The sequence below is a fragment of the Actinomadura sp. KC06 genome (genome assembly GCF_004348735.1).
GTDB lineage: Bacteria > Actinomycetota > Actinomycetes > Streptosporangiales > Streptosporangiaceae > Spirillospora.
In genome coordinates this window covers 1-56,480 of sequence record NZ_SMKT01000041.1, presented here as the reverse complement: position 1 = coordinate 56,480, position 56,480 = coordinate 1, and the positions used below count along the sequence as shown (strand labels likewise).

Genomic DNA, 56,480 nt, shown 5'->3' with positions numbered 1-56,480 from the left:
GGAGCGGCGCGGCATCCGGCTCGACCCGCACCGGCGGAGGGTGGCGCGGGACGGCCGGGAGCTGCGGCTGACGAAGAAGGAGTTCGCCGTGCTGGAGGAGCTGCTGCGGGCGGAGGGCGGCGTGGTGAGCGCCGAACGGCTGCTGGAGCGCGCGTGGGACGAGAACATCGACCCGTTCAGCAACATCGTCCGGGTGACGATGGCGACGCTGCGCCGCAAGCTGGGCCAGCCGCCGGTGATCGAGACGGTGACGGGCTCCGGGTACCGGCTGGAGGCGCGATGAGCACGCCGGCGGTGCCCAGGCTGAGCGTCCGGACGCGGCTGACGCTGGTGTACGGGTCGCTGTACCTCGTCAGCTCGGCGGCCCTGGTCGCGGTGACGTACCTGCTGACCGTCCGGACCATGGACCAGCGCCTCACGATGACCGGCGACGACGTCAGCCCGGCGACCTTCACCCGGCTGCGCAATCTGGCCTCCGGCGGCGACGTGAGCGCGCTGATGGAGCTGAAGGCGGAGGCGAACCGGCGGGTCGCCGAGCAGAAGCGCGACGTGCTGGAGCAGCTCCTGCAGAGCTCGCTGATCACGATGCTGGTGCTCGGCGTCCTGGCCGTGGCGATCGGGTACGTGGTGGCGGGGCGGATGTTGCGCCCGCTGCACACGGTCACCGCGACGGCGCGGCGGCTGTCGGAGAGCAACCTGCACGAGCGGATCGCGCTCGACGGCCCCCAGGACGAGATCAAGGACCTGGCCGACACGTTCAACCGGATGCTGGACCGGCTGAACCGGGCGTTCGACGTTCAGAGCCGCTTCGTCGCGAACGCCTCGCACGAGCTGCGCACGCCACTGACCATCAACCGGACGGTCCTGGAGGTCGCGCTGGCCAGCCGGAAGAGCCCGCCGGAGACGAAGGCGCTCGCGGACGTGCTGCTCGGCAACACCGCCCGGCACGAGCGGCTCATCGACGGGCTGCTGACGCTCGCCCGGTCCGAGCGGGACCTGGCGGCCCGGACCGCGACGCCGCTGCCGGACGTGGTGCACGGCGCGCTCGGCCATCTCGACGACCTGGCCGACGAGGCGGGCGTGGACGTGGAGGCGCGGCTCACGCCCGCGGTCGTGACCGGCGACCCCGTCCTGCTGGAGCGGTGCGCGGTGAACCTGCTGGAGAACGCGGTGAAGTACAACGTGAAGGAGGGGCGGGTGTGGGTCCGCACGGGGGTGCGGGACGGCACGGCGTTCCTGCAGGTCGTCAACACCGGGCGGCCCGTCCCGTCCTACGAGGTCGGGACGATCTTCGAGCCGTTCCGGCGGCTGCGCCCCGACCGGGCGGCGACCCGGGACCGGACGGGGTCGGCGGACGGCACGGGCCTCGGGCTGTCGATCGTCCGGGCGGTGGTGGACGCGCACGGCGGCACGATCGAGACGGTCCCGCGGGACGGCGGCGGCCTGTCGATCACCGTGCGGCTGCCCGTCTCCGACCAGCCCGTCCCGGCCCTGGCCGCGGTGCCCTAGCTAGCCGGTTCGGCGGCGGGCGGCTGCGACTGCGCGCCTGGCTGCGGGCCCGGCCTCGGGCTGGGGCGCGGCCATTCGACGCGTCCCTCCTGCTCGGGACGGCCGGGACGCGCGGCCAGCCAGCGGTGCACGACCTTGCCGGTCGCGTTGCGGGGCAGCTCGGCGATGAAGTGCACGTCGCGCGGCACCGCGTACCGGGCGACGTGGGCGCGCACGTGGTCGCGGACGGCGTCGGCCTCCAGCCGGGCGCCCGGCCGCAGGACGACGTACGCCGCGAGGCGCTGCCCCCACTCGTCGTCTGGCACGCCGACCACGGCGACCTCGTGGATCTGCGGGATCCGCAGCAGCGCGTCCTCCACGTCGCGCGGGAGGACGTTCTCGCCGCCCGACACGACCATGCCGTCGCCGCGCCCGTCCACGAACAGGAGCCCGCGGTGGTCGATGTGCCCGAGGTCGCCGATGGCGAGGAGCCCGTCGCGGACCTCCATCGGCTCGCCGCCGGTGTACCCCTCGAACAGCAGCTCGTTCGCGGCGAAGATCTGCCCGATGGTGGAGCGGCCGAGCCTGCGGCCCCGCGCGTCCAGGATCGCCAGCGCGGTGTTGCGGGGCGGCCGCCCGGCGGTGCGCGGGTCGAGCCGCAGGTCGCGCGGGGTGGCGATGGACACCCAGGACGCCTCCGTCGAGCCGTACACGTTGTAGAGCCGGTCGCCGAACTCGTCCATGACCCGGGTGGCGAGGTCGCCGGGCAGCGCGGCGCCGCTGAGCGCGATGATCCTCAGCGCGGACGTGTCGTAGAGCGCGCGGACCTCGGGCGCGAGGTCCAGGATCCGCTGGAGCATCACCGGGACGGCGAACACGGCCGTCTCGCGGTGGGACGCGACGGCCCGCAGCGTCCGCTCGGGGTCGAACCGGCGGTGCAGGACGACCGGCGCCCGCAGCGCCCACGCCATCTGCAGCGCCGCGTACCCCCAGGTGTGGAACAGCGGCGCCTCGATGATCATCGTCTGGCGGGCGCGGAGCGGGATCCGCGACGTCATCGAGGCGAGCGGCCACAGCCCGGGGCGGGGCGGGCGGCGGGCGCCCTTCGGGCGTCCGGTGGTGCCCGAGCTGAGCATGATGGTGCGGCTCTGGATCTGCGGCGGCGCGGCGGCGGCGCCGTCCGCCGGGACGGACGCCACGACCCCGTCGAGGCCGGGGTCCCGGTCGGACCACAGGACCGTCCGGCGCAGCGCGAGCGGCACGTCGGCGAGCAGCGGCGCGAACTCGGCGTCCGCGACGATCAGGTCGGGCCGCAGCTCGCCGAGCACGGCGCGGATCTGGCCGGTGCCGAAGCCGGTGTTGAGCAGGACGACCTCGGCGCCGCGCCGGCTGCACGCGACGAGCGTCTCGACCATCCCGCGGTGGTTGCGGCAGAGCACGCCGACGCGCGGGCGCGGGCCGCTCAGCGGCAGCCCGGCGGCGAGCCGCGCGGCGCGCTCCTCCAGTTCGCCGAACGTGACGGCGCCGTCGTCGTCGATCAGCGCGAGCCTGGACGGGGAGCGGGCGGCGGACGAGGCGACCAGCCCGGCGAGGGTCGTGCCCCAGCGCCGCAGCGCGCGGAGCTGCCGGCCGATCCGGCGGGGGCCGCCGGAGAACATCACCCCGGTCTTGAGCATGAGGGCGGCGAGGTCGCGGATGTGCCCGATCCGCCGGCGCATCCCCGGCCGGTACGCGGGCCTCGCATGCGTCACCGCGGCCTCCTCCGGCGATTTCCAGCCACGTTATCCACGGGTTCACGCGCTGGACAAGGCAATCGGCGGGACCGCTCCGGCGTCAGTGGTTACTGACGAGTAGCATTGCGGTCAGGAGCACACCCGGACCCATCGCAGGGAGGACGATCCGTGCCTCGCACCGCACGCGACGTCGTGTTCGTCGACGGCGTACGCACACCGTTCGGCAAGGCGGGCCCGAAGGGCCTGTACGCGGAGACCCGGGCCGACGACATGGTCGTCCGCGCGATCCGCGAGCTGCTGCGCCGCAACCCGTCCCTGCCGCCCGAGCGGGTGGACGAGGTCGCCGTCGCCGCCACCACCCAGACCGGCGACCAGGGCCTCACCATCGGGCGGTCCGCCGCCGTGCTGGCCGGGCTGCCGAAGAGCGTCCCCGGCTACGCGATCGACCGGATGTGCGCGGGCGCGATGACGGCCGTCACCACGACCGGCGCGGGCATCGCGTTCGGCTCGTACGACGTCGTCATCGCGGGCGGCGTCGAGCACATGGGGCGGCATCCGATGGGCGAGGGCGTCGACCCGAACCCGCGGTTCCTCGCCGAGAAGCTCGTCGACCCGTCCGCGCTCGTCATGGGCTCGACCGCGGAGAACCTGCACGACCGGTTCCCGGGGATCACCAAGGAGCGCGCGGACGCCTACGCCGTCCGGAGCCAGCGGAAGGTCGCCGCCGCCTACGCCGCCGGGAAGATCCAGCCCGACCTCGTCCCGACCGCGATCCGCTCGGCCGAGAAGGGGTGGGGGCTCGCGACGGAGGACGAGCCGCCGCGTCCCGGCACCACGCTGGAAGACCTGACCGCCTTGAAGACGCCGTTCCGCGTGCACGGCAACGTCACGGCCGGGAACGCCGCCGGGCTGAACGACGGCGCCACCGCCTGCCTCCTGGCCGCCGAGGACGTCGCCGCCGAACTCGGCCTCACCCCGAAGATGCGCTTGATCGACTTCGCGTTCGCCGGCGTGGAGCCGGAGGTGATGGGCGTTGGGCCCGTCCCGGCCACCGAGAAGCTCCTCGCCCGCAACGCCCTGACCATGGACGACATCGGCCTCATCGAGATCAACGAGGCGTTCGCGGTGCAGGTCCTGGCGTTCCTGGAGCACTTCAAGATCGCCGACGACGACGCGCGGGTGAACCCGTGGGGCGGCGCGATCGCGCTCGGGCACCCGCTCGCCTCGTCCGGCGTCCGGCTGATGAACCAGCTGGCCCGCCTGTTCGAGGAGCGCCCGGACGTCCGGTTCGGACTGACCACGATGTGCGTGGGCATGGGCATGGGCGGAACGGTCCTCTGGGAGAACGTGAACTGGGAGGGATCCAAGTGAGCGACGCAGTCGTTCGGGGGGTCCGGGGGACCGCCCCCGGGAAGGGCACAGTGCGCAGCCTCGGAGACGTCTTCGGCGACGAGGTCGTCACGCATGCCGTCGTCCGTGACGTGACGCTGCCCAACGAGGCGGGCACGCTCGCGCTCATCACGCTCGACAACGGGCACGACCACACCAAGCCCAACACGTTCGGGCCGAACGGCCTCGCCGAACTGGACGCCGCGCTCGACACGGTCGCCGCACGCGACGACATCGCGGCCGTCGGCGTCACCGGCAAGCCGTTCATCTTCGCCGTCGGCGCCGACCTCAACGGCGTCCCGCTGATCCAGAAGCGGGAGGACGCGGCGGCCATCGCCAGGCTGGGGCACGACGTGTTCCGGCGGCTCGGGGAGCTGGACGTCCCGTCGTTCGCCTACTACAACGGCGCGGCGATGGGCGGCGGCGTCGAGATCGGGCTGCACTGCACGTACCGGACGATCTCGTCCGGCGTCCCGGCGTTCGCGCTGCCCGAGACGTTCCTCGGCCTCGTCCCCGGCTGGGGCGGGACGTACCTGCTCCCGAACCTGATCGGCGCGGAGAAGGCGCTCAAGGTCGTCGTCGAGAACCCGCTGTCCCAGAACCGGATGCTCAAGGGCCCGCAGGCGTACGAGCTCGGCATCGCGGACGCGGTCTTCGAGCCGGCCGACTTCCTGGAGGAGTCGCTCGCCTGGACGGCCCGCGTCCTGAACGGCGAGATCACCGTCCGGCGGGCGGAGGTCGACAAGGGCAAGGCGTGGGACGACGCCGTCGCGATGGCCCGCTGGAACGTGGACGGCAAGCTGCACGGCGCGGCCCCGTCCTACCTGAAGGCGCTCGACCTGGTCGCCGCCGCCAAGGACCGCACCCGCGACGAGGGCTTCGCCGCCGAAAATGAAGCACTGTGCTCCCTGATCATGAGCGACGAGCTGCGCGCCGGGCTGTACGCGTTCGACCTCACCCAGAAGCGCGCGAAGAGGCCGGCCGGGGCGCCGGACGCGTCGCTCGCCTACTCGGTCACCAAGGTCGGCGTCGTCGGCGCGGGGCTGATGGCGTCCCAGCTCGCGCTGCTGTTCGCGCGCCGCCTGGAGGTCCCGGTCGTGCTGACCGACCTCGACCAGGAGCGGCTCGACAAGGGCGTCGGCTACGCGCACGGCGAGATCGACAAGCTGCTCGGCAAGGGCCGCCTCTCCCCCGACAAGGCGAACCGCCTCAAGTCGCTGATCACCGGCTCGCTCGGCAAGGACGCCTTCGCGGACGCCGACTTCGTCATCGAGGCCGTCTTCGAGGAGATGTCGGTCAAGCGGAAGGTGTTCGCCGAGGTCGAGGAGCACGTCTCGCCCGAATGCGTCCTGGCGACCAACACCTCGTCCCTCTCGGTCAGCGAGATGGCGTCCGGGCTCAAGCACCTGGAACGCGTGGTCGGCTTCCATTTCTTCAACCCGGTCGCGGTGCTGCCGCTGCTGGAGATCGTCCGGGGCACCGCGACGGACGACGCCACGCTCGCCACCGCGTTCGCGACGGGCAAGGCGCTGAAGAAGTCGTGCGTGCTGGTCAAGGACGCCCCGGCGTTCGTCGTCAACCGGGTCCTGCTGCGGCTGCTCGCCGAGATCGTCCGGGCGGTGGACGAGGGCACGCCCATCGAGACGGCCGAGCGAGCCGCGCAGCCGCTGGGCCTGCCGATGCCGCCGTTCGTGCTGATGGGCCTCGTCGGTCCGGCGATCGCGCTGCACGTCAACGAGACCCTGCACGCCGCGTTCCCGGACCGGTTCCCGCTGTCGGACAACCTGGCGAAGCTGGTCGCGTCCGGCAAGTCCGGCGTGTACCTGCCCGACTTCTCGCTCGACCCGGAGGCCGTGGAGATCTTCGGGGGCGGGGACAGCCCGTCCACCGAGGAGGAGGTCCTCGACCGGGCGCTGGCCGCGCTCGCCGACGAGATCCGCATCATGCTGGACGAGGGCGTCGTCGCGGCCCCGCAGGACATCGACCTCTGCATGATCCTCGGCGCGGGCTGGCCGTTCCACCTCGGCGGCATCACCCCGTACCTGGACAGGACGGGCGTCTCCGAGAAGGCGACCGGCCGCCGGTTCCTGGAGCCGGGGGTGGCCTCACTCCCCGCCTGACCCTCGCCTTACCCGCCGGGAAGAGGCGTTACGGCCACGGCCGGAACGCCTTTTTTCCGATGTTTCCGCACGTCACGGACGGTCAATCGGCCGGACTGATCATAAGCCGCCCGCTATCGGGCATAGGGCTGACGCCGCGACGATCACGCGACCGGGCGGACGGTCAGGCACCCGGACGGGAAAGGGCGGGGAGGATGACTCTGCTGCGCACGAAGACGGTGGAGCAGTCGATACGCGACACGGAGGAGCCCGGGCACCGGCTCCGCCGCGCCCTGTCGGCGCTGGACCTGACCGTGTTCGGGGTCGGCGTGATCATCGGGACGGGCATCTTCGTGCTGACCGGCCAGGTCGCCCGGGACAAGGCCGGGCCCGCCGTCGCGCTGTCGTTCATCCTCGCCGCCGTCGTGTGCGGGCTCGCGGCGCTGTGCTACGCCGAGTTCGCCTCGACCGTCCCGGTGGCCGGGTCGGCGTACACGTTCTCCTACGCCACGCTCGGCGAGTTCCCGGCGTGGATCATCGGCTGGGACCTCATCCTGGAGATGGGGCTGGCCGCGGCGGTCGTCTCGGTCGGGTGGTCCGGCTACTTCGCCGCGCTGCTGGACGACGTCGGCGTGACGATACCGGCGTCCATCGCGGCCCCGCCGGGCGACGGCGGGACGGTCAACGTCCCGGCGATCGGGCTCGTGCTCGCGGTGACGGCGCTGCTCGTGCTCGGCATCAAGATCTCCTCGCGGGTCACCGCGGTGGTCGTCGCGATCAAGGTGTCGGTGGTGCTGCTGGTGATCATCGCCGGGCTGTTCTACGTCAAGGCCGACAACTACGACCCGTTCATCCCGCCGTCGAAGTCGACCGAGGAGGCGGGCGGCCTCGCCGCGCCGCTCATGCAGGTGCTGTTCGGGATCACGCCGGCCACCTACGGCTGGCTCGGCATCTTCTCCGCCGTCGCGATCGTGTTCTTCGCCTATATCGGGTTCGACATCGTCGCCACCGCCGCCGAGGAGGCGCGCCGGCCGCAGCGGGACCTGCCGATCGGGCTCATCGGCTCCCTCGTCATCACCGCGATCCTGTACGCGGCCGTGTCGATCGTCGTCGTGGGCATGCAGCACTACTCGGAGCTGAGCACCGAGGCGCCGCTCGCGGACGCGTTCAAGGCGAACGGGCACCCCGCGTACGCCACGATCATCGACGTCGGCGCCGTCGCCGGGCTCATCACCGTCGTGATGATCCTGCTGCTCGGGATGAGCCGGATCCTCTTCGCGATGGGACGGGACAAGCTCCTGCCCGCCTGGCTGTCGGCCGTCCACCCGCGGTTCGGGACCCCGTACCGGTCCACCATCATCATGGGCGTGATCGCCGCCGTGCTCGCCGGGTTCATCCCGCTCGCCGAGCTCGCGGAGCTGGTCAACATCGGCACGCTGTTCGCGTTCCTCGTCGTCTCGCTCGCCGTCGTCGTCCTGCGCCGCACCCGCCCGGAGCTGCCGCGCGCGTTCCGGACGCCGTGGGTGCCGGTCATCCCGATCCTGTCCGTGCTGGCCTGCCTCTTCGTGATGATCAACCTGCCGGTGGAGACATGGCTGCGGTTCCTGGCGTGGCTCGGCATCGGCATCGTCATCTACGCCCTGTACGGGTACCGGAAGAGCCGGCTGCAGCGGTCCATGGAACCTGCCGCGAAACGCTGACACGCTCGGTGACGGGGGTCACGGTGTCGCTTTCGGCGCCGGGTGGGCACAATGGCGCGCATGGCCCAACCTGTGCGCGTCGCGGTGATCGGCTCCGGCCCGGCGGGGATCTACGCCGCCGAGGCCCTCGTCAAGCAGACGGACGGGGACGTCCGGGTGGACGTCTTCGACCGGCTGCCGACGCCGTACGGCCTGGTGCGCTACGGCGTCGCGCCCGACCACAAGTCGATCAAGTCGATCGCCCGGTACCTGCAGAAGGTGCTGGAGACGCCGGGCGTCCGGTTCTTCGGCTGCGTCGAGCTGGGCCGGGACCTGACCCGCGCCGACCTGCTGGACTGCTATGACGCGGTGATCTACTCCACCGGCGCGATGGTCGACCGGCACATGCGCATCCCCGGCGAGGACCTGCCCGGCAGCATCGCCGCGACCGACTTCGTCAACTGGTACTGCGGGCACCCGGACGCCGCCGACCACGAGTTCGACCTGTCGGTCGAGGAGGTCGCGGTGATCGGCGTCGGGAACGTGGCCGTCGACGTCGTCCGGATCCTCGCCAAGACGGCGGACGAGCTGCGCGAGACCGACGTCCCCGAGCAGGTCATCGAGGCGCTGTCGGGCAGCCGCGTCAAGCGCGTCCACATGATCGGGCGGCGCGGCCCGGCGCAGGCGAAGTTCACCACCAAGGAGGCCCGGGAGCTGGGCGAGCTGCCGAACGCGGGCATCCACGTCAGCCCCGAGGACATGGACCTCGACCCGGCGAGCGCCGAGCTCGCCGAAAGCGACCGGCACGTCCGCGGCAACGTCAAGGTCCTGAACACGTGGACCGCCGAGCCCCCCGCCGACCGCCTCCGCCTCCGCCGCATCGACGTGCGGTTCTGGCGCGCCCCCGCCGAGATCGTCGGCACCGACCGCGTCGAGGGGCTCCGGCTGGAGAAGACCCGCCTGGACGACAACGGACGCGTCACCGGCACCGGCGAGTTCGAGACGCTGCCCGTCGGGATGGTGCTGCGGTCGGTCGGCTACCAGAGCGTCCCGCTGGACGGCGTCCCGTTCGACGAGCGCACCCACACCGTCCCGAACGAGGGCGGCCGCATCCTCGGCCCGGACGGGAGCCCGGTGCCCCGCGAGTACGTCGCCGGCTGGATCAAGCGCGGGCCGACCGGCGTCGTCGGGACCAACAAGTCCGACGCGGCCGAGACCGTCCGCAACCTCCTGGAGGACGTCTCCGGCTCGCCCACGGGGCGGAAGCTCACGATCGAGGAGCTGCTGGAGTCGCGGGGCCTGCGCGTCGTCACCTACGACGACTGGCTCAACCTCGACGCCGCCGAGATCGCCCTCGCCCGCCGGCTCGACCGCGGCGAACGCGTCAAGCTCGCCCGCTGGGAGGCGATGACGTCGGCGTGCCGCAGAAGAGAATAATTCCCCCTTCCGGGCAATATCCCGCCTCGAAAGTAGTGACGGACATGTCACGCTAGCGCTACGGTGCGGCCTGTGACCGGCGGTCCAGAACTGTACGGGTTCCCCCCACCCGAGACGGTGCCCGACCTGAGGTGGCTCGGCCCCGACTACGTTTCCGTGCTCGTGTACGACCTGACGCAAGGGCTCCTGCGCCAGGATCCGCGCACGTCCGTCATGGGCGTGCGGTGCGAGGGCGAGCCCCGGCTCGACCCCTCGGTCGACACGTCCGGCGTCATCCGCGCGCACGACGCGTGCTTCCCGCTCCAGGTCTTCGTCCGCGACGGGGCCGGGCGCCCGTGGCGGCTGCGCGGGAGATGGACGTACTCGGGCCGCGAGCTGGGCACGTCCGCGGCGTCCATCACCCACTTCTGGCAGCTGCTGTCCGCCGAGGGGGTCTAGTCCCGGTCGGACGCCTCCCGGTCGGACGCCTCCTCGTCGGACGCGGCGGGCGCGTCGGACTCGGACGAGGTGATCCGGGCGATGTGCTCGGTGATGTCGCGCGCGAGGGCCTGCGGGGTGAGGCCGATGTCGGCGAGGATCTCGCCGCGGGCCGCGTGGTCGAGGAACTCCTGCGGGATCCCGAACGTGCGGATCGGGGCGTCGACGCCCTCGTCGCGCAGCAGCCGCGCGACGGCGTCGCCGACCGCGCCGGTGCGGCCGTTGTCCTCCGCGACGGCGACGAGCGCGTGCTCGCGGGCGAGCCCGGCGAGCGCCGGGTCGAGCGGCTTCACCCACCGCGGGTCGACGACGGTGACGCCGATGCCCTGGGCGGCGATCAGCTCGGCGGCCTCGACCGCGGGCGTCGCCATCGACCCGGCCGCGACCAGCAGGACGCGGGTGCCGTTTGAGCCGTCGTGGCGGGCGAGGACGTCCATGTCGCCGGCCTTGCCGACCGCCTCGATGTCGGCGGCGGCGGAGCCCTTCGGGTAGCGGATCGCGGTCGGGCCGTCCGACACCGCGACGCATTCGCGCAGCAGCTCGCGCAGCCGCGCGCCGTCGCGCGGGACGGCGATGCGCATGCCGGGGACGAGCTGCAGGATCGACAGGTCCCACATGCCGTTGTGGCTGGGGCCGTCGTCACCCGTCACCCCGGAGCGATCCAACGCGAACGTGACGGGCTGCCCGTGCAGCGCAGTGTCCATGAGGACCTGGTCGAACGCGCGGTTCAGGAACGTCGCGTACACCGCCACGACCGGGTGCAGCCCGCCCATCGCGAGCCCGGTCGCGGACGTGACCGCGTGCTGCTCGGCGATGCCGACGTCGAAGATGCGGTCGGGGAACGCCTCGGCGAACGGCGCGAGCCCGACCGGATGGAGCATCGCGGCGGTGATGCCGACCACGTCGCGGCGCTCGCGGCCGATCGCGACCATCTCCTCGCCGAAGATCTTCGTCCAGGCGGGGCCGCCGGATTTGCGGACGAACTGCCCGGTGGCGGGGTCGAACGCGCCGCCGCCGTGCATGCAGTCTTCCTCGTCGTTCTCGGCGGGAGCGTAGCCGCGTCCCTTCGTGGTGATGCAGTGCACGATGACGGGGCGGCCGAACCCGCGGGCCCGGCGCAGCGCGCGCTCGACGGCGTCCTCGTCGTGGCCGTCGATCGGGCCGACGTACTTGATGCCGAGGTCCTCGAACATGGCCTGCGGCTGGAGGACGTCCTTGATGCCCTTCTTGATGCCGTGCAGCGCCTCGTAGGCGACGTTGCCGACGACCGGCGCGCGCGGCACGGTCTTCTTGATGAGGTCGAGCGCGTTCTCGTAGCCCTGCGTGACGCGCAGGTCGGCGAGGTGGGACGCGAGGCCGCCGATCGTCGGCGAGTACGAGCGGCCGTTGTCGTTGACGACGATGATCACGGGACGGCCGGCGCCGCCGGCGGCGATGTTGTTGAGCGCCTCCCAGCACATGCCGCCCGTCAGCGCGCCGTCGCCGACGACCGCGACCACGGCGCGGTCGTCCTCGCCGCGCAGCTGGAACGCCTTGGCGAACCCGTCGGCGTAGGACAGTGCGGGCGAGGCGTGGGAGTTCTCGATGATGTCGTGCTCGGACTCGGCGCGGCTCGGGTAGCCGGACAGGCCGCCGCGCTTGCGCAGCCGCTCGAAGTCGTGCCGCCCGGTGAGCATCTTGTGCACGTACGCCTGGTGGCCCGTGTCGAACAGCAGCTTGTCGTGCGGCGAGTCGAAGACCCGGTGCAGCGCGATCGTCAGCTCGACCGCGCCGAGGTTCGGCCCGAGATGGCCGCCCGTCTTGGAGACCGCCTGGACGAGGAACTCGCGGATCTCCTCCGCGAGCCGAGGCAGTTGAGCGGCGTCCAGTCGTTTGAGGTCGTCGGGACCCGTGATCGACTCAAGCAGGCTCACTCGTTTTCAACTCCTCCGTCGGGGATCGCGTCTCCCCTGGCTCGGGCCGTTCCGAGTTTAATCCCGGTTCGCCCCCGACGCGCCGGAGGCCACCTGCCCCGGGGGTGTGAAACGGCTGACCCCGCCGGTGCGCATGGGGTAGGACTTGAGCATGGGCGTCGAAGAGATTGTGCTGCTCAACGCGGACGACGAGGCCGTCGGGACGGCCCCGAAGGCCGCGAGCCACCATAAGGACACGCCGTACCACCTGGCCTTTTCCTGCTATGTCGTGGATACGGAGGGTCGCGTGCTGATCACTCGGCGCGCGCTGGACAAGCGGACGTTCCCAGGCGTATGGACGGGAAGCTGCTGCGGCCATCCCGGTCCGGGCGAGAAGCTCCGCGACGCCGTCCTCCGCCGGCTCCGCGACGAGCTGGGCATGCCGGACGCCGAGCTCACGCCCGTCCTGCCCCGGTTCCAGTACCGGGCCGTCGCGGCGGACGGGACCGTCGAGAACGAGCGGTGCCCCGTCGTGCGCGCGACCGTCCCGGCGGACACCGCCGTCCGGCCGAACCCCGCCGAGGTCGAGCAGGCGGAGTGGTGGACGTGGGACCGCTGCCTGGAGCTGGCCGGGCGGCCCGAGTCGTCGCCGTGGTACCGCCTCCAGCTCGCCGAGCTCGCGCCCCTCGGCGCGCCCCTGGACTGGCCGGACGCGGGCCCCGGCGGCCTGCCGCCCGCCATCGGCTGGTAGCTCCCGCTCTGGCACGTTCCGGCGCACGCTCCATGGCGGAGCGTGGCGCCCGCATCACCGCTAGATCACTTTTCCGTCCCCGGTGTTGACCCGCGCGGGCGTCCGAACGGACGCTTGCTTTTCCGGGAACGGAGGAATCGGACGATGCGACTACGTGCTCCCAGGAACCGCCGGACGGTCTTCGCGGCCCTCGCGCTGACGGGCGCGATGACCGGCGCGCTGGCCCTGACGGCCTGCGGCGCCAACGAGGACGAGGGCTCGAACGACAAGTCCCAGGTCGAGGTCTTCTCCTGGTGGACCGGTCCGGGCGAGGCCGACGGGCTGAAGGCCATGCAGGCCGACTTCGAGAAGAAGAACCCGGGCACCAAGTTCGTCAACGCGGCCATCGCGGGCGGGTCGGGCACGCAGGCGAAGGCCGTCCTGGCGAGCCGGCTGCAGAACCGCAAGCCGCCGGACTCGTTCCAGGGCCACGCGGGCGCCGAGCTGCTCGACTACATCAAGGCGGGGCAGATCGAGCCGCTGGACGACTTCTACCAGCAGAACAACCTCAAGTCGGTGTACCCGCAGCAGCTCATCGACCAGATCACCTACCAGGGCAAGATCTACTCCGTCCCGGTGAACATCCACCGGTCCAACGTCCTCTGGTACAACCCGGGCATCCTCCAGGACGCCGGGATCTCCGCGCCGCCGAGGTCGGTCGCGGAGTTCATCACGGCGCTGAAGGCGGTCAAGGACAAGACGAAGAAGGTCCCGCTGTCGCTCGGCGCGCAGTGGACGGCCGACCACCTGCTGGAGAACGTCCTGCTCGGCGATCTCGGCACCGACGCCTACAACGCGCTGTGGAAGCCGGGCGCCGACTGGAGCACGCCGGCCGTGACCAAGGCGCTGAACGACTTCGCCGAGATCATGAAGTACACGACGCTGGAGGCCGCGTCCACGGACTGGCAGGGCGCCGCGAAGGCTGTCGTGGACGGCAAGGCCGCGTTCAACATCATGGGCGACTGGGCGTACGGCTACTTCGTCGGGAGCGCGCCGAACGGTCTCGGCAAGAAGCTCGACACCGATTTCAAGTACGCGCCCGCGCCGGGCACCGAGGGCACCTACATGTGGCTGTCGGACAGCTTCACCCTGCCCAAGAACGCGCCGCACCGCGCCGGGGCCCTCGCGTGGCTGAAGGAGGTGTCCAGCAAGGAGGGGCAGGACCTGTTCAATCCGAAGAAGGGCTCCATCCCCGCCCGCAAGGACGCCGACAAGAGCCTCTACACGGGCTACCTCAAGGACGCCTTCGAGCAGTGGAACAGCCCGGACACCAAGCTGGCGGGCTCGTTCTGGCACGGTGTGAACGCCAACAACAAGTGGCACGCCGACATCGACACCGCAGTGGGCCTGTTCCTCCAGAACAAGGACGCGGCCAAACTGCAGGAGGCATTGGTGAACGCGGCCAAGAACAGCGGCCTGTGAACCGGTGAAGTTCCGCCGTAGCAGGAAGTGGCTGCCCGGTCTGCTGCTGCTCTCGCCGTCCATCGTCGCGATCGGCCTGTTCGTCTACGGGCTCATCTTCTGGAACACGCGGGTCGCGCTGAGCGGAAAGCACGACGAGGTCAGCGAGTACGGGTTCGACAGGGGCGAGAACTTCGTCGACCTTTGGGACCAGCCGAGCTGGCCGGGCGCCGTCCAGAACGCCCTGGTGTTCACGGCCGTGTTCGTCGTCGGCGCCCTGGTGCTCGGCGCGTTCCTGGCGTTCCTGATGGACAAGGGGATCCGCGGCGAGGCGTCGTTCCGCGTCATCTACCTGTTCCCGATGGCGGTGTCGTTCATCGCCAGCGGCGTGGTGTGGCGCTGGCTGATGAACCCGGCGCCGCCGGAGCGCGCGGTCGGCTTCAACCAGCTTTTCGACAAGATGCATCTGGGGGCGCTGGCGAACAGCTGGTGGCAGGACCCGGAGTGGGGCATGGCGGCGATGGCACTCCCCGCCATCTGGCAGATGTCCGGATATGTGATGGCTTTGTATCTGGCGGGGTTCCGGAGCGTCCCGGAGGAGCTGCGGGAGGCGGCGCGGGTGGACGGCGCGTCCGAGTGGAAGGTGTACCGCTACGTCGTGTTCCCGCAGCTCCGCCCCGTGACGCTGTCCGCGCTGATCATCCTCGGGCACATCTCGCTCAAGGTGTTCGACCTGATCATGGCGATCGCGGGCAAGCAGATCGTCACCTATGTCCCGGCCGTCGCCACCTTCGTCGAGATCTTCGACCGGCACGACCCCGCCAACGGCGCCACGATCGCCACCTACCTGCTGGTGGCCGTCGCCGTCCTGGTGATCCCCTACCTGGTGTGGTCGGTGCGGGCGGAGCGGTCCCGATGACGGCCCCGGCGCCCACCGCGGGCCGTCCGATGCAGGTGGTGAAGCTGGCCGTCCTGCTGGCCTTCGTCCTGCTGTTCCTGATCCCCGTCTACGTCCTGGTCGTCACGAGCTTCAAGCCGCTGGACGAGGCGGACCCGAGCAGCGCGTGGAGCCTGCCGAACGACTGGAGCACGTCCGGCTGGAGCGCCGCGTGGAGCGAGCTGCGCCCCGGCCTGGAGAACAGCGTCAAGATAGCCGTCTCGGGTTCGCTGATCTCCGCCGTGCTCGGCTCGCTGAACGGCTACGTCCTGTCGAAATGGCGGTTCCCCGGCTCCGACGTGGTCTTCACGCTGTTCCTGTTCGGCATGTTCATCCCGTACCAGGCCGTGATGATCCCGCTGGCCGGGCTGCTGACGGACATGGAGCTCGCCGGGACGATCCGCGGCCTCATCCTGGCCCACGTGGTGTACGGAATCCCGATCTGCACGCTCATCTTCCGGAACTACTACGTCACCGTCCCCGACGAGCTGATCGAGGCGGCCCGCGTGGACGGCGCCGGGATGCTCCGCACCTACGGGTCGATCATCCTGCCCGTCTCGGGCCCGGCCTTCGCGGTCACGCTGATCTGGCAGTTCACGTCCCTGTGGAACGACTTCCTGTTCGCCGTCTTCCTGGGCACGCCCGACAGCTGGCCGGTCACGGTGATGCTGAACAACCTCGCCGGTTCGGGCGCGGTGGCCGTCCAGTACAACCAGCAGATGGCGTCGGCGCTCCTGGCGTCGTTGCCGACCGTCCTCGTCTACCTGCTTCTCGGACGCTTCTTCATGCGCGGCCTAATGGCGGGAGCGCTGAAGGGGTGAGCGGTCAACCGGACACCGGCCTCACGCGTCACATGGACGACCAGGGGAAATCGGTCGGGAATCGGAGCGCTTTCCGATCGGCCCATACCAAGACGGCGACGCGCTCGCCTCGTCCATTGGCAATTCCGCCGGAATGCGCCTAGCCTCTCGGGCATCACTGCGCGGTGTGCCGGCATCTCGCCGGGCCTCGGGGGATCCCGTGGCGGTGGAGGACGTGCGAGCACTGGAGGTGACCGCGTGCAGGCGATCAGTGTTCAGCAGCCTTGGGCTTTCACGATCGCGCGCGGCGGCAAGACCGTCTCGAACCAGCCCCTGCCGACCGCCTACCGCGGCCCGCTGCTGATCCACGCGTCCATGCGCGTCGACCTGAAGGCCTGCGACTCCCCGCTCATCCAGGCCGCCGGCTGGGATCCCCGCGACCCGCTCGCCACCATCGGCGCCGTCATCGCGATGGCCGACCTCGACGGCGTCTGCTCGGCGACCGTCGCGGGCGGCGCCTGCGACTGCGGCCCCTGGTCGACCCCGGGCATGCACCACTGGCGCCTCGCCGGCGTCCGGGCCCTGCCCCGCCCGATCGTGGCGCTGGGCCGTCCGGGCCTCTGGGAGCCGAAGCCCACCCTGATCCAGGTGGTCACCACCATGGTCACCACGGCGGCCGCCCTCGACGGCACCCCCTGAGCCCTCACGTCCCCCTGAGCGCGCCGGCGGCCTCGCGGAGACGGGCGAACTCGGCGACGATCCGGTCGAGCGGCCACGAGGCATTCAGGCCGCTCGGGTTGGGCAGGACCCACACCTTCGCGTCCCCGAAAGCCTCGTCCTGCGGCCCGATCTGAGCCCGCGGACGCCCGAACGCGGTGCGATAAGCCGTGACCCCGGCGACAGCAAGATAGGACGGCCGATAACGCTCAACAAGTTCGGCAAGCCGCCGTCCACCCTCCCGAAGCTCGGCATCAGTCAACTCATCAGCACGCGCGGTAGTGCGATGCGCCAAATTGGTGATGCCGAGCCCATACGAAGGCAGAAGCTCCTGCTCGGACGGATCCAGAAGCCGATCGGTGAACCCCGACCGATGCAGCGCGGGCCAGAACCGATTCCCAGGCCGCGCAAAATGAAAACCGGTCGCCCCGGAGTAGAGCCCAGGATTGATACCACTGAAAAGCACCCGCAACGTCCCCCCGCCCGCGGGCAGAACGTCGGCAATGACGCGATCGCGAGCAGCCTCCAGCTCACCCTTAGTAGGACGCACCACCCCAGCCTACGGACGCCCCACCCCATCACGATGCTCACCGCCGCACACCCACCGAACTCAGCTCCACATGGTCAGGCAATCGCTACGCTGGGTCGCGAACCTCGGGCGGGGTAACGTTGTCCCTACATCGATCTGTCGTGCCATCCGATGGGAGCAGGGCCGTGAGCGTCGCGCATGACCATGGCGGTTTTGGTCCGTACACAGCCGAAGATCTGCACGCCCGAGAGGACGAAGGCCGAGGCCTGGAACTCGAGGACGGGTGGCTGATCGAGATGTCTCCAAGCGCGCCCCACAACTGGGTGGCCATGCAGCTCGGGGAGCTGCTGAAGACGGCCGGGGCGGAGTCCGAGGTGTTCGTCGCCGTCGGTGGTGAATGGGAGATCAGCACCCCCGCCGGTATCCGGAAGCCCGATCTCTTCATCGTGCCGAAGGGTGTGGCGCACGCTTCGATCGTCAACCGCAGTCCGGTCATCATCCCCGGCGGAGAGCTGCTTCTGGTCGTCGAGGTCATTTCACCGGGCAGCGCGAGCGAACGCACTGACCGCGTACGGAAGCTCCGGGAGTACGCCGTGCTCGGCATCCCCCAGTACTGGATGGTCGAGTTCACGCCCCGTCCCAGGGTGCACGTCTTCACGCTCGGCGGCGATGATCCCGCCTGCGCGCCGGCAGGGCCTTCTGGCTACCGCCTGGACCGCACGATCGAAGGCGGCCAGACCCTCGACGCGAAGATCGAGACGGCCAGGCCGTTCACGGTCCGGTTCGACCCGCAGAAGCTCATCGAGTTCTGAACCTGGCAGGGTCCGAGCTCGGGAACATGCCTGGCAGAATGGGGCATATGCTCACGGCTTGCCTCGCTTTCGCCGCGGTGGCGGCCCTGGTGACGATCACCCCCGGCGTGGACACGATGCTCGTCCTGCGCATGACCGTGACCAGCGGGCGGCGGACGGGCTATCTCGCCGGCGCCGGGGTGGCGTCGGGTCTGCTGTGCTGGGCGGCGGCGAGCGCGGCCGGGCTGACCGCGCTGCTGGCGGCGTCCCAGATCGCGTTCGACGTGCTGCGCGTCGCGGGTGCGTGCTACCTGCTGTGGCTCGGCGGGCAGGCGCTGTGGAAGGCCCGCCGGAGGACGCGGGATTCGGAGGAGGTGCCGGACGCGAGCGTCTCCGGTCTCACCGCGCTGCGCACCGGCCTGACGAGCAACCTGCTGAATCCCAAGGTCGGCGTCTTCTACATGAGCATGCTTCCGCAGTTCATCCCGGACGGCGCGCCGATGTTCGGGACGAGCATGCTGTTCGGCGTGATCCACGTCGCCGAGGTGCTGATGTGGCTGGCGTTGGTGGTCGTCGCCGCGAGCGCGGCACGGCGGGTCCTGTCCCGTCCGGCCGTGAAGCGCCGGTTGCAGCAGGTCACGGGCTTGGCGTTCATCGGCTTCGGCGTCCGCCTGGCCGTGGAACGCTAGAACGGGCCGCCCCGATGCGGAGCGGCCCGTCCCGTTGCGTCGCGGTCTACTTGCGGATGAGGTTGCGGAGGACGTACTGCAGGATGCCGCCGTTGCGGTAGTAGTCGGCCTCGCCTGGCGTGTCGATGCGGACGGTCGCGGTGAACTCCTTGCCGTCCGCCTTGACGGTGACCTCGTCGGGGACGCCGCCCGAGTTCATCGCGGTGACGCCGGTGATGTCGAACGTCTCGGTGCCGGTCAGGCCCAGCGACGCGGCGGACTCGCCGTCCTTGAACTGGAGCGGCAGGACGCCGAGGCCGATGAGGTTGGAGCGGTGGATGCGCTCGTAGGACTCGGCGATGACGGCGCGGACGCCGAGCAGCGCGGTGCCCTTCGCGGCCCAGTCTCGGGACGACCCGGAGCCGTACTCCTTGCCCGCGATGACGACGAGCGGGGTGCCCTGCGCGGCGTAGTTCTGCGCGGCGTCGTAGATGAACGCCTGGGGTGCGCCGTCCTGGGTGAAGTCGCGGGTGTAGCCGCCTTCGACGTCGTCCAGGAGCTGGTTGCGGAGCCGGATGTTGGCGAACGTCCCGCGGATCATGACCTCGTGGTTGCCGCGGCGCGAGCCGTAGGAGTTGAAGTCCTTGACGGCGACGCCGTTGTCCTGGAGGTACTGCGCGGCGGGGGTGCCGGCCTTGATTGACCCGGCCGGGGAGATGTGGTCGGTGGTGACCGAGTCGCCGAGCTTCGCCAGGACCCGCGCCCCGTGGATGTCGGTGACGGGCTCCGGCTCGGCGTTCATGCCGTCGAAGTACGGGGCCTTGCGGACGTAGGTGGACGACGGGTCCCACTCGAACAGGTCGCCGGACGGGATGTCCAGGGCGGCCCAGCGCTGATCGCCCTTGAAGACGTCGGCGTAGCTCTGCGTGAACATCTCCTGCCCGATGGACGACTCGACGATCGCGGCGACGTCCTCCGGCGCGGGCCAGATGTCGCGCAGGTGGACGGGGCCGTCGGCGCCCTCGGCGATCGGGTCGTTGAGGATGTCGATGTCCATCGTCCCGGCCAGCGCGTAGGCGATGACCAGCGGCGGCGACGCCAGGTAGTTCATCTTCACGTCGGGGCTGATGCGGCCCTCGAAGTTGCGGTTGCCGGACAGGACCGCCGTGACCGCGAGGTCGTTGTCGTTGACGGCCTTGGAGATCTCCGGCTGCAGCGGCCCGGTGTTGCCGATGCAGGTCGTGCAGCCGTACCCGACCAGGTTGAACCCGATCTTGTCGAGGTACGGGGTCAGGCCCGCGCGCTCCAGGTAGTCGGTGACGACCTGCGACCCGGGCGCGAGCGACGTCTTGACCCACGGCTTGCGGGTCAGGCCCTTCTCCACCGCGTTCTTGGCCAGCAGCGCCGCGCCGACCATCACGTACGGGTTGGACGTGTTGGTGCAGGACGTGATGGCGGCGACGGCGACGTGCCCGTGGTCGAGCTCGAACGAGGCGCCGCCGTCCAGCGTGACCGGAACCCGGTTGTGGGGGCGGAACGAGCCGTTGGGGTCGACGTGCCGCGGCTTGTCGCCGCTCGTGTCGTGGCTGATCGCCGGGGAGTCGGAGGCGGGGAAGGACTCGTTGGACGCCTCGTCCGCCGCGCCCTGGACGCTCGCGACGTAGTTCTGCACGTCCCGGCGCCAGGTCTGCTTGGCGTCCGAGAGGGAGATCCGGTCCTGCGGGCGCTTCGGGCCGGCCAGCGACGGGACGACCGTCGCGAGGTCCAGCTCCATGTACTCGGAGAACTCGGGCTCCACCGACGGGTCGAGCCACATGCCCTGCGCCTTCGCGTACGCCTCGACGAGCGCGATCTGCTCTTCGCTCCGCCCGGTCAGCCGCAGGTAGGTCAGCGTCTCGTCGTCGATCGGGAAGATCGCGCACGTGGAGCCGAACTCGGGGCTCATGTTGCCGATCGTGGCGCGGTTCGCCAGCGGCAGCGCGTGCACGCCCTCGCCGTAGAACTCGACGAACTTGCCGACGACGCCGTGCTCCCGCAGCATCTCGGTCACGGTCAGGACCAGGTCGGTCGCCGTCGTCCCGGCGGGCAGCTCACCGCTCAGCTTGAAGCCCACCACGCGCGGGATGAGCATCGAGATCGGCTGCCCGAGCATCGCGGCCTCCGCCTCGATGCCGCCGACGCCCCACCCGAGCACGCCGATGCCGTTCTCCATCGTCGTGTGCGAGTCGGTGCCGACGCAGGTGTCGGGGTAGGCGACGCCGTCACGGTCGAACACCACGCGGGCGAGGTGCTCGATGTTCACCTGGTGGACGATGCCGGTGCCGGGCGGGACGACCTTGAACTCGTCGAACGCCGTCTGCCCCCACCGCAGGAACTGGTACCGCTCCCGGTTGCGCTCGTACTCGCGCTCCACGTTGCGCTCGAACGCGTCCGGCGAGCCGAAGTAGTCGACGATGACGGAGTGGTCGATGACCATCTCGGCGGGCGCCAGCGGATTGATCCTGCTCGCGTCCCCGCCCAGTTCCCGGACGGCCTCGCGCATCGTGGCGAGGTCCACCACGCACGGCACGCCGGTGAAGTCCTGCATGATCACGCGGGCCGGGGTGAACTGGATCTCCTTGCTCGGCCGGGCCTGCGAGTCCCACTGCGCCAGCGCGCGGATGTGGTCGGCCGTGACGTTCGCGCCGTCCTCGGTGCGCAGCAGGTTCTCCAGCAGCACCTTGAGGCTGTACGGGAGACGAGCCGAGCCCTCGACGGCGTCCAGCCGATAGATGTCGTACGCCTTGTCGCCCACCTGCAGCTTGTCAAGGCTGCCGAAGCTGTTCGCGGACACGGACTCCTCCTCCGTCACCACCGCGCGTCCGGTCCGGGACATGAGCGCGCGGACATGTATCGATCTTCAGCGGTTCAGTGCTCGCCTACCTTGATCCTGCCTTAGTCGGGCTTCCGACCGGGAATCAGGGCCGCCTAACTTCCGCCACTTTTCTCTTGACGTCAAGCTAACTTCAATTTATCTCGACATCAAGCTTCTTGCACCCTCACTGCCGATCGGGCCGGACGATGTACCAGGCTCCGGACGGCGTGACCCAGAGGAGGAGACCGGGCCAGAGGTGGTGGAGGTGCCAGCCCCGGGTCTGTTTGAGCCGGTGGTGGCGTCGGCAGAGCGGGGCGAGATTGCAGCGGCAGGTGATTCCGGGCCGCCAGGGCACGGTGTGGTCCAGGTCGCACCGATGCGAGGGCTGGTTACAGGTCGGAAACACGCAGGTGGGGTATCGCGCCTGGACTTCGCGCCGCAGTGCAGCCGGGGGCCGGTAGCCGACCGGCTCGTCATGACCGTGGCAGGCCGCGTCCCGCGCCGCCCCGAGCTCCTCGCGAACACGCCGAGCGGCGCGTGCGATGGCGGTAGGAAGATCCGCCGGACGGACGCGCCCGCGCACGTGACCGAGCCGCCGATCGATCATGTCGGCCAGCTCAGAGATACCAAGGTCCCCACCCGCCGGAGCCCCGACATCGCCGACGGACGAAGGCGAGGTGGAAAGATCGCTGGTGGGGCTGGGCGGCCAGGAGGGCGCGGATCGCGTCGGGGAGCTCATGGCCGTGCAGGAGTCGGGTCGCCAGGTCGGCGCGGATGCAGTGCAGGGCCCGCGTGTCACCATCGGCCTTGAGTCCGCGCGCCGCAGCGCTGATCTTGTTGTAGATCGCGTGGGCGTCTTCAGCGGGCAAGTCACACAAGGCAAGGTCAGCAGTGCCGACCGGGGTGTCGAACACTTCCAGCCTGCGGCTGCGAACCGCCTGGCGCTTGCGCTCTTCAACGGCGTCGGGCGCGACCCGCTGGACGATGCGCCTGATGCGGCGACGCAGCTGCCCGGTGGTCTGATCGGACGCCTTCGCCAGCGCCGCAGCCTCGACACCACCGACAACCTCACAGGGCAGGCCGTCAGTGGTGTCGACGATGACGCGGGCTTTGGCCAGGTCGATAAGTCCGGCCTCAAGCGCGTCCCCGGTAGCGGCCAGCGCCCCGGTCAATTGCTCCGCCAGGTGCACCAGGGTGGCGGCGGTGTTCCCGGTGACGGCCAGCGCGACGGCGACTTCCTCGGTCACCGACTCACGCGCAGAAAGGACCCGGTAATCGGAATCGTCCGCGTCCTCAACCTGAGCCCGGCGCTGGGCAAGTTCAGCGATCGCGGCCAGCTCCCGCGCCTGAGCCCACGACGTTTGCCGCCGAGCCGCCGCAGCGACCTGCAAGAGCTCGTCATCAGTGAGATCGGCGAACCGCTCTTTCCCACCCGAAAGACAGACGGCCAACTGCGGCCCAGGCGGAAACCATTCCCGATCACCCCACTCACGCTGATCACCAATAGCTTCAACAATCTCGACAGGCACCGCCACCCAATCTCACCCCCCTCCACAAATCCTCCCCTCATAATATGCGAACAGACCGCAAACAATCGCAGACAATCCAGACAGGCCACAGTATTATCACCGCATTCTCCAAAGCCTCGTCATCCTAGCCGACGGCCTTTCCGCGCGAAGCGCGGCAGCAACCGAACCCCGCGCCAACCAGCAGACGAACACCCCACCCCAAACCGACTACAGCAACCAACGTGACAGCAACCGGCGCAACGAGAAACGAGCGCTCCCACCTTCGGAAGGCACCTCAGCCGCCCACCGACAGCACCGCACTTACACCAGTAGAAAAGAAGGCCCAGCCACCGCCCACCCAAAGCACCGGCCGTAAAGTGAGTGCATGATCCGCAAGTGGGATGTCGTGTACTGGTTCAGCGAACGCGCACTCCACCCATCAGCACGCCGAACGACATCGCCCCCCACAGGAACGGCCCCGCACGACCTCCGCAGGCATGGCACCGTCCTGGTCGTGACGTTCCGCGCCACCGGCGAAGCGGTGCCGACTCCCCTCTCATGCGCGGTATCAAACGGACGCCTCTACGCCAGCACCGCAGCAGACTCCGGAAAGGTGAAACGCATCCACCGGAACCCGAAAGTCCTCGTGGCACCAAGCACGGTCAGAGGCAAGCCACTAGCCCCACACACCGCAGCGACCGCCCGCGTCCTGGAGTCCCACGAGGCGGAGCACGCCGAACGAGTCCTGGACGGCAGGTACGGCGCACTCCGACGGCTGTACCGCAAGGCGGTCGACGCGAAGACAACAGACACCGCCTACCTGGAGATAACACCCACAAGACCCACCGGCCCGGGCGACGACGACCGATGAGTTTCAGACCCCCAGACGGTCTCCCCTTCAGAACGCTCAACCAGCCCGGGAGGGACTCGAGATGACCGCTAAGACCAGCAGCAAGCAGACCAAGCTAGACAAGCAGTTCAAGGCATCCCTGCAGAAGAGCCCAGCCAAGGGCGGCTGGACATACGTGATCTGGCCCGAGTCAGCGGAGTTCTTCGGCACGCGCGGCCTGGTCAAAGTCAAGGGAACCATCGACGGACACCCGTTCCAGGGCTCGTTCATGGCGCTGGGCGACGGCAACCACAAGCTGGCGGTCAAAGCGGAGCTCCGCGAGACGCTGGGCAAGGACGTAGGCGACGAGGTCACCGTCCACCTGAACGAACGCCTGGGCTAACCCGCAGCCCCCCGACTGACCCGCAGACGGGCCGATAGGAATCCGCAGACGGGCGGATGGCAGGGTTGATCTCATGCCCTCCCCCATCACCCCGCCCGCGCTGGTCCGGAACGCCGTAGAAACCTGGGGCGCGGACGGCCGGCGATGGCTGGACGCCCTGCCCACGATCATCGACGCCGTGGCGGACGACTGGCGGCTGCGCATAGGACGGATGTTCGAGCTGAGCTACCACTGGGTGGCCGAAGCCACACAGTTGGACGACGGCTCACCAGCGGTCCTCAAGCTCGGACCACCACAACCGGGCCATCTCGCAATCGAGGCGGCGGCCCTCGGCCTGTACGACGGCCGAGGCGCCGTCCGCCTGCTCAAACATGACCCGGCGCGCGGCGCACTCCTGCTGGAACGGGCCAACCCCGGCACCCTCGCCCGCACCCTCCTCCCGGACAAGGACGAGGAGGCGACGGCCGCCGTGATCACCATCATGCGGCGCCTGCATCGAACGCCCCCACCCGACTGCCCGCTACCGCACCTGTCCACAGAGAGCGCCTCATTCAAAGACCACCTACGCCGCTTCCCAGGAGACGACCCACTGCCACGCCACCTGGTCGACCGCGCCGGAAGCCTCTTCGACGAGCTCTGCTCAGACACCACCGACCAAGTCGTCCTGCACGGCGACCTTCACCACGACAACGTCCTGAAGGCGACTCGCGAACCGTGGCTGGCGATCGACCCGCACGGCTATATCGGTGACCGCGGCTACGACGCCGGAGCGCTGCTCTACAACCCCGACCCGGACGACCGCGACGAAGACCTGCTCAAACTCGTCCCCGCCCGAGTCGAGCAGCTGGCGGACGGCATGTCCCTCCCCCGCGAGCGAGTAGAAGCGTGGGGCTTCGTCACTGCCGTCCTCTCCGAAGTCTGGACGGCCGAGGCCTGGACGCCGACCCAACCAACCCAGACAACCCGGGCCTTGGACGTGGCCATGCACCTCAGCCGTCGTCAGTAGCCCAAGTCCCGTGGAACCCGAGCGGCACCCGAACCGGCAGATGGACGGTGGCGACAGGCTCCCCGGTGAAGTCCTGCGAAGCGATGATGACGAGATCAGTGGCCTGCCGACCAGGATCGAAGGTCAAGGCCATCAAATACCCATCATCCTCAGCAGAATCAGAAGACGAAGGCACGAACGCCGCCTCCCCCACCCCAGACCCCGCCGGAAAGAGCCGAGCCTCCGACGACCCCTTCACATAATCATGCTTCATCAGCGCCTCACCGGCCTGATTCTGGACGATGGCCTCCGCGGTCACCGTGTACCCGTACCGATGCGGACGCGCGACGACCCGCTCGTCCACCCGAGGAAACTCCTGGGCACGATCGTCGATCGTCTCTTGGAGAATGCTCCGCGCCGCCGGATCGATCGTCCACCGGTCGAGGGTGGGCGGCGGATTGCCCTCCAACTTTCCACCATGCATGAAGCTAGGGAAGGAAACGAGGTCCACCACCACCCGATCACCCTCGTCATAAGCATTGAGCGTGTGGAAGACCCAACACGGCGGAATGTCGATCCACCGGATGTCGTCGGCGCCGCCGTCGCGCGGCATCAGACCGATCCGGGCAGGATGCTTGGGGTTCCACGCGTACGGCAGCGGCATCCCGTCCTCGACCATTTGCATGGAGAACGTGATGGGCAGGTCATAAATGACCACGTGCTTCTGCGTCAACGCGAAGTCATGCACCATCGGCGAATCCAGAACAGGAATCTCCACCGACTTAACGATCTGCCCGGACGTGCTCAGGACGGTGTATTCCAGGTGCTCCCACCCGAAGAAATAGCCGATGGCGTGCAGCTCTCCGCTGTCCGGGTCCTTCTTGGTATGCGCCGTGTACCCGCCCTTGAGAGTCCCACCGAAATCGCAAGGCCCGAGCGTACCGAGTTCATAGTCGAGCCGATAAGGCCGAGCCCCGCCCTCGACGAGCGCATAGGTCTCTCCGGCATGCGCGATGACATGCGTATTGGGCGAGAAGTCGAAGTCCTCGACGACAGGCCCGGCGGCCCACACTTCACCGAGCCTTTCCGCGACGTCCTGTGAGCGGACCCAGCGGTTGCGGTACCACTCGGCGCGGCCGTCGCGGAGCCGGATTCCGTGGACCATGCCGTCGCCGGTGAACCAGTGGTAGGACGCGTCCTCCTCCGCTCCGAACGGTCCGAGCGGGTTCGGGCCGATGCGCAGGTAGCGGCCGCGCAGGCTGGACGGGATGCGCCCGGTGACGGGCAGGTCATGGACGGTGACCTCCTCGGCGACGGGCGCGAGGAGCCCTTGCAGGTAGGGATTCTTGAAGTTCGTCATAGTGACCTCACTTCGCGTCGATGAAGAAGCCGGACGACACGCCGCGCATGAAGGCGTCGAGGACGGCCTCGGCGTCGTCCAGGTGGCCGCCGAGCTCGAGGCTGACGAAGCCGTGGATCCCGGCCCAGAACGACGCCGCCACGTGGCCCGGGTCGGCGTCGATGAGCAGGCCGGCGGCGGCGCAGGCGCCCACGGCGTTCTCCAGGACCTCGTAGGCGGAGGCCGCCTTGGCCATCGCCTCCTCGCCTGGCTCGAACCCGGGGACGGTCTCGCCGAACATCAGCCCGTAGTAGTTGCGTTCGGCGAGCGCGTTGGCCCGGTAGGCGCGGCCGAGTTCCCGCACGTAGTCGCGCGGGTCGGGATGGTGCGGGACGGCGGCGAGGCGTTGCCGGAACCGTTCGAAGCCCTCGATGAAGAGCGCCTCGGTGAGCCCGGCCTTTCCGCCGAACATCCGGTAGAGGACGGTGGTCGAGCAGCCGGCCTCCGCCGCGATCCGGCGCAGTGCGAGGGCCTGCGACCCTTCGGCGGCCAGCAGGCGGCTGGCGGCGTCGAGGAGCGTCGTCCGGATCGCCCGGTCGCCTTGCCTCTGGGCCAGCGCGTACGCGCTGGGAGCCGCGGTGCTCTCGCTCATCCACCCTCGCAGTAACGATGTTTTTGACCAGTAACACTGTTATCGCACAGCACCGGCGGAAGGTCAACCCTCGGGGGGCCGTGGACTGTGGAACGGTTGCGGCCGGACGCGCAGCGTTTCAAAAACTCCATACCTTGGCCAGAGTTTCTCTAGTGCCGGTCCGGTCGATCTCATGAAGGTGATCATTGAATCGCCCAGGAGCCCCGACGACCGGCACCCCGCTGACCGGCACCCCGCCGATGGGCAACCGGCCGACGGGAACGGCGAAGGCTGGAGCTTCGACGAGCACGATCGCACGCTGGACCGTCTCGCCGCGCGGGAGAACTTCCCGGTCGCGACGCGGCTGCTGCCCGCCCGGCACCGCGCCGGGCTGCGGGCCGTCTACGGCTTCGCGCGGCTCGTCGACGACGTCGGCGACGAGGCGCCGCGCGAGCAGCGGGCCAAGCTGCTCGGTCTCGTGGACGACGACCTCGACCGCGTGTTCGCCGGACGGACGCCGAACCTGCCGCAGTTACGGAGGTTGGCCCCGGCCGTCCACGCGCACCGGCTCCCGGAGGAGCCGTTCCGCGATCTCGTCCGGGCGAACCGGCGGGACCAGGTCGTCCACCGCTACGAGACGTTCGCCGAGCTGACGGAGTACTGCGCGCTGTCGGCCGCGCCGGTGGGACGGATCGTCCTGCACCTGTTCCGCGCGCACGACCACCGCCCGGTGGCGGCATCCGACGACCACCGTCTGGTGGCGGCGTCCCATGACAACCGCCTGGTGGCGGCGTCCGACGACGTCTGCACGGCGCTGCAGATCATCGAGCACTGCCAGGACGCCGGGGAGGACTACCGGGCCGGGCGGATCTACCTGCCGGGCGAGGACCTCCGCCGGTTCGGCTGCGCCGAGGACGATCTCGCCCGCCCGGTGACGCCGACGCGGCTGCGGGGCGTCCTGGCGCTGGAGGCCGGGCGCGCCCGCGACCTGCTGGACGGCGGCGCCGCGCCGCTGCTGGCGGGCCTGTCGGGCTGGGCGCGGGTGGCGGTTGCGGGCTATGTGGCGGGCGGGCGTGCCGCGCTCACCGCGCTGGAGCGCGGCCGTTACGACGTCCTCGCGCGCCGCCTGCGCCCGCGGCGGGCCACGTTGCTGACCGGATGGGCGCGAGCCCTCGGAACTGAAGGGGGGAAGCGATGACGGTTTCGGAGACGTGCGAGCGTTCCGGCCAGGTCGTCGAGGCGTATCGGCACTGCGAGCGGGTGGTGCGCGAGGAGGCCCGCAACTTCTCCTACGGGATCCGGCTGATGCCGGTCCCGAAGCGGCGGGCGATGAGCGCGATCTACGCGTTCGCGCGCGGCATCGACGACATCGGCGACGGCCCTGACCCGGCGTGCGTGCGCCTGGACCTGCTCGACCGGTCGCGGCGGCGGCTGGCGACGGTGCAGGACGTGCTGCGCCGCCGCGCGGACGTCCAGGCCCTGGAGGGCCATCCGGTGCTGACCGCGCTGGCGGACGCGGCGGGCCGCTACCCGATCCCGCTGGACGCGTTCGCCGAGCTGATCGACGGCTGCGAGGACGACGTCCGCGGCGCCGACTACAAGACGTTCGACGACCTGCTGCGCTACTGCCAGCGGGTCGCGGGGACGGTCGGCCGGCTGTCGCTCGGGGTGTTCGGCGGGGAGGGCCGCCAGCGCGCCGAGGGACTGGCCGACTCGCTCGGCGTCGCGCTGCAGCTCACGAACATCCTGCGCGACCTGCGCGAGGACCGCATCGCGGGCCGGATCTACATCCCCACCGAGGACCTGGAGCGCTTCGGCTGCACCCTCAACCTGGACGATTCCGGCCAGTTCGTCGACCCGCCGTGGCGCCTGAACGAGCTGGTCGGCTTCCAGGCCGAGCGGGCACGCGCTTGGTACGCCGAGGGCCTGCGGCTACTGCCGCTACTAGATCGCCGCAGCGCCGCGTGCACGGCCGCGATGGCGGGCATCTACCGCCGCCTCCTGGAGAACATCGCGGCCCGCCCGTCCCAAGCCCTGAGCACGCGCGTGTCCCTGCCGACGTGGCAGAAGGCGGTCGTGGCGGCGCGGGCGCTGTCAGGGGTGGAGCGATGAGCGTGGTGATCGTGGGCGGCGGGCTCGCGGGCATCAGCGCCGCGATCGCGCTGCAGGAGTCGGGCGTCCCGGTGACGCTCGTGGAGTCCAGGCCGTGGCTGGGCGGCGCCACGCACTCGTTCGGGCGCGGCGAGCTGTGCGTCGACAACGGCCAGCACGTCTTCATCCGGTGCTGCTCGGCGTATCAGGGCCTGCTGCGCAGGCTGCGCGCCGACCACCTGGTGGACGTGCAGGACCGCTTCGACGTCCGCGTCCTGCGGCCGGGGGCGCCACCGGCCAGGCTGAGGCGCTCGAACCTGCCGAGCCCGCTGCACCTGCTGCCCGCGCTGGCCGGATACGCGCCGCTCCCCGTCCAGGACCGGCTCCGCGCGATCCGCGCGTCGGCGGGGATCCGGCGGCTCGACCCGGCCGACCCGGCGCTCGACGCCGTGTCGGCCGGGTCGTGGCTGGCGGAGCGCGGGCAGGGGCCGTGGGCGCGGCAGGCGCTGTGGGGCCTGTTCCTGACGTCCGCGCTGAACGCCGAGGTCGACGACGCCGCGATGGGCCTGTCGGCGATGGTGTGCCGCCGGGCGCTGTTCGGCCGCGCCGACGCCGCCGACATCGGGCTGCCGCTCGTCCCGCTGGAGGAGCTGCACGGCGGCCCGGCGCTGCGCCGCATCGCGGAGATGGGCGGGACGGTCCGGCTCAAGGCCAAGGTGGAGGCGGTCACCACCGACCCGAAGGTCGTGGTGGACGGCGTCCCGATCGCCGCCGACGCGGTGATCATGGCGGTGCCGCACGAGGCGGCGGCGCGGCTGCTGCCCGCGCAGGCGCTGCCGGACCCGCTGCGCTGGCACGAGCTGGACGCCAGCCCGATCGTGAACGTCCACGTCGTCTACGACCGGAAGGTCATGGACGGGCCGTTCGCCGCCGCCGTCGGCTCGCCCGTCCAGTGGGTGTTCGACCGGACGGCGGTCAGCGGCCTCAACACGAGCACACCGGGCCGCGGTCAGTACCTGGCGATCTCGCTGTCGGCCGCGGACCGCTGGATCGACATGCCGACCGCCGAGCTGCGCGCCCGGTTCGTGCCCGAGCTGCGGCGGCTGCTCCCCGCCGCGCGGGGCGCGGTCGTCCGGGAGCTGTTCGTGACGCGGGAGCGGCGGGCGACGTTCCGGCAGCGCCCCGGCAGCGCGTCCGTCCGGCCCGCCGCGGCGACGCGGGCGCCGGGCCTGTTCCTGGCGGGCGCGTGGACCGACACGGGCTGGCCGGACACGATGGAGGGCGCGGTGCGCAGCGGTCTCACCGCCGCCCGCCTGGTCCGTCGCCATCTGGAGCGTCCGCAAGAGCGCCACCTGGAGGGGGTGAGGGTCCGGTGACGACCGTTCCGGTCTCTCTGACCGATGTCCGCGAGCTGGTCGACGGGGCGCTGCGCGCCGCGGTCGGCCGCCTCGATCCGCGCACCTATCGTGTCGCGGCCTACCACCTGGGCTGGACGGACGAAGAGGGCCGTCCGCGCAAGACCCCGGCCGGGAAAGCGCTCCGGCCCGCTTTGGCGCTGCTCTCCGCCCGCGCGGCCCTGGCCCCGCCGGAGAGCGCCCTACCGGGTGCGGTCGCGGTGGAACTGACCCATGCGTTCTCGCTTCTGCACGACGACATCATGGACGGCGACCGGACCCGCAGGCACCGTCCGGCCGCATGGACGGTGTTCGGCGAGGCGTCCGCGATCCTGGCCGGTGACGCGCTCATGGCGCTCGCCGTCGAGGTCCTGTTGGAGGCGCCCGGGCAAGGGTCGGCGCGGGCGGCGCGCGGGCTGACCGCCACCACCCGCCGGCTCATCACCGGCCAGGCTCTCGACATGGACTTCGAGACCCGCAGGCAGATCGGCGTGGACGAATGCCTGGCGATGGCGTCCGACAAGACCGCCGCGCTGCTGGCGTGCTCGTGCTCGATCGGGGCCGTCCTGGACGGGGCGCCGGAGCCGCTGTCGGACGCGCTGGACGCATTCGGCACCGACCTCGGCATCGCGTTCCAGCTCGTGGACGATCTGCTCGGCATCTGGGGCGACCCGGCGACGACCGGGAAGCCCGCGCTGTCGGACCTGCGGTCCCGCAAGATGTCGCTGCCGATCGTCGCCGCGCTGAACGCCGACAAGCCCGAGGCCGCGCGGCTCGCCGAGCTTTACGCCCGCCCAGACCTTTCCGAGGACGACCTGGAAGAGGTGGCCGGGCTGGTGGAGGCGGCGGGCGGCCGCGCGTGGGCGGAGATGGAGGCGGAGAGCCGCATCCAGCGCGCCGCCGAGCACCTGGTCTCCGCGCGGCTGCCCGAGCCCGTCCGCGCCGAGTTCCTGCACATAGCCGACTTCGTCACCCGCAGGGACCACTGATGACAGCGGTAGAAGACACAACGGGAACCCGGACGGCGGCCGACGCGGTGGAGGCCGCGCGCGAGCATCTGCTGCTGCTCCAGTCACCGGAAGGCTGGTGGAAGGGCGAGCTGCAGACGAACGTCACGATGGACGCCGAGGACCTGCTCCTCCGCGAGTTCCTCGGCATCCGCGACGAGGACGACACCCGCGAGGCGGCCCGCTGGATCAGGTCGCAGCAGGCCGCGGACGGCACGTGGGCGAACTTCCACGACGGCCCGCCCGAGCTGTCCACGACCGTCGAGGCGTACGTGGCGCTGCGGCTCGCCGGGGACGCGCCCGACGCCGATCACATGGCCCGCGCCGCCGCCTACATCCGCGGCCAGGGCGGCGTCCCGGCGACGCGCGTGTTCACGCGTTTCTGGCTGGCGATGTTCGGCCGGTGGTCGTGGGACGAGCTGCCGGTGGTGCCACCGGAGCTGATGTTCCTGCCGCGCTGGTTCCCGCTGAACGTCTACGACTTCGCGTGCTGGGCGCGGCAGACGATCGTCCCGCTGACGGTGGTGGGGGCGGTGCGTCCCGTCCGGCCGCTGCCGTTCGAGCTGGACGAGCTGTACCCGGACTACGACGTCCCGCGTCCCACCAGAACGACCGGTTGGGACGCGGCGTTCCAGGCGCTCGACAAGGCCCTGCACATCTACCAGCGCCGCCCGGCGAAAGCCGTGAGAAGGGCCGCGCTGCGACGCGCAGCCGACTGGATCATCGCGCGGCAGGAGCGGGACGGCTCATGGGGCGGGATCCAGCCGCCGTGGGTGTATTCGCTCCTGGCCCTGCACCTTCTCGGCTACGGCCTCGACCACCCGATCATCCAACGCGGCCTGGATGGTCTCGAGCGCTTCACGATCCGCGACGAGAAGGGACGGCGGCTGGAGGCGTGCCAGTCGCCCGTCTGGGACACCGTCCTCGCCATGAACGCGCTCACCGACGCCGGTCTCCCCGCCGGGCATCCCGCGCTGGAGAGGGCGGCCGGCTGGGTGATCCGCGAGGAGGTCAAGGGCCCCGGCGACTGGTCGGTGCGGCGCCCCGAGCTGCCTCCGGGCGGCTGGGCGTTCGAGTTCGACAACGACTGCTATCCCGACGTCGACGACACGGCCGAGGTGGTCATCGCGCTGAACCGCGTCCAGCATCCGCTGGCCGAGCCGGCGATCGAGCGGGGCGTCCGGTGGATGGCGGGGATGGTCTCGAAGGACGGCGGATTCGGCGCGTTCGACGCCGACAACACCCGCACGCTGTGCCGCAGGCTGCCGTTCTGCGACTTCGGCGAGGTGATCGACCCGCCGTCCGCGGACGTCACCGCGCACGTGGTCGAGGCGATGGCGCACCGCGAGATGGCCGACTCGCTGCTGGTCAAGAGGGCGGTCGGCTGGCTGCTGAAGGCGCAGGAGCCGGACGGCTCGTGGTTCGGCCGCTGGGGCGCCAACCACGTGTACGGGACGGGCAGCGTCGTCCCCGCGCTGATCGCGGCGGGCGTCCGGCCGGAGAAGCCCGTGATCAGGGACGCGGTGGCCTGGCTGGAGCGGCACCAGCGCGACGACGGCGGCTGGGGCGAGGACCTGCGGTCCTACCGCGACCGGTCGTGGGCCGGGCACGGCGCGTCCACCGCGTCGCAGACGGCGTGGGCGCTGCTCGCGCTGCTCGCCGCCGGTGAGCGCGGCGAGTCCGTGGAGCGCGGGGTGCGGTGGCTCGTCGAGCGGCAGCGCCCGGACGGCACCTGGGACGAGGACCACTTCACCGGCACCGGTTTCCCCGGCGACTTCTACATCAACTACCACCTGTACCGCCTGGTGTTCCCCCTCAGCGCGCTGGGCCGCTACCTGAAGGGTTCGTGAGTCATGGCGATGCCATTGCGCCAGAGCCTGCGCATCGGCGGATACGTCCTGCGCAACAAGCTCCGGGGCCGCACCCGCTTCCCGCTGATCGTCGAGCTGGAGCCGCTGTACGCGTGCAACCTGGCGTGCGCGGGCTGCGGGAAGATCCAGCACCCGGCGGACGTGCTCAAGCAGCGGATGCCGGTCGAGCAGGCGGTCGCGGCGATCCGCGAGTGCGGCGCGCCGATGGTGTCGATCGCGGGCGGCGAGCCGCTGATGCACCCGCAGATCGGGGAGCTGGTCGCCGAGCTGATCAGGATGAAGCGGTACGTGTTCCTGTGCACGAACGCGGCGCTGATCCCGAAGAAGATCGACCGGTTCGAGCCGTCGCGCTACTTCGCGTGGGCGGTGCACATCGACGGGCTGCGGGAGCGGCACGACGCGTCCGTCTGCAAGGAGGGCGTGTTCGACCAGGCGGTGGACGCGATCAGGATGTGCCAGGAGCGCGGGTTCCGGGTCACGACGAACACGACGGTCTTCAACACCGACACCCCGCAGACGGTGATCGACGTCCTCGACTACCTGAACGACGACCTGCGCGTCGACCAGATGATGATCTCGCCCGCGTACGCGTACGAGAAGGCGCCCGACCAGGAGCACTTCCTCGGCGTCCAGGAGACGCGGGAGCTGTTCCGCAAGGCGTTCGCGGGCGGGCGGCGGCGCCGCTGGCGGTTCAACCACTCGCCGCTGTTCCTCGACTTCCTCGAAGGGAAGGTCGACTTCCCGTGCACGGCGTGGGCGATCCCGTCATACTCGCTGAAGGGCTGGCAGCGGCCCTGCTACCTGATGGACGACGGCTACACCGCCACCTACCAGGAGCTTCTCGACACGACCGACTGGGAAGCCTACGGGCGGGGACGCGACGACCGCTGCGCGAACTGCATGGCGCACTGCGGCCACGAGCCGACCGCCGTGTTCGCGACGATGGGCTCCCTCAAGGAGTCGCTGCGCGCCGCCCGCAGTTTCTGATCACCGGGCGGCTTGTGATCACTTCGGGCCGTCGCGGAGTTCCTCGATGACGTCGCGGACGGCGTCCATCAGGACGTCGGCGTCGTCCGCCAGCCCCGGGTCGAGGGAGAGGCCGAAGCACAGCTCGCGGTCGACGCCGAGCCCGGCGATCGCGAACGCCGTGCCGGGCGCGAGCGGGACGATCGGGTACACGGCGGTGAGCGGGGCGCCGGCGAGCCGCAGCGTCTTGTCGGGGCCGGGGAGGCTGGACACGGTGCCCTGCAGGAAGCGGCCGCTGTAGGCCATCCGCGCGAACCGGGCGTGCAGCGGGACGGGCATGAGCCGTCCGGCCTGCCACATCACGGTCCACGCGGCCTGCGCCCGCGTCCCCGACCGCAGCACCCGGCTCCGCTTGGCGATCAGCGCGAGCCGGTCGGTCTCGGACATCTTCCCGATCGGCAGGTCGACCATGACGGCGGTGGTGTGGTTGCCGACCATCGCGCTGCCGGGCGGCCGCATCATCAGCGGGACGGCGACGCGGCAGGTGCCGGGGCGTCCGTCCTCCTCGCTGACGACGCGGTTCAGCGCGCCCGCGACCGCGCACAGTACGACGTCGGTGACCCGCGCGCCGTAGCGGCGTCCCACGTCCCGGACGGTCGCGAGCGGCAGGTGCATGGTGCTGAACCGGCGCTCGGACGTGCCCGCCGCGGGCAGCCGGTCGGGCGGCGCGGTGTCGAAGGCGAGCTGCCCGAGCCCGATCACGGTGGCGAGCGCCTTGCGGAACGGCCGGCGCGGGATGCGGCCGGTGAACGGCTCGGGTGGCGGCTCCATCAGGTACACCGCCTGCGCCACGATGCCGACGCCGTCGGCGACGACGTGGTGCATCAGGTACACGACGGCGGTGCGGCCGGGTTCGGCGCCTTTCAGCACGACCATGCGCCAGGGCGGCCGGTCGAGCGGCAGGGCCTGCGACTGGAGTTCGGCGACGGCGGCGCGCAGGCCGGGCATGCCGTCGACGCGCCGTTCGGTGACGTGCCACTCCCAGTCGACCGGCTGATGGTCGCGCCAGACGGGCCGGCGCCAGCGGCCCCGCCGGACGAGCCGCTGCCGGAACCGGGGCAGCCCGCCCAGCCGCTCGTTGATCACGCGGACGAGGTCGTCGCGGCCGACGTCCTTCCGGGACGTGTCCAGCATGATCACGCCCCCGGGGTGCTGCGGGGCCTCGGGCGTCTCCACCGCGAGGAAGAACGCGTCGGGGCCCGCGGCCCGGGCCCCCGCCGGGCGGGCGATGCGCTCGGCGACGAACACGGCGGCGAACACGTACGGGACGGCGATGATCGCGTCGAGGATGAAGTGGTTCGCGGTGGCCAGGATCACGTACAGGGTGACCAGGACGTGCACCGCGTTCAGCACCTGCACCCAGCGCTTGGCGTTCACGCGGGCCAGCTCGACGCCGACCCACAGCGTCCAGCCCATGTGCAGGGACGGCACGGCGGCGAACTTGTCGGCGTGCTCGACCAGCGGCGACCCCCACGACCCCCAGGTGCGGCCCTGCAGGACGGTGTCGATGAACCCGAGGTCGGGCATGAGCCGCGGCGGCATGACGGGATACAGCGCGAACGTCGCGAGGCCGCCGAGGTTCAGCAGGATGAAGGCGTTGCGGGCCGTCCGGTACCGCTCGGGATGCCGGATGAACAGCCAGATCAGCAGCGCCAGCGCGCTCGCGATGTAGGTGATCGCGTACTCGTAGTTCGCCAGCACCCGCAGGACCGACTGGTCGGCGAGCCAGCGGTTGAGGCCGAGCTCCACGTCGAGGCGCAGCGCCTTCTCCAGGTTGAAGAGCGCCTCGCCGTTCTCGCGGGCGGTCGCCGTCCTGCCCTCTGCCGGCAGGTTGGCGATCACCGCGTACAGCGCGGTCAGCAGCAGCCCGATCAGCAGTTCCCGGCGGACGCGCAGGCCGGGGCGCGGCGCGTCCGATGTGAGCACCGCGTCACGCGCGGTCACCGCTTCGTGTGTGCCCATCGTCCTCCTCATACGCCTGTTACCCACGTTTCCGGACGATCAGACGGCTCCGGGAACCATCTGGCGCATCCGGACGTCATCGATATATCGTTGTCGTATCGCGAGGGGTCATAGAGATCTCTCAGAAGGTGGTGTAGAACATGGGTCACATGCATGGCCGCGGCCCCTGGGGCGACTTCCCGTTCGGCGCGCTGTTCGGCGGCGGCCACGGACACGGCCCCTTCCCGGGCCCGTGGGGCGGGCCGCGCCCGCCGTGGGCGCGCGGGCGCGGCGGGCCGTGGGGGCGGGGCCCCAAGGCGCGCAAGGGGAACGTCCGCGCGGCGATCCTCGTGCTGCTCGCCGAGGAGCCGCGCAACGGCTACCAGATCATCCAGGAGATCAACGAGCGCAGCGACGGCGCGTGGAAGCCGTCCCCCGGCGCGGTCTACCCGGCGCTCCAGCAGCTCGCGGACGAGGGCCTGATCGCGGGCGAGGAGGCCGGCGGGCGCCGGTCGTTCCACCTGACCGACGAGGGCCGCGCCTACGTCGCCGAGCACGGCGACCGGCTGGCCGAGCCGTGGGCCGAGATGACGCCCGAGTTCGGCGAGGGCGTTCCGGAGCTGTTCAAGCAGGCCGCGCAGACGGGCGCCGCGGTGATGCAGATCGTCCACTCCGGCTCGCCGGAGCAGGTCGACCGGGCCAGGGACGTCCTGTCGGACGCGCGGCGCGACCTCTACCGCATCCTGGCCGACGAGGACACCGGCACGGATGCCGACGACGACGCCGGGCCGACGGCCGCGGGCACCAGGGAGTGATCATGGCACGCCAGGATGAGATCCGGATCGGCGACGCCGAGCGCGACGCGGTCATGCTCGCCCTGCACGACCATTTCGCGGCGGGACGCCTCGACCGCGCCGAACTGGACGAGCGCCTCGACGCCGTGCTGTCCGCCAAGACGCGCGGCGACCTGCGCGCGCATGTCCGCGACCTGCCGCCGCCGACCGGGCTGCCCGAGCCGGAGAAGGCGCCGGACGTCCCCTGGCAGCAGGGGGCGGCCGTGATGTTCGGCGGGCCGGGGCATCCCGCGTGGCGGCACCATCACATGCGGCGGCACCATCACTACCACGGGCCGCACTTCAAGGCGTTCCCGCTGATGCTCGCGGTGTTCCTGGTGCTGGCGTTCACGGTCGGGCCGGGCGCGGGGTTCCTCGCCGTCCTGCAGATCGCGCTGGCCATCTGGGTCATCCGCGCCGTGATGCTGGCGGCCGGGGTCCGCCGGTCCCGCACCCGTGCCTGACGCGGGGCTCAGCGCAGGCCCGCGTCGCGGGCGACGAGCCCCGCCTGGGTGCGGTTGGCGCAGCCCAGCTTGTCGAGCAGCCGGGACACGTGGCCCTTGACGGTGGCCTCGCTGAGGTGGAGGCGTCCCGCGATCTGCGCGTTGGACAGGCCCTCGCCGAGGCAGGCCAGCACCTGCGTCTCCCGTCCGGTGAGGCCGCCGACGAGCGCCCGGGTCCGGTCGCGGCCCGCCGCGCGGGCGTCCGCCGTGCCGAGCAGCCGCATGGTCGCGGCGGCCGACATCACGGTGTGCCCGTCGGCGGCGACCCGGACGAGCCTCACCAGGTCCTCCGGCGGCGTCGACTTCAGCAGGAAGCCCGCCGCGCCCGCCCGCAGCGCCCGCAGGACGTACTCGTCGGCGTCGAACGTCGTCAGCGCGACCACGGCGGGCGGGGAGCGCAGCGCGGCGATCCGCTCGATGGCGGCGAGGCCGTCCACGCCCGGCATCCGCAGGTCCATGAGCACCACGTGCGGCCGGTGCCGGACGACGGCCTCCACCCCGGCGGCCCCGTCGTGCGCCTCCCCGACCACCTGGACGTCGTCGGCCGCGCCGAGGATGGTGCGCAGGTGCGCGCACACCATCGGCTCGTCGTCCACCAGCAGGACCGTGATCACGGCTTCGCCACCGGGACGTAGGCGGGCAGGGACGCCTCGACGCGGAACCCGTCCAGGTGCGGGCCTGCGGTGAACGTCCCGCCGATCAGCTCGACGCGCTCGCGCAGCCCGGCCAGGCCCATGCCGGACCCGCTGGCCGCCAGCTCGGCGTCCGGTTCGCGCGCCGCGGCCGCGCTGCGGACGGTCAGCGTCACGCCGTCGGTGCGGTAGCGGACGTCCACCTGGACGGCGGCGCCCGGCGCGTGCTTGCGGGCGTTGGTCAGCGCCTCCTGGACGACCCGGTACGCGGTCCGTCCCACGGCGGGCGACGCGGGCGGCGGGTCGCCGTGCTCGGCAAGCTCGACCGGGACGCCTACCGCCGCCGACTCGGCGACCAGCGCCGACAAATCGGGCAGGTCGGGCAGCGGCCCGGAGTCGGCCGGGGGCTCCGCCGCCTGGTCGCGGCGCAGCAGGCCGATGACGTCGCGGAGCTCTTCGAGGGCCAGGCAGCCGGTGCCGCGCAACTCCTCGGCCGCCTCGCGGGTCGGGTCGTCCTTCGCCCGGACGCGCAGCGCTCCCGCCTGCAGCACCATCAGCGTCACCCGGTGCGCGACGACGTCGTGCATCTCGGCGGCGAGCCGGGCGCGCTCCTCCGCGCGGGCCCGCTCGGCCAGCAGATGCCGCTCGCGCTCGGCGCGTTCGGCCCGCTCGGTGAGGCCCTGGACCACGCGGCGGCGGGCGGCGGCGTACATGCCGATCAGCGCCGCCACCGCCACGGCGACCACGCTGCGGAACACCAGCGCCTCGACGCTGTCGGTCTCCTGCGACGAGAACCGCCGCATGGCCGAGCCGGGCAGGACGTCGTCCAGGACCCCGACGGGGAGGATCAGCGCGGCGACGGGCAGCGCGCGGATCCAGACCGGGCGGGCGCCGTCGCGCGGGAACGCCATCGCCGCGTACGCGGCGAGCGGCGCGGTCGGCGGCCACCAGACCGGCGGGCTGAGGGCGTGGTCGGCGTCGACGCGCAGCAGCGTCCCCGGCGCGGCCTGTTCGACGACCCAGATCAGGGCGGCGAGGGCGGCGGTGATCCACGCGACCGTCATGGGCGCGCGGCGCCGGAACGCCAGCGCGAGCGCGGGGACCAGGAGCAGCGCCAGCGTCGCGCCGCCGTGCGGGCGGACGATCGTGCCCGCGTCCGCGCCCAGGCTCAGTGCCACGCCGACCGCGACGACGAGGGCGTCGGCGGTCAGGTCGCGGGACCGTCCGGGCGGGAGGAGCCGCGCGAGTACAGGACGCGGCCCGGCCCGCATGAAGCGCAGGTGCACAGGAACACGGTACGCACCTGAACGAGGCGCGCGACCCCTACGAAAGTCGCGTCCCGGAGGCGGTTGGTAGGTCGTTCGTAGGCGCGGACACCACGATTCGCGCTGCCGGGCGGCGGCCCGTCCGGGCTGGAATCGGCTCCATGATGTTCAAGCTCGTGCTCCGCGGCCTCCTCGCGCACCGTGCCCGCCTGCTGCTGTCGACGGTCGCGGTGGTCGCCGGCGTCGCGTTCGTCGCCGGGACGCTGATCTTCTCCGCCACGCTGGACCGCTCGTTCGACCGGGCCTTCGACGATCTGGGCCGCGGCACGGACGTCGTCGTCCGGACGGACCGGGCGTTCGAGCCGGGGCTCGGCGAGCGGGCGTCGGAGCGTCCCGTCCCGGAGACGGTGCTGGCGGCCGTCCAGGGCGTGGACGGGGTGGCGAAGGCCCACGGCGTCGTCACCGGGTTCGCCGCCGTCGTCGACCGGCACGGCAAGATCGTCGGCGCGGAGCCGCAGACCGGGGTGGCGTGGGACGGCGATCCCGACCTGTCGCTCCCCCGCCTCACGTCCGGGACGCCGCCCGCCGCGCCGGACGAGATCGCCGTCGACGTCACGACCGCCGCCGACGCCGGATACCGCGTCGGCGACCAGGTCAAGGTGGCGCTGGCCGCGGGCACGCGCGCGTTCCGGCTGACGGGCCTGTTCGAGGTGGGCGACTCGGCGCTGAGCGACCAGCTCTCGATGACGGCGTTCGCGCCGGAGACCGCGCGGCGGCTGCTGTCCGACCATCCCGGCACGTATGCGCGGATCGTCGTGCACGGGGACGACGGCGTCCCGCAGGAACGGCTCCGGGACGCGGTCGCGGCGGCCCTCCCGCCCGGCGTCGAGGCGATCACCGGGCGGGAGGCCGTCGACGAGCAGGCGGCGTCGTTCACGGAGATCCTCAAGGCCCTGCGGACGTTCCTGCTGGTCTTCGCCGTGATCGCGGTGTTCGTCGGCTCGTTCATCATCTTCAACACGTTCGCGATGCTGGTGAGCGGGCGGGTGCGGGAGCTGGCGCTGCTGCGCGCGGTCGGGGCGTCGCGCGGGCAGGTGACGCGGTCGGTGCTCGGCGAGGCGGCCGGGGTCGGGCTGGCGGGCTCCACGCTGGGCCTGGCGGCGGGCGCGGGCGTCGCGGCCGGGCTGGCGCGGCTGATGACCGTCGTCACGGGCGGCGAGGAGCTGCCGTTCGGGACGCTCGTGATCCCGCCCTCGGCGGTGCTCGCGTCCTACGGGGTGGGGACGCTCGTCACGCTGGGCGCCGCGTTCGTCCCGGCGCGGCGCGCGTCGCGGATCCCGCCCGTCGCCGCGCTCCGCGAGGGGAAGGCGGCGCCGCGCCCGCTGCGCGGCCGGGCGGTGTGCGGCGGCGTCGCGCTCGCGGCGGGCGGCGGCCTGGTCGCTGCCGGGCTCGCGGCGGACGGGTCGGCGGCGCTGACTCTCGCCGGGGCTGGCGCGATGGCGCTGTTCGCGGGGGTGGTCGTGGTGTCGCCGGTCGTCAGCCGCCCGGTCATCCGCGTCCTGGCCTGGCCGTTCGCCCGGTTCGGCGGGAGTTCCGGCCGGATGGGCGGGCGGAACGCGCTGCGCGACCCCCGGCAGACGGCGGCGACCGCGTCCGCGCTGACGATCGGGCTCGCGCTGATCGCGACGGTGTCGGTGATCGTCCAGTCGATGGCGTCGTCGGTGGACCGGCAGCTCGACGCGGGCCTCACCGCCGACTACCAGGTCACGGGGCGCAGCCAGATCACGCCGGTCGCGGCGGAGGCGGCGGGCGCGGTGGCGGGCGTGGGCGGCGTGCGGTCGGCGATCCCGATCCGGACGGCGCGGTTCGAGCTGAACGGCTCCGTCCGGACGGCGGCGGCGGGTTCACCGGGCGAGCTGCTCGGCCATTTCCGGCTGCCGCTCCAGGAGGGGACGCCGTCCGCACGCGGGGACGCCCTGCTCGTCGGCCGCAGCGTCGCGACGTCGCAGGGCTGGACGGCGGGCACCACGATCCAGGGCCGCTACCAGGACGGGACGCGCCGGACGTTCCGCGTCGCGGGGATCTACGCCGACCGGCCGTCCGTCACCCCGTCCGCCCCATCCATGATCATCGACTGGGCGGCGTACCGGACGCGCGACCCGGACGCGCCCATCGACCGCATCGAGATCAACGTCACGGGCGCGGGCAGGGGCGCGCTGGAGGCGGCGCTCGCCCCCTGGCCCAACCTGGAGCTGAAGGACCGCGCCCAGGTGAAGGACGACGCCGCCGGGGACATCGACCTGTTCCTCAACCTCGTCCTCGGCCTGCTGGTGCTGTCGGTCCTGGTGGCGGCGCTCGGCATCGTCAACACGCTGGCGCTCGCCGTCACCGAGCGGACGCGGGAGATCGGCCTGCTCCGCGCCGTCGGGATGCAGCGCCGCCAGCTCCGCCGGATGATCCGGTACGAGGCGGTCGTGGTGTCGCTGTTCGGCGCGGCGGCGGGGGTCGGGACGGGCGTCGTCCTCGGGATCGTCCTGCAGCACGCGATGGCGGAGGGGGACGGAGGCATGGAGGTCCTCGCGATCCCGTACGGGCGGCTGGCGGTGTGCGTCGCGGCGGCCGCGCTGATCGGCGTGGTCGCGGCCGTGTGGCCCGCGCGCCGCGCCGCCCGGATGAACGTCCTCCAGGCGATCGCGACCGAGTAGGTCAGGCGGGCGAGCAGGTCAGGCGGCCACGCGGGCGCAGCGGTCGGGGACGGCGTCGTGCAGGGCCCGCAGCCCGCGGACGATCAGCGGGTGACCGCGGCTCCCCCGCCGCACGCAGGTCAGCACGCGCCGCGTCGGGACGCCGTCGCCGGCCAGCGGGACCCGGACGACGGGCTGGTCCGACGGCCCGTCCGCCAGCCGCGGGACGAGGGACACGCCGAGCCCGTTGGCGACCAGCGCCCAGATCACCGACCAGGTGGTGGCGTGGTGGGCCATCCGCGGCGTGAAACCGGCGGCGGCGCAGTGCGCCAGGACCTGCTGGTGGTGGGTGCAGCCGTCGGGCTGGACGCTGATCCACGCCTCGTCCGCCGCGTCCTCCAGGGACACGCCGCTCCGGAGCGCGAGCGGGTGGCCGCCGGGGACGATCAGGTCGAGGGCCTCCTCCAGCAGCGGTTCCCGGTCGAAGCGCGGGTCGCCGGGCGGCGGCGCGTCCGCGGTGGGCTCGATGATCGCGATGTCGGTCTCGTCGGCGGCGAGCAGGCCGAGGGCCACGTCGGTGTCGCATTCGCGGATCTCGATGTCGAGGCCCGGGTCGTCACGGCGCAGCGCGCCCGCGGCCGGGCCGATCAGCCCGCCGACCGCGGTCGGGAACCCGCACATGCGCAGCGGCCCGGTGACCCCGGCGCGGTGCGACTCCAGGTCGGCGAGGGTCTCCTCCCACTTGGCGAGCAGCCCGTCCGCGTGCCCGATCAGCACCAGCGCGGCCGGGGTCATCTTCACCTTGCGGCCCTGCGGTTCGAGCAGCGGCACCTTCAGCTCCCGCGCCAGCTCGCGCAGGTGGTGCGAGACCGCAGACGGGGTGAGGTGCATCGCCTCCGCCGCCGAGGTGACCGTCCCGAACTGGTGGACGAGCCGGAGCATGTGCAGCCGCCGCAGATCAATCATGTAACCATCTTGCACGATCCAGTGCGGAAATCTGAAATGGACGGACACGTTCGGCCGGTTCAGACTGGTGTCATGGATCAGCAGAACACGACACTCTCCCGGCATGTGACCAGCGACGGCATCGTCGTCTGGACCCGCTGCGCCTGCGGTCGGCTCCGGATGGACCTCGTCCCGACCGGCGGCGGGCGGGGCCTGGTCGCCGGTCCCTGCCCGCACTGCGCACGCGTCAGCGACCCTCCAGGGTGACCTCGTAGTGGAGCGTCTGGTAGTGCTTCATCTTGTGGAAGAGCGGCACCGCGAACCCCTGCAGGAAGGGGTGCTTGCGGGCCAGCAGCCTGCGGATCGGCCGCGCCTCCTCCACCGTCAGCAGCCGGGCGCGGCCGTGCACCGCAGGACCGGTGACCTTCCCCTTGGCGGTGCTCGGCGCGATCTCGATCTCGGGGTTGCGGGACAGCCGCTTGGCCTTGAACGCCTTGTCGTAAGTGCGGAAGTAGGCGTGGTCGCCGCGCACGACGACGCTGACGGGGGTGCCGACCGGCGTCCCGTCCTTGCGGTAGGACGTCAGCTGGACGGTCCGCTGCTTCTTCAGACTCTCTAGAGTCGGTGCTTCATTCATGCCCATGAGACGGGCGCACGCCGCCCGAATGTGACATCAGCGGGAGCGGAGTGCCGCCGCTTCGGCGGCGAGCTTGCGGACGCGGCCCCAGTCGCCGTCGCGGACGGCGTCCGCGGGCGTCAGCCAGGACCCGCCGACGCAGCCGACGTTCTCCAGCGCCAGGTAGTCGGCGGCGTTCCCCGGCCCGACCCCGCCGGTCGGGCAGAACCGGATCTGCGGCAGCGGCCCGTACAGCGACTTGAGGTACGGGATCCCGCCCGCCGCCTCGGCGGGGAAGAACTTCATCGCCGTGACGCCGTCCTCCAGCAGCGCGAGCGCCTCGGACGCGGTCGCGACGCCCGGCAGGAACGGCAGCCCGGTCGCGACCATCGCCGCCTGGAGCCGGGACGTGCAGCCGGGGCTGACCAGGAACCGGGCCCCGGCCGCGGCGGACCGCTCGGCGTCCTCCGGCCGGACGACCGTCCCCGCGCCGACGACCGCGTCCGGCACCTCCGCGGCGATCCGCGCGATCGCCGCCGGGGCGGCCGGGGTGCGCAGCGTCACCTCGATCACCGGGAGCCCGCCGTCCACCAGGGCGCGGGCCAGCGGGACGGCCACCTCGGCGTCGTCCAGCACCACGACGGGGATGACGGGCGCGAGGTCGAACAGGTCGGCGGCGATCATGCGGTCTCCAGCGGTTCCAGGTCGGGCAGGCTCTGCGCGAGCCGCGTCACGGCCCCGGCCAGGGCCGGGCCGGGGTGGACGATCAGCGCGGTCGGGATGCCGCGCAGGTAGTCCTCGACGGGAGGCTTCCCCTCGAAGCGGGCGCGGAACGCGCTGCCGCGGAGCACATCCGCGATGCGCGGCAGGATCCCGCCGCCGAGGTAGACGCCGCCGCGGGCGCCGAGCGTCAGGGCGACGTTCCCGGCGAGCGACCCGAGCAGCGCGCAGAACGTCAGCAGCGTCTCGTGGCAGAGCGGGTCGTCGCGGCGCTCGGTGATCTCCTGCGCGGTGAGCGGTTCGGCGGACGTGCCGTCGAGCGCGGCCAGGTACCGGTGGATGCGGGTCAGCCCGCCCCCGGACAGCAGGTACTCGGCGTTGGCCGCGCCGCGCTCGGCGCGCAGCAGCCGCGCGATCTCGATCTCGCGGCCGGTCGCGGCCGGGACGTCGACCTGGCCGCCCTCGCCGGGCAGCGGCACCCAACCGGACGGCGTCGGCACGAGCCCCGCCACGCCGAGCCCCGTCCCCGGCCCGACCACGGCCAGCGGCGCGCCGGTATCCGCGGAATCCACGTCGCCGACAGGGACGAGGTCGTCCTCGCCGAGGCGCGGCAGGGCGAGGGCGAGCGCCTCGAAGTCGTTGATGATGTCCAGGTGGGGCACGCCGAGGTGGGCGCGCACCGCCTCGCGGGTCCCCTTCGGCCAGCCCGCGTTCGTCAGGTGGTACGTCCCGCCCGTGACCGGCCCCGCCACCGCCAGGCACGCGGCGGACGGCCGGACGCCCGGCGCGTACCGAGCGAGGTAGGCGGCCGCGGCCTCGGCGAGACCGGCGTGGTCGCGGGTGGGGAGGGAATGCACGCGGGACGGGACGCCGTCCGGGCCGTCCACCAGCGCGAACCTGGCGTTCGTGCCGCCGATGTCCCCGACCAGCCACGGACTCGCTCCCGAGCCGTCGCCGCTCACGCGAAGACTCCCGCGCCCTGCTCGGCGGGGCCGACGGCGGCGCGGAACGTCCGGAACAGCTCGCGGCCCGCTCCCCACGCCCCGTCCGGCGGCGGTCCGGCGGCGGGCTCGCGGGCCGCGAACTCCTCGTCCGGGACGAGGACCTCCAGCACCCCGCCGTCCGCGTCGAGCCGGACGACGTCGCCGTCGCGGACGCGGGCGAGCGGCCCGCCCGCCGCCGCCTCCGGCGACACGTGGATCGCGGCGGGCACCGCCCCGGACGCGCCCGACATGCGCCCGTCCGTGACGAGCGCGACGCGGTGCCCCCGGTCTTGCAGGACGGACAGCGGCGGGGTCAGCCGGTGCAGCTCGGGCATCCCGTTGGCGCGCGGCCCCTGGTTGCGGACGACCGCCACCACGTCCCGGTCGAGCTCCCCTGCGGCGAACGCGTCCTGGAGCCGTTCCTGCGAGTCGAACACGCGGGCCGGGGCCTCGATCGTCCGGTGCTCGGGACGCACCGCGGACACCTTGACCACCGCCCGGCCCAGGTTGCCGCGCACGGTGTGCAGGCCGCCGTGCGCGTCGAACGGCTCGGCGACGGGGCGCAGCACGCCGGTGTCGCCCGACGCGCGCGCCACGTCCCGCCACTCGACCGTGCCGCCGTCGAGCTCCGGCGCCTTCCGGTACGCGGCGAGGGTGTCGCCGCCGACCGTCCTCGCGTCCGCGTGGACGAGCCCGGCGTCGATCAGCTCCCCGATCAGGAACGCGGTGCCGCCCGCCGCGTGGAAGTGGTTCACGTCGGCGGTCCCGTTCGGGTAGAGGCGGGTGAGCAGCGGCGTGACCTTGGACAGCTCGTCGAAGTCGTCCCAGGTCAGCTCGATGCCCGCCGCCGCTGCCATCGCGACCAGGTGGAGCGTGTGGTTGGTGGACCCGCCCGTGGCGAGCAGCGCGACGATGCCGTTGACGAACGCGCGCTCGTCCAGCAGCTCGCCGATCGGGAGGTAGCCGCCGGTCAGGCCGGTGAGCTGCAGGACGCGCCGTCCGGCCGCCTCGGTCAGGGCGTCCCGCAGCTTCGTGCCCGGCGGGACGAAGCTCGCCCCCGGCAGGTGCAGGCCCATGACCTCCATCAGGAGCTGGTTGGAGTTGGCCGTCCCGTAGAAGGTGCAGGTGCCGGGCGAATGGTAGGACGCGGCCTCGGCGGCGAGGAGCTGCTCGCGCCCGACCTCCCCGGCCGCGAACCGCTTGCGGACCTTCGCCTTCTCCCCGTTCGGCAGCCCGGACGCCATCGGCCCGGCCGGGACCAGGATCACCGGCAGGTGCCCGAACGACAGCGCCCCGATCACCAGCCCCGGGACGATCTTGTCGCACACGCCGAGGAGCAGCGCGCCGTCGAACATGTCGTGCGACAGCGCCACCGCCGTGGCCATCGCCACCACGTCCCGGCTGAACAGCGACAGCTCCATCCCGGCGCGGCCCTGCGTGATGCCGTCGCACATCGCGGGCACGCCGCCGGCGAACTGCGCCGTCCCGCCCGCCGCGCGGATCGCGGCCTTCAGCAGGTCGGGGTAGTCCTTCAGCGGCTGGTGCGCGGACAGCATGTCGTTGTACGCCGACACGATCGCGATGTTGGGTGTGACGCCGCCCCTGAGCCACAGCTTGTCCTGGACGCCGCAAGCCGCGAAGCCGTGGGCGAGGTTCGCGCAGCCCATCCCGCCGCGCACCGGGCCCTCCGTCCGGGCGTCCCGGACGCGGCTCAGATAGGCGCCGCGCGTTCCGGCGCTTCGCTCGACGACGCGCCGGGTCACTTCCGCCAGCACGGGATGTACGGCCATAGGACGCTCCAGTCCGGGGGGATCTTCAGATCGTCAAGTTACCGAGACATACGTAAGAGACACAACCTGACTTATGAACTCTTTCTTACTAAAGTCAGTATCTTGTACGAACTGGACGCACCAAAGCCCCGCGTGCTTGACTGGCCGGATGCCGCGCCCCGTGACCCGTCCGTCCACCAGCGGGGACGTGCTCCGCCTGATCCGGGAGGACGGCGTCGCCACCCGCGCCGAGCTGGGCCGCATCACCGGGCTGTCCCGTCCGGCCGTCGCGTCCCGCGTCGCCGACCTGATCTCGCGCGGCCTGGTCACCGAACGCGCCGACGGCCCGTCCACCGGCGGGCGCCCGCCGGCCCGCCTGGAGTTCAACGCCGCGGGCGGCGCCGTCCTCGTCGCGAACCTCGGCCAGTCCCGCGGCCAGCTCGCCGTCTGCGACCTCGCGGGCACGATCCTCGCCCGCGCCGACGGCCCCCCGGCCGAGGTCTCCCCCGGCAAGACGCTCCCCCGCCTCCTCGACGAGTGGACGTCGCTGCTCGCCCGCTCCGGCCTGGACGCGTCCGCCGTCCGCGGCGTCGGCCTCGGCGTCCCCGACACCGTCGAGCACGCCGCCGGACGCTGGGACGGCGTCGAGATCGGCCCCCCGGTCTCCGGCCGCTTCGGCGTCCCCGCCTACCTCGACAACGAGGTCAACGCCGCCGCGCTCGGCGAGCACCAGGCCCACCCCGGCGTCGACGACCTGCTGTTCGTGAAGGTCTCCACCGGCATCGGCGCGGGACTCATCAGCGGCGGCCGCATCCAGCGCGGCGCGCTCGGCGCGGCGGGCGAGATCGGCCACGTCCCCGTCCCCGCCCCGGCCGAGGCGCCGTGCCGCTGCGGCAACGTCAACTGCGTCGAGGCCATCGCGGGCGGCGCCGCCCTTCTCGCCCGCTCCCGGGCGAGCGATCTTTCCGGCCTGGTCGCCCTGGCCCGCTCCGGCGACCCCGCGACCGTCGCGCTCCTCCGCGACGCCGGACGCCGCATCGGCGAGGTCGTCGCCACCGCCGTCAACCTGCTCAACCCCGCCGTCGTCGTCCTCGGCGGCGACCTCGCCGGCGCGGACGCGCCCCTCATCGCGGGCCTGCGCGAGACCGTCTACCAGCGCTCCACCGCGCTCGCCACCCGCGACCTCCGCATCGAACCCAGCCGCCTGGGCGAGCAGGCCGGCCTCAAGGGCTGCGCGGCGATGGTCCTGGACCGCATCCTCGCCCCCGAGGCCATCGACGCGTCCTGACGGCCGTTCAGCGGCTGTCGCGCCTCGCCTGTCGGCGGGCGCCCTTGGCCCTGGTGGCGGCGTGCCGCCGGCGCAGTGCCGGGTCAGCGCTGGTCGGCCTGCGGCGGGCCGTGGTCTGGGACGTCCTCGGCGCGGCCTCCGGAAGCCCGGCCCCCGGCGCGGCGGTCCCTCCGGGCCTGGCCGCCTCGATGCGCTCCGCCTTGAGCTCGGACGCGCTGCGCCGCGCCGCCCGCGCCAGATACCAGCTCACGCGGGCGAGCGCGTCCTCGAACACCTCCGCCTTCTGCGCGTTCCGGACGTTCTTCGGACGCGCCTTCCCCCGCCCCCCGTACTCCTCGACCCGCTCGCTCGCGGTGCGCCGGTACAGCTTGCTGTACTTGTTGCGGGCGCGCCTGATCCTCGTGTGCAGATCGACGAGCCCGTCCTCCTCCATGCCGGCGAGTTCCCCGCTCCCGGTCTCCCGGACGAGCGCCTTCTCGTCCTCGTTCAGCGAGTTGAGCAGCGCCTTCATCAGCCCTCCAGGCGTCCGTGATCTCCATCGAGCGTCGCACGCGCACCCCAAAAAGGGGGCACGAGAACACCCCAAGAAACCGCAACCCGGACAGACCCCCGGTCAGGACGCGCCGTGGCGGCGGCGCGCGACCAGCGCCCAGGCGAGCGGCACGGCCCCGGCGGCCAGCGCGACGATCGCGCCGGGGAGCAGGAAGCCGAAGCGCAGGCCGATCGAGGCGTGCGCGTCCACGCCGGAACGGCCGTCCATCCGCATCACGACCACGGACCAGGTGCCGCCGGTCTTGTCCCACTTGACGGTGCGCGTCCCGGGCCCGGCGGAACTGGCGACCCAGAACCGCTGCCGCGACGGTGGCGCGGCGGTGTCCGCCCCCGACACACGGTGGAACACGGGCTTGAACGGGCTGAGCCGCGCCGACACGAACTCGTCGCGCGACACCCCGCGCAGGTAGCGCTCGACCTCCGCCTTCGGCCCGACCCCGACGAACAGGGCGACGCCGGGATCGGCCGGGCGGACGACGATCTCCACCTCGGCGAGTTCCCCGACATCGGGCATGGGGTTCCCGGCACGCGCCGTCTCGGCCCCCACCTCGATCTCGTCGGTCTTGAGCGCCACCGCGGACGTGCCGAAGCGCTGCTCCGACGTCGCGAACGCCCCGCCGGACTCGGCCTGCAGCGCCGCCCCGGCGGCGAGCCCGGCCCCGGCGAGCAGCAGCGGTCCGGCGGCGAGGGTGACGACGATCGCGCGTCTCATGACGGCTCCTTTTTAGTACGGCTGTGTTATCAAGGCGAATGTAACACAGTTGTGCTATAAAAGTCCCATGCCGAAGGTGGTGGATCCGGCCAGGCGCCGGCAGGACGTGGTCGCGGCGGTGTGGCGGGTGGTCCGGCGGGACGGCCTGGACCGGGCGTCCGTCCGCAACGTCGCCCGGGAGGCGGGCCTGTCGGCCGGCTCGCTACGGCACTACTTCGCCACCCAGCCCGAACTGCTGGCGTTCACCCTCCGGACGATCATCGAGCGGATCGAGCGGCGGATCGCCGCCGTCCCGTCCACGGACGCCGATCCCCGCGCCCGCGCCGCCCGCGTCCTGAACGAGCTCCTCCCGATGGACGCCGAACGCGCCGCCGAGAACCACGTCTGGCTCGCCTTCACCGCCCGCGCCCTAGTCGACCCCGACCTGCGCGCCCTGTGCGAAGAGGCCCACACGACCCTGCGCTCCGGCTGCCTGGCACTGGCCCGCTCCCTGGCCCCGGATTCGGACACCGAACTAGAAGCCGACCGCCTGCACGCCCTGATCGACGGCCTAGCCGTCCACGCCGCCCTACACCCCCAGACCACGACCCCGAAACGCATGCGCGCCGCAGTGCAGGCCCACCTCAACGACCTGCACACCCGAGCCACCCACCCGTCCACCTGACTCGGACCGAAGTCGCCGGTCAGTGGTCGTTGCGGCAGAAGCAGGAGGCGCGGATCTCGGTGTCGGCGCGGGATGCGGCCGAGTCCAGGCGGGCCTGGACGGATTCGGCCTCCTCGCACCTGCCGAGCCGGTGGAGGCACTCCGCGTAGCCGTGGAGGCTCCAGATGTTGTCCGGGTGACGGGCCGCCCGGTGCGCGGTGTCGGCCAGCCCCAGGTCGGCGCGGTACACCTCGGCGGCCTCTTCCACGTGGCCCTGCTCCAGCAGCAGCGCTCCCAAGGCGTGCCGGGACGGCTGCATCCAGCCCCAAGGCTCGTCGTAGGGAAGCCGGTCGTAGCGGGAGACCGCCGTCCGAAGGTGATCGAAGGCCTTTTGATGCCCGCCCCGGCGGTACTCGATCTCTCCCCTCAGCATCTCGGCGGCGATGCCGAGGATGTCGACGTACCGGTTGTTGAAGAAGCGGCGGGTCTCGGGGACGCGCGAGAACGCGTCGTCGAACAGGGCACGTTCGGCATCGGCCTCGGACAGCTCACCGAGGACGGCGTGGGCCACACCCTTCGCATAGTGGAGAGTCGCGGTCGTCACAAGGTAGAGATCGGGGTCGTCCGGGAGGGGCTCGTCGAGGATCTCCCGCCACCTGCCGAACCTCACGAGCACATGCGCCTTCATGGGGACGAACCCCTCCAGCCAGTCGGCCATCGGCGGCTCGGACCAGCGCAGCAGCTCCTCGGGAATGGCGCCGGCCATCTCGTTCGCGGCCTCCAGCGCCGGACGGTACCGGCCGAGGAACATCGCCGCGTAGATCTTGAAATGGAAATCGTGACAGCGCGAAAGGGTGTAGAAATTGAACGGGCCTGCCCGCTCCACGTATTTGCGGTCGACCTCGATGGCGCGTTCGTTGGCGTCCAGCGCCGCTTCGTAGTCGCCGAGCTGAACGTAGATGTGCGAGGGCATGTGCAGGAAGTGGCCCGCGTCGGTCGCGGCCTCGCCCAGGGCATCGGCCGATCGCCGGGCTCGTCCGGGGTCCGGCGACATTTCGAGGGCGTGGATGTGCAGATGCAGAATGCCCTGATGCGGTCGCTCACCGCGGCTTTCCGACCGCCGCAGCGAGCGTTCGAGCACCTCTATCACCTCGACGGTGTCGGCGCCTGACGCCGGTTCGCCGCTCTCCAGATCCCACAGCTGCCATGGCGTGCGGTTCATCATCGCCTCGGCGAAGAGGGCCGCGACATCGGGATCGTCCGGGAACTGCGCGTAGACATTCCGCATGGACGCGGCGTACGCGTCCTCCCAGGCTTTCCAGCCGGGCTGTAGCCGCGCCGACGGGTAGCGGCTCTGCAACGATCCGATCAGAGCGCTTTCGAGGGGCGTGACGGAGCCGGTCATCGTAAGCGCGGCCCCGATCGCCTCACGCGCGTTCGCGAGACTCTCCGCGGCCTCCTCCGCGGTGAAGTCGTCCCACGGCTTGTTGTAATAGGGCCCCAACGCGTAGGCGATCCCCCAGTGCGCCATGGCACAAGCGGGATCGTGCTCCACGGCCTTCTCAAAACACAGAAGCGCCTCTTCGTGGTTGAACGCATAGCGCCACACCAAGCCCCGGTCGAACCAGATCTGCGCCTCCGGCGAGACGGTCGTCACCGGAAACGTATGCGACCCGAGCTCAAAATAATCGTCCATTCGCCGAGTATAGAGACGCAGACCGCCCGCAACCACTAATGTGAACGGGAACGGTCAATGCGCGGTCAAGGGAGCGGCCCGTGGGTTTGTCCTATCCGATGAAGCCGTCCGGCTCTGATCGTCCGGAGGCGATGCGGGGCGGCCTTCCCGGCCCCCAGACCGCCTCCGTGCCGCTCCACCAGGCCGGTGAGATGCCGTTCGGCGGGAAGCCGCGCGAAGAGTGCTGGAGGGCCATCGGGCCCCAGAGCCGGGCCAGGATCAACGAGCTGACCGGCGACACCATCGAGTGGTACGCCTGCGAAGACCCGTCCAGCCCCCAAGGGAGGCCCTACGCCGTGGTCGTCGGCGACGAGGGCCTCGCCGTGGCCGAACCGCGAATCGACACCGATCACCGTCCGGTCTACGCGATCTCCGCCTTCCTCTTCGCCTCCGGGACGCTCCGCCATGTCCCGATCGACCACAGGCCGCCGCCCCACGCTGGGCCCGCCGGCTCTGGGATCGCCGCCCCCGCACCTCCCGATATCGGGCTTTCCGCGGAGGCGAAGGGGCTTCTCGGGAACCTTCCGCCGCGCGCGCAGGAACTTCTGCAGGCGCCCTTCACCGCTCAGCGACGACCACTGCGTCATGACTGGTGGTACCACGGTTCCGAGCACCGCCTGGACACCTTCGTCGTCTTCCTCGCCGGCGAGCGGGACGTGACGTTCGCGACCGGGACCAAGGACGTCCCCGTGGGCCACGACGACGCGTCCGCCCACTGGTCGCTCACCTGCTACCAGGCCACCGTGGAGCGGCGGATCGGCCGGTGACGGATTCGCCGGGCCTCCGTCCGCGACCGGTGGCTTGGTGGACGACGGTTCCCTTGACCTCAAGCAAGGTTGAGGATCGAGACTGGCCTCCTGGCGAGGAGGGGAACCGATATGCGAGTAATCGAAGTGAATGAGTTCGGCGGGCCCGAGGTCCTGGAGGTGCGCGAGGCCCCGGACCCCGTGGCCGGGCCCGGAGAGGTCGTGATCGCGTTGGCCGCCGCGGACACCATGTTCGTGGAGACCCGGATCCGCGCGGGCATGGCCAGGGAGTACTTCGACACGGCGCCGCCGTACGTGCCGGGCGGCGGCGGGGCAGGCGAGGTGGTCGGTGTCGGGCCTGGCGTCGGGTCGGACTGGATCGGGCGCCGCGTCGTCGCGTCCGTCGCAAACGGCGGCTACGCCGCACAGGTCGCGGTGCCCCTGGAGAACGTCCGTCCCGTACCGGACGGCCTGGGCCTCGACGAGGCGGCGGCGCTCGTGCACGACGGCGTGACCGCGCTTTGCGTGTTCGAGGGCACCGAGGTCAAGGCCGGGGACACCGTGTTGGTGGTGGGCGCGACCGGCGGGATGGGCGCCCTTCTCGTCCAGCTCGCGCACGCGCGGGGCGCGCGGGTCGTCGCGGCGGCGCGCGGCGCGCAGAAGCTGGAGCTGGCCCGCGAACTGGGCGCGGACTTCGTGCTCGACTACTCAAAGCCCGGTTGGACGGACGAGATCCTCGGAAAGGTGGACGTGGTCTTCGACGGCGTCGGCGACAAGATCGGGCTCGCCGCCTTCGCCGCCACGAAGGACGGCGGCACTTTCTCGGCCCACGGCTCCACCCTGGGCGGGTTCACCGCCGTCGATTCGCAGGAAGCCGAACGCAGGGGTATCGCCTTGCGCGGCATCCGGGATGTACAGATCGGCAAGAACGAACGGATGCGCCTCCTGGGCGGTGCCCTGGAGAAGGCCGCCGAGGGCGTAATGAGGCCCGTCATCGGCCAGACTTTCCCGCTGGAACGCGCTGCCGAAGCCCACGCGGCCATCGAGAATCGGACCGTCCTAGCCAAAACGCTGCTACTCCTCTAGGGCCGTGTTCTGGACGCGCTAACCTCTCCGCCATAACGGTGCTGTTGAGGCGGCTTCGCGGGCGATTCGACGGCGCTGCGGTAGCTACGGCGAGCCCCTTTGCCTCTCGTGGCCGATTTCGGCCATGAGGGGTGAGGGGCGTATTTCTTTGTTGGGCGGGGCAACATATCGATCTCGCAACGCCGCCGGGCCGCCGGTGTCATCGGATGCAAGCGTGAGTAATCTCAAGGCTCCGGAGTGGCAATGAGGGCGCGCGGTGAAATGATCGGCACTTACATATCCTTGACTTTTGGAATCGTGGGGGCGATTCCGGTCTGCGTCTCCGCCGCGTATTTGGTGACCCGCTGGCGGAAAGTCCGGCGTGTGCTGAGATTTCAGCCCAGCGGACGGGTGGATCTCGTACTGACGACGTCTCACCGGCAGCTGAAGTCGCAGGGCGGCAAGGTCGCGGTCGTCCGCCATCTGGCTCCCGAGGGCGACATCCTGGCGATCGCCGCGGCCGCTGCCGCGATCTCCAAGAACTACCGGTCCAAGAAGATCGTCACCCATGTCAGCGAGCGGGTGCGCGGGCCTCTCGACGACGATCTCATCATTCTCGGATCCCCGGTCAGCAACCGATATTGCGCCGACCTCCTGGACCGGCTTTCGCTCGTCCGGTCGCTCGACCTGGAGCTGGACATACCGAACGGCGATATCTCGATCAACCGGCCGGGCGGTTCGCGTTTCGAGGTGAACGGGTTCGACATCAGGAAGGGGAGCGATGGCCTCCCGCGCCGCGACCTGCTCTTCATCGCCACCGCGACGAACCCGTACAACGCCGATCGGCGGGCCGTCATCTGCGCCGGATTCACGACCTACGGAACAGGGGCCGCCGGGGAGATCCTGTTCACCCACATCCTGGGCGAGGCGGATTCGCGCTGCAGCGAACTCCGCCGGGTCATCGAATGCGACTCGTCATTTCTCATCATCGAGTGCGGCCTCGAATTCGGAAAGCTTATTCATTGGGAAGTCCTCTACCGGGTCGACAGTGATGAGGAGCCAGGGCACCAATGACACATGCTGCACTGATCGGCGACCCCGTCGAGCATAGCGTGGCACCGGTCCTGCACACCTATCTCGCGGGGCTCTCCGGCACGAGCTTTCAGTATCTGAAGATCCGCATCAGCCGCAAAGATCTCGGGCCTTCCGTCGCCGCTTTGCGGCTCCTCGGGTTCGCCGGGTGCAATGTCACTCTTCCCCACAAGGAGGATGTGGGCCGCCACATCGACCGGCTGGAGGAGCCCGCGCTGCGCTGCGGGGCGGTGAACACGATAGTTTTCACACCGAACGAGTCGGTCGGCACGAACACCGACTGGATCGGCATCGAGAAGTCTCTGGTCTTCTTCGGCCATCCCGAACGCGCGGCGGGAGCCCGGGCGGTCATCTTGGGGAGTGGCGGAGCCGCTCGGGCCGCGATTTATGCGTTGCAACAGCTTGGGTACACCAAGATCACCGTCCTCTACCTGGAGCCGCCGGACGCCAAGACGGCGCGGCTGCTCGGCCAGTCGGAACGACTCGGAATCGAAACGCGACCCTATGCCGACCTGGAACGGGCGGTCGAAGCCGGGGACCTCGTCTGCAATATGACGTCGGCAGGCATGGCCGGGATGAGTCGATCCCCCTTCGACCTGTCGCGCCTGGATGGGATAGACCTGGCGGGAAAGTACTTTATCGACGCGGTTTTCAATCCCGTGCGCACCCCGCTTCTCCAGTATTTCGAGCAGCGGGGCGCGGTCACGGTCGACGGGGTCTGGATGACGATATTCCAGGGAATCCCGGCATTCGAGTCGTGGAATTCGGTGAAGGTGCGAATATCGAAGGAGCAGCTTTACGAGCTGCACTCGGTGCTGGTGGGCGAAATAGATTCCCACAAGAAGTAACGGCCCGCTTCCGGTCCGCTACGGCCTCGTTCGGCTGGCCTGAACCGGCCGGGTTGGGAAGAGATCACGCCCTGCCTTGGTTGATCGCGTTGTCCGGGGTTCTGCAGGGCGCGGCGGGGGGTGGGGCTAGCTCCACCTCGGGG

General features: G+C 71.3%; 51 protein-coding genes (1 of these 51 running past the window's edge). 33 read left to right on the top strand and 18 right to left on the bottom strand.

Annotation, left to right across the window (positions count from 1 at the left end):
- Window positions 1-283, top strand: partial view of a response regulator transcription factor gene (locus tag E1287_RS15815; RefSeq protein WP_131965697.1) — the 3' portion only. Its footprint begins 380 nt before the window's first position; the window shows 283 of its 663 coding nt (coding positions 381-663); the start codon falls outside the window, past its left edge; the stop codon is at window positions 281-283.
- Window positions 280-1,509: a HAMP domain-containing sensor histidine kinase gene (locus E1287_RS15810; RefSeq protein WP_243719060.1), complete on the top strand. Its 1,230-nt coding sequence runs from the start codon at window positions 280-282 to the stop codon at window positions 1,507-1,509. Before E1287_RS15815 ends, E1287_RS15810 begins: the two co-directional genes overlap by 4 nt.
- Here the strand turns inward: E1287_RS15810 and E1287_RS15805 are convergent.
- Window positions 1,506-3,239 carry an AMP-binding protein gene (locus E1287_RS15805; protein WP_243719058.1) on the bottom strand — a complete coding sequence of 578 codons (1,734 nt, stop codon included), beginning with the start codon at window positions 3,237-3,239 and terminating at the stop codon, window positions 1,506-1,508. The two genes, E1287_RS15810 and E1287_RS15805, sit on opposite strands and share 4 nt — an antisense overlap.
- A gap of 150 nt (window positions 3,240-3,389) precedes the next feature.
- On the opposite strand from E1287_RS15805, the gene E1287_RS15800 reads away from it, so the two are divergent.
- The 5 genes from E1287_RS15800 to E1287_RS15780 all read left to right on the top strand — a co-directional run bounded on the left by E1287_RS15800 (window position 3,390) and on the right by E1287_RS15780 (window position 10,263).
- On the top strand, window positions 3,390-4,592 hold the full coding sequence (locus E1287_RS15800) for an acetyl-CoA C-acyltransferase (protein WP_131965696.1): 1,203 nt from the start codon (window positions 3,390-3,392) through the stop codon (window positions 4,590-4,592).
- Between the two features lie 50 nt (window positions 4,593-4,642).
- Window positions 4,643-6,730, top strand: coding sequence for a 3-hydroxyacyl-CoA dehydrogenase NAD-binding domain-containing protein (locus E1287_RS15795; protein WP_131965695.1), 2,088 nt, complete (start codon window positions 4,643-4,645; stop codon window positions 6,728-6,730).
- 194 nt (window positions 6,731-6,924) lie between these two features.
- On the top strand, window positions 6,925-8,409 hold the full coding sequence (locus E1287_RS15790; protein WP_131965694.1) for an amino acid permease: 1,485 nt from the start codon (window positions 6,925-6,927) through the stop codon (window positions 8,407-8,409).
- Between the two features lie 60 nt (window positions 8,410-8,469).
- Window positions 8,470-9,825, top strand: a complete 1,356-nt coding sequence (locus E1287_RS15785; RefSeq protein ID WP_131965693.1) for an FAD-dependent oxidoreductase — start codon at window positions 8,470-8,472, stop codon at window positions 9,823-9,825.
- 72 nt (window positions 9,826-9,897) lie between these two features.
- Window positions 9,898-10,263, top strand: a complete 366-nt coding sequence (locus tag E1287_RS15780) for a hypothetical protein (RefSeq protein ID WP_131965692.1) — start codon at window positions 9,898-9,900, stop codon at window positions 10,261-10,263.
- On the opposite strand, the gene dxs is transcribed toward E1287_RS15780, so the two are convergent.
- On the bottom strand, window positions 10,260-12,215 hold the full coding sequence (gene dxs / locus E1287_RS15775) for a 1-deoxy-D-xylulose-5-phosphate synthase (RefSeq protein WP_131965691.1): 1,956 nt from the start codon (window positions 12,213-12,215) through the stop codon (window positions 10,260-10,262). The two genes, E1287_RS15780 and dxs, sit on opposite strands and share 4 nt — an antisense overlap.
- Before the next feature lie 151 nt (window positions 12,216-12,366).
- Here dxs and idi point away from each other — a divergent pair, with 151 nt between their 5' ends.
- The 5 genes from idi (at window position 12,367) to E1287_RS15750 (ending at window position 16,821) form a co-directional block, all read left to right on the top strand.
- The gene (gene idi / locus E1287_RS15770; protein ID WP_131965690.1) at window positions 12,367-12,945 is read left to right on the top strand and encodes an isopentenyl-diphosphate Delta-isomerase; all 579 of its coding nucleotides are present in this window, start codon (window positions 12,367-12,369) and stop codon (window positions 12,943-12,945) included.
- 144 nt (window positions 12,946-13,089) lie between these two features.
- Entirely contained in the window at window positions 13,090-14,406 is a 1,317-nt protein-coding gene (locus E1287_RS15765; RefSeq protein WP_131965689.1) for an extracellular solute-binding protein, read from the top strand.
- A gap of 4 nt (window positions 14,407-14,410) precedes the next feature.
- Window positions 14,411-15,304 carry a sugar ABC transporter permease gene (locus E1287_RS15760; RefSeq protein ID WP_243719056.1) on the top strand — a complete coding sequence of 298 codons (894 nt, stop codon included), beginning with the start codon at window positions 14,411-14,413 and terminating at the stop codon, window positions 15,302-15,304.
- Between the two features lie 29 nt (window positions 15,305-15,333).
- A complete protein-coding gene (locus tag E1287_RS15755) occupies window positions 15,334-16,143 on the top strand; it encodes a carbohydrate ABC transporter permease (protein WP_243719062.1) in 810 nt (269 codons plus the stop codon).
- 237 nt (window positions 16,144-16,380) lie between these two features.
- Window positions 16,381-16,821: a hypothetical protein gene (locus E1287_RS15750; protein WP_131965687.1), complete on the top strand. Its 441-nt coding sequence runs from the start codon at window positions 16,381-16,383 to the stop codon at window positions 16,819-16,821.
- A 4-nt stretch (window positions 16,822-16,825) separates the two neighbouring features.
- Here E1287_RS15750 and mug read toward each other — a convergent pair whose 3' ends face one another.
- Window positions 16,826-17,389: a G/U mismatch-specific DNA glycosylase gene (mug, locus tag E1287_RS15745; protein WP_131965686.1), complete on the bottom strand. Its 564-nt coding sequence runs from the start codon at window positions 17,387-17,389 to the stop codon at window positions 16,826-16,828.
- Between the two features lie 164 nt (window positions 17,390-17,553).
- Between mug and E1287_RS15740 the strand changes: the two genes are divergently transcribed.
- Together E1287_RS15740 and E1287_RS15735 are read left to right on the top strand one after the other, a co-directional pair.
- Window positions 17,554-18,180, top strand: a complete 627-nt coding sequence (locus tag E1287_RS15740; protein WP_207934238.1) for a Uma2 family endonuclease — start codon at window positions 17,554-17,556, stop codon at window positions 18,178-18,180.
- 47 nt (window positions 18,181-18,227) lie between these two features.
- Window positions 18,228-18,848, top strand: coding sequence for a LysE family translocator (locus E1287_RS15735; RefSeq protein WP_131965685.1), 621 nt, complete (start codon window positions 18,228-18,230; stop codon window positions 18,846-18,848).
- 46 nt (window positions 18,849-18,894) lie between these two features.
- Here E1287_RS15735 and acnA read toward each other — a convergent pair whose 3' ends face one another.
- Window positions 18,895-21,660: an aconitate hydratase AcnA gene (gene acnA, locus E1287_RS15730; RefSeq protein WP_131965684.1), complete on the bottom strand. Its 2,766-nt coding sequence runs from the start codon at window positions 21,658-21,660 to the stop codon at window positions 18,895-18,897.
- A 638-nt stretch (window positions 21,661-22,298) separates the two neighbouring features.
- Entirely contained in the window at window positions 22,299-23,216 is a 918-nt protein-coding gene (locus tag E1287_RS15725) for a DUF222 domain-containing protein (protein ID WP_131965683.1), read from the bottom strand.
- A 358-nt stretch (window positions 23,217-23,574) separates the two neighbouring features.
- Between E1287_RS15725 and E1287_RS15720 the strand changes: the two genes are divergently transcribed.
- The 3 genes from E1287_RS15720 (at window position 23,575) to E1287_RS15710 (ending at window position 25,427) form a co-directional block, all read left to right on the top strand.
- Window positions 23,575-24,060 (top strand): PPOX class F420-dependent oxidoreductase, encoded by a 486-nt coding sequence (locus E1287_RS15720; RefSeq protein WP_131965682.1) that lies wholly within the window; start codon window positions 23,575-23,577, stop codon window positions 24,058-24,060.
- Between the two features lie 61 nt (window positions 24,061-24,121).
- Complete coding sequence (locus E1287_RS15715; RefSeq protein ID WP_131965681.1) at window positions 24,122-24,421, top strand: DUF1905 domain-containing protein; 300 nt, start codon at window positions 24,122-24,124, stop codon at window positions 24,419-24,421.
- Window positions 24,422-24,494: 73 nt separating this feature from the next.
- Window positions 24,495-25,427, top strand: a complete 933-nt coding sequence (locus E1287_RS15710) for an aminoglycoside phosphotransferase family protein (RefSeq protein WP_131965680.1) — start codon at window positions 24,495-24,497, stop codon at window positions 25,425-25,427.
- On the opposite strand, the gene E1287_RS15705 is transcribed toward E1287_RS15710, so the two are convergent.
- Entirely contained in the window at window positions 25,411-26,766 is a 1,356-nt protein-coding gene (locus tag E1287_RS15705) for a carotenoid oxygenase family protein (protein ID WP_131965679.1), read from the bottom strand. The genes E1287_RS15710 and E1287_RS15705 overlap by 17 nt on opposite strands.
- Before the next feature lie 7 nt (window positions 26,767-26,773).
- A complete protein-coding gene (locus E1287_RS15700; protein ID WP_131965678.1) occupies window positions 26,774-27,397 on the bottom strand; it encodes a TetR/AcrR family transcriptional regulator in 624 nt (207 codons plus the stop codon).
- A 172-nt stretch (window positions 27,398-27,569) separates the two neighbouring features.
- On the opposite strand from E1287_RS15700, the gene E1287_RS15695 reads away from it, so the two are divergent.
- Genes E1287_RS15695 through hpnH form a run of 6 tightly spaced genes read left to right on the top strand, consistent with a single transcriptional unit; the run spans window position 27,570 to window position 34,726 of the window.
- Entirely contained in the window at window positions 27,570-28,574 is a 1,005-nt protein-coding gene (locus E1287_RS15695; RefSeq protein ID WP_131965677.1) for a squalene/phytoene synthase family protein, read from the top strand.
- Complete coding sequence (gene hpnD / locus E1287_RS15690) at window positions 28,571-29,488, top strand: presqualene diphosphate synthase HpnD (RefSeq protein WP_131965676.1); 918 nt, start codon at window positions 28,571-28,573, stop codon at window positions 29,486-29,488. The genes E1287_RS15695 and hpnD overlap by 4 nt, the downstream gene beginning before the upstream one ends.
- Window positions 29,485-30,843, top strand: coding sequence for a hydroxysqualene dehydroxylase HpnE (gene hpnE / locus E1287_RS15685; protein ID WP_165969020.1), 1,359 nt, complete (start codon window positions 29,485-29,487; stop codon window positions 30,841-30,843). Before hpnD ends, hpnE begins: the two co-directional genes overlap by 4 nt.
- Window positions 30,840-31,850 carry a polyprenyl synthetase family protein gene (locus E1287_RS15680; RefSeq protein WP_131965675.1) on the top strand — a complete coding sequence of 337 codons (1,011 nt, stop codon included), beginning with the start codon at window positions 30,840-30,842 and terminating at the stop codon, window positions 31,848-31,850. Before hpnE ends, E1287_RS15680 begins: the two co-directional genes overlap by 4 nt.
- The gene (shc, locus tag E1287_RS15675) at window positions 31,850-33,718 is read left to right on the top strand and encodes a squalene--hopene cyclase (RefSeq protein ID WP_131965674.1); all 1,869 of its coding nucleotides are present in this window, start codon (window positions 31,850-31,852) and stop codon (window positions 33,716-33,718) included. Before E1287_RS15680 ends, shc begins: the two co-directional genes overlap by 1 nt.
- Window positions 33,719-33,721: 3 nt before the next feature.
- Window positions 33,722-34,726 (top strand): adenosyl-hopene transferase HpnH, encoded by a 1,005-nt coding sequence (hpnH, locus tag E1287_RS15670; protein WP_131965673.1) that lies wholly within the window; start codon window positions 33,722-33,724, stop codon window positions 34,724-34,726.
- A gap of 18 nt (window positions 34,727-34,744) precedes the next feature.
- Here the strand turns inward: hpnH and E1287_RS15665 are convergent, their stop codons facing one another.
- The gene (locus E1287_RS15665) at window positions 34,745-36,727 is read right to left on the bottom strand and encodes a phosphatase PAP2 family protein (RefSeq protein WP_165969019.1); all 1,983 of its coding nucleotides are present in this window, start codon (window positions 36,725-36,727) and stop codon (window positions 34,745-34,747) included.
- Window positions 36,728-36,867: 140 nt separating this feature from the next.
- On the opposite strand from E1287_RS15665, the gene E1287_RS15660 reads away from it, so the two are divergent.
- Both E1287_RS15660 and E1287_RS44755 read left to right on the top strand, forming a co-directional pair.
- Window positions 36,868-37,521, top strand: coding sequence for a PadR family transcriptional regulator (locus E1287_RS15660; protein ID WP_131965671.1), 654 nt, complete (start codon window positions 36,868-36,870; stop codon window positions 37,519-37,521).
- A 2-nt stretch (window positions 37,522-37,523) separates the two neighbouring features.
- A complete protein-coding gene (locus tag E1287_RS44755; RefSeq protein WP_207934236.1) occupies window positions 37,524-38,003 on the top strand; it encodes a DUF1707 domain-containing protein in 480 nt (159 codons plus the stop codon).
- Between the two features lie 8 nt (window positions 38,004-38,011).
- Here E1287_RS44755 and E1287_RS15650 read toward each other — a convergent pair whose 3' ends face one another.
- Together E1287_RS15650 and E1287_RS15645 are read right to left on the bottom strand one after the other, a co-directional pair.
- Entirely contained in the window at window positions 38,012-38,656 is a 645-nt protein-coding gene (locus E1287_RS15650; protein ID WP_131965670.1) for a response regulator transcription factor, read from the bottom strand.
- Window positions 38,653-39,960 (bottom strand): histidine kinase, encoded by a 1,308-nt coding sequence (locus E1287_RS15645; RefSeq protein ID WP_207934235.1) that lies wholly within the window; start codon window positions 39,958-39,960, stop codon window positions 38,653-38,655. The genes E1287_RS15650 and E1287_RS15645 overlap by 4 nt, the downstream gene beginning before the upstream one ends.
- A 140-nt stretch (window positions 39,961-40,100) precedes the next feature.
- Between E1287_RS15645 and E1287_RS15640 the strand changes: the two genes are divergently transcribed.
- The gene (locus tag E1287_RS15640) at window positions 40,101-42,644 is read left to right on the top strand and encodes an ABC transporter permease (protein WP_131965669.1); all 2,544 of its coding nucleotides are present in this window, start codon (window positions 40,101-40,103) and stop codon (window positions 42,642-42,644) included.
- Window positions 42,645-42,662: 18 nt separating this feature from the next.
- Here the strand turns inward: E1287_RS15640 and E1287_RS15635 are convergent, their stop codons facing one another.
- Entirely contained in the window at window positions 42,663-43,589 is a 927-nt protein-coding gene (locus tag E1287_RS15635) for a LysR family transcriptional regulator (RefSeq protein WP_131965668.1), read from the bottom strand.
- 72 nt (window positions 43,590-43,661) lie between these two features.
- Here E1287_RS15635 and E1287_RS43725 point away from each other — a divergent pair, with 72 nt between their 5' ends.
- Entirely contained in the window at window positions 43,662-43,835 is a 174-nt protein-coding gene (locus E1287_RS43725; RefSeq protein WP_165969018.1) for a hypothetical protein, read from the top strand.
- Here E1287_RS43725 and E1287_RS15630 read toward each other — a convergent pair.
- The 4 genes from E1287_RS15630 to edd are packed head-to-tail and all read right to left on the bottom strand — an operon-like array spanning window position 43,816 to window position 47,677.
- Window positions 43,816-44,205 carry a PPOX class F420-dependent oxidoreductase gene (locus tag E1287_RS15630; RefSeq protein ID WP_131965667.1) on the bottom strand — a complete coding sequence of 130 codons (390 nt, stop codon included), beginning with the start codon at window positions 44,203-44,205 and terminating at the stop codon, window positions 43,816-43,818. The genes E1287_RS43725 and E1287_RS15630 overlap by 20 nt on opposite strands.
- A gap of 36 nt (window positions 44,206-44,241) precedes the next feature.
- On the bottom strand, window positions 44,242-44,868 hold the full coding sequence (gene eda / locus E1287_RS15625) for a bifunctional 4-hydroxy-2-oxoglutarate aldolase/2-dehydro-3-deoxy-phosphogluconate aldolase (protein ID WP_131965666.1): 627 nt from the start codon (window positions 44,866-44,868) through the stop codon (window positions 44,242-44,244).
- Window positions 44,865-45,866 carry a glucokinase gene (gene glk / locus E1287_RS15620; protein ID WP_131965665.1) on the bottom strand — a complete coding sequence of 334 codons (1,002 nt, stop codon included), beginning with the start codon at window positions 45,864-45,866 and terminating at the stop codon, window positions 44,865-44,867. Before glk ends, eda begins: the two co-directional genes overlap by 4 nt.
- On the bottom strand, window positions 45,863-47,677 hold the full coding sequence (gene edd / locus E1287_RS15615) for a phosphogluconate dehydratase (protein WP_131965664.1): 1,815 nt from the start codon (window positions 47,675-47,677) through the stop codon (window positions 45,863-45,865). Before edd ends, glk begins: the two co-directional genes overlap by 4 nt.
- A 148-nt stretch (window positions 47,678-47,825) precedes the next feature.
- Between edd and E1287_RS15610 the strand changes: the two genes are divergently transcribed.
- A complete protein-coding gene (locus tag E1287_RS15610; RefSeq protein WP_131965663.1) occupies window positions 47,826-48,944 on the top strand; it encodes an ROK family transcriptional regulator in 1,119 nt (372 codons plus the stop codon).
- 7 nt (window positions 48,945-48,951) lie between these two features.
- Here E1287_RS15610 and E1287_RS15605 read toward each other — a convergent pair whose 3' ends face one another.
- Both E1287_RS15605 and E1287_RS15600 read right to left on the bottom strand, forming a co-directional pair.
- Entirely contained in the window at window positions 48,952-49,455 is a 504-nt protein-coding gene (locus E1287_RS15605) for a hypothetical protein (protein ID WP_131965662.1), read from the bottom strand.
- A gap of 102 nt (window positions 49,456-49,557) precedes the next feature.
- Window positions 49,558-50,208, bottom strand: a complete 651-nt coding sequence (locus E1287_RS15600) for a hypothetical protein (protein WP_131965661.1) — start codon at window positions 50,206-50,208, stop codon at window positions 49,558-49,560.
- A gap of 67 nt (window positions 50,209-50,275) precedes the next feature.
- Here E1287_RS15600 and E1287_RS15595 point away from each other — a divergent pair, with 67 nt between their 5' ends.
- Entirely contained in the window at window positions 50,276-50,872 is a 597-nt protein-coding gene (locus E1287_RS15595) for a TetR/AcrR family transcriptional regulator (RefSeq protein WP_131965660.1), read from the top strand.
- A gap of 19 nt (window positions 50,873-50,891) precedes the next feature.
- On the opposite strand, the gene E1287_RS15590 is transcribed toward E1287_RS15595, so the two are convergent.
- Window positions 50,892-52,547 carry a tetratricopeptide repeat protein gene (locus tag E1287_RS15590; protein WP_131965659.1) on the bottom strand — a complete coding sequence of 552 codons (1,656 nt, stop codon included), beginning with the start codon at window positions 52,545-52,547 and terminating at the stop codon, window positions 50,892-50,894.
- An 80-nt stretch (window positions 52,548-52,627) separates the two neighbouring features.
- On the opposite strand from E1287_RS15590, the gene E1287_RS15585 reads away from it, so the two are divergent.
- From E1287_RS15585 to E1287_RS15570, 4 genes are all read left to right on the top strand, one after another.
- Window positions 52,628-53,353 carry a hypothetical protein gene (locus tag E1287_RS15585; protein WP_131965658.1) on the top strand — a complete coding sequence of 242 codons (726 nt, stop codon included), beginning with the start codon at window positions 52,628-52,630 and terminating at the stop codon, window positions 53,351-53,353.
- Window positions 53,354-53,464: 111 nt separating this feature from the next.
- Complete coding sequence (locus E1287_RS15580; RefSeq protein ID WP_131965657.1) at window positions 53,465-54,418, top strand: zinc-binding dehydrogenase; 954 nt, start codon at window positions 53,465-53,467, stop codon at window positions 54,416-54,418.
- 261 nt (window positions 54,419-54,679) lie between these two features.
- Window positions 54,680-55,471, top strand: coding sequence for a hypothetical protein (locus E1287_RS15575; protein ID WP_131965656.1), 792 nt, complete (start codon window positions 54,680-54,682; stop codon window positions 55,469-55,471).
- Entirely contained in the window at window positions 55,468-56,337 is an 870-nt protein-coding gene (locus tag E1287_RS15570) for a shikimate dehydrogenase (RefSeq protein WP_131965655.1), read from the top strand. The genes E1287_RS15575 and E1287_RS15570 overlap by 4 nt, the downstream gene beginning before the upstream one ends.
- The last annotated feature ends 143 nt before the right edge of the window (window positions 56,338-56,480 follow it).

Excerpts from the sequence above, each read along its gene's own strand:
- edd (WP_131965664.1), bottom strand. The coding sequence starts at position 47,677 with ATGGCCGTACATCCCGTGCTGGCGGAAGTGACCCGGCGCGTCGTCGAG.
- E1287_RS15735 (WP_131965685.1), top strand. The coding sequence starts at position 18,228 with ATGCTCACGGCTTGCCTCGCTTTCGCCGCGGTGGCGGCCCTGGTGACG.
- E1287_RS15710 (WP_131965680.1), top strand. The coding sequence starts at position 24,495 with ATGCCCTCCCCCATCACCCCGCCCGCGCTGGTCCGGAACGCCGTAGAA.
- E1287_RS15790 (WP_131965694.1), top strand. The coding sequence starts at position 6,925 with ATGACTCTGCTGCGCACGAAGACGGTGGAGCAGTCGATACGCGACACG.
- E1287_RS15720 (WP_131965682.1), top strand. The coding sequence starts at position 23,575 with ATGATCCGCAAGTGGGATGTCGTGTACTGGTTCAGCGAACGCGCACTC.
- E1287_RS15700 (WP_131965678.1), bottom strand. The coding sequence starts at position 27,397 with ATGAGCGAGAGCACCGCGGCTCCCAGCGCGTACGCGCTGGCCCAGAGG.
- E1287_RS15600 (WP_131965661.1), bottom strand. The coding sequence starts at position 50,208 with ATGAGACGCGCGATCGTCGTCACCCTCGCCGCCGGACCGCTGCTGCTC.
- E1287_RS15630 (WP_131965667.1), bottom strand. The coding sequence starts at position 44,205 with ATGAATGAAGCACCGACTCTAGAGAGTCTGAAGAAGCAGCGGACCGTC.
- hpnD (WP_131965676.1), top strand. The coding sequence starts at position 28,571 with ATGACGGTTTCGGAGACGTGCGAGCGTTCCGGCCAGGTCGTCGAGGCG.
- E1287_RS15595 (WP_131965660.1), top strand. The coding sequence starts at position 50,276 with ATGCCGAAGGTGGTGGATCCGGCCAGGCGCCGGCAGGACGTGGTCGCG.
- E1287_RS15715 (WP_131965681.1), top strand. The coding sequence starts at position 24,122 with ATGACCGCTAAGACCAGCAGCAAGCAGACCAAGCTAGACAAGCAGTTC.
- hpnH (WP_131965673.1), top strand. The coding sequence starts at position 33,722 with ATGGCGATGCCATTGCGCCAGAGCCTGCGCATCGGCGGATACGTCCTG.
- E1287_RS15610 (WP_131965663.1), top strand. The coding sequence starts at position 47,826 with ATGCCGCGCCCCGTGACCCGTCCGTCCACCAGCGGGGACGTGCTCCGC.
- E1287_RS15755 (WP_243719062.1), top strand. The coding sequence starts at position 15,334 with ATGCAGGTGGTGAAGCTGGCCGTCCTGCTGGCCTTCGTCCTGCTGTTC.
- E1287_RS15785 (WP_131965693.1), top strand. The coding sequence starts at position 8,470 with ATGGCCCAACCTGTGCGCGTCGCGGTGATCGGCTCCGGCCCGGCGGGG.
- E1287_RS15580 (WP_131965657.1), top strand. The coding sequence starts at position 53,465 with ATGCGAGTAATCGAAGTGAATGAGTTCGGCGGGCCCGAGGTCCTGGAG.
- E1287_RS15590 (WP_131965659.1), bottom strand. The coding sequence starts at position 52,547 with ATGGACGATTATTTTGAGCTCGGGTCGCATACGTTTCCGGTGACGACC.
- E1287_RS15575 (WP_131965656.1), top strand. The coding sequence starts at position 54,680 with ATGATCGGCACTTACATATCCTTGACTTTTGGAATCGTGGGGGCGATT.
- hpnE (WP_165969020.1), top strand. The coding sequence starts at position 29,485 with ATGAGCGTGGTGATCGTGGGCGGCGGGCTCGCGGGCATCAGCGCCGCG.
- E1287_RS15605 (WP_131965662.1), bottom strand. The coding sequence starts at position 49,455 with ATGAAGGCGCTGCTCAACTCGCTGAACGAGGACGAGAAGGCGCTCGTC.
- E1287_RS15665 (WP_165969019.1), bottom strand. The coding sequence starts at position 36,727 with ATGGGCACACACGAAGCGGTGACCGCGCGTGACGCGGTGCTCACATCG.
- E1287_RS15810 (WP_243719060.1), top strand. The coding sequence starts at position 280 with ATGAGCACGCCGGCGGTGCCCAGGCTGAGCGTCCGGACGCGGCTGACG.
- E1287_RS44755 (WP_207934236.1), top strand. The coding sequence starts at position 37,524 with ATGGCACGCCAGGATGAGATCCGGATCGGCGACGCCGAGCGCGACGCG.
- E1287_RS15695 (WP_131965677.1), top strand. The coding sequence starts at position 27,570 with ATGAAGGTGATCATTGAATCGCCCAGGAGCCCCGACGACCGGCACCCC.
- E1287_RS15635 (WP_131965668.1), bottom strand. The coding sequence starts at position 43,589 with ATGATTGATCTGCGGCGGCTGCACATGCTCCGGCTCGTCCACCAGTTC.
- E1287_RS15570 (WP_131965655.1), top strand. The coding sequence starts at position 55,468 with ATGACACATGCTGCACTGATCGGCGACCCCGTCGAGCATAGCGTGGCA.
- shc (WP_131965674.1), top strand. The coding sequence starts at position 31,850 with ATGACAGCGGTAGAAGACACAACGGGAACCCGGACGGCGGCCGACGCG.
- E1287_RS15640 (WP_131965669.1), top strand. The coding sequence starts at position 40,101 with ATGATGTTCAAGCTCGTGCTCCGCGGCCTCCTCGCGCACCGTGCCCGC.
- E1287_RS15705 (WP_131965679.1), bottom strand. The coding sequence starts at position 26,766 with ATGACGAACTTCAAGAATCCCTACCTGCAAGGGCTCCTCGCGCCCGTC.
- E1287_RS15660 (WP_131965671.1), top strand. The coding sequence starts at position 36,868 with ATGGGTCACATGCATGGCCGCGGCCCCTGGGGCGACTTCCCGTTCGGC.
- eda (WP_131965666.1), bottom strand. The coding sequence starts at position 44,868 with ATGATCGCCGCCGACCTGTTCGACCTCGCGCCCGTCATCCCCGTCGTG.
- E1287_RS43725 (WP_165969018.1), top strand. The coding sequence starts at position 43,662 with ATGGATCAGCAGAACACGACACTCTCCCGGCATGTGACCAGCGACGGC.
- E1287_RS15765 (WP_131965689.1), top strand. The coding sequence starts at position 13,090 with ATGCGACTACGTGCTCCCAGGAACCGCCGGACGGTCTTCGCGGCCCTC.
- idi (WP_131965690.1), top strand. The coding sequence starts at position 12,367 with ATGGGCGTCGAAGAGATTGTGCTGCTCAACGCGGACGACGAGGCCGTC.